Below are 45491 nucleotides of genomic sequence, written 5' to 3' on the forward strand. Positions count from 1 at the left end.
GTTAGCCCACCGCACACAGCCTCACCTCTCCCCGTCGGGGAGAGGTGAGCCAAGCCGTGATCCAACCGAATTCAGCGTCCTCGCGCCCGACGCCGCGTGGTCGATCTGCCCCACGCCGATCATGCGTGCGGCGACGCGGTCGCGCTTGATGAAATGATGGAACGCGACCGCTGCGAGATGCAGCGCGATCAGCGCCAGCAGCACATAGGCGAAGAAGATGTGGCGGTGCTCGTAGGCCCCCGCCGCCGCCTTGTCGGGCGAGGTGATCTGCGGCACGTGGAACAGGCCAAAGAAGCTCGAATAGTCAGGCGTGTGCGCGCCGGAATGCGCCCAGCCCAACATCGCCACCAGGATGGTGACGGCATAGAGCGCGACATGGCTGAGGCGGGCCGCGATCCGCTGCCAGCCGGGCGTCTCGGACGGCAGCTCGGGTGTCGGGTTGAGGCCGCGCCCCAGCAGCCTCAGCACAGTGAGGAGCAGCACCAGATAGCCGATATCGGCGTGGATCGAACGGTAGAACAGGCGGTCCGGCCGCGCCGCGAGGTGGTTCATCCACCAGCCATAGGCCAGCATGCCGATGATGGTGATGCCGAGCACCCAGTGGAACGCGCGGGCGAGAGGACCCCAGCTTGCGGTAGTATTACGGATCATGGTCGGTCTGCGCTTCCGGCCTGTGCGGATTTCGCATGTCGCAGCAATGGCTTGCCGTGACAGTGGCAGGTATCGCCCAAGGCCGTATGAAATTCCCCGACTTCACTGCCTTGTGTCAGCCCCAATGGCCGGGCAGGCAAACAACTGAATGGTAACCTTACATCGGATAGACTCGCGCCGTGCCCACTCCCCCAACGATCCTCGTCTTTGACTCCGGCCTGGGCGGCCTCACGGTGCTGCGCGAGATCGTCAAGACCCGGCCCGACGCGCACTACGTCTATGTCGCCGACGACGCCTTCTTTCCCTATGGCCACCACGGCGAGGACGAGATCGTCGCCCGCGTGGTGCCGCTGATCGGCGAGCTGATCGAGAGCCACGCGCCCGACCTCGTCGTGATCGCCTGCAACACGGCGTCCACGATCGTGATGTCGCATCTGCGCGACGCCTATCAGGTGCCCTTCGTCGGCACCGTACCAGCGATCAAGCCGGCCTGCGCCTCGTCGAAGACCCGGCGGGTCTCGGTGCTCGGCACCAGGGGCACCGTGAAGCGGGAATATACCCGCAAGCTGATCTCGGATTTTGCGCAGGGCTGCGAGGTGACGCTGGTCGGCTCCGGCGAGCTCGCCTCGCTCGCGGAAGAAGCGCTGAGCGGGCAGAGCGTGCGCGATGAGGACATTGCCACCGAACTCGCCCCCTGCTTCGTCGGCTACGGCGCCGACGACCCCGCCCGCACCGACACCGTCGTGCTTGCCTGCACGCATTATCCGCTACTGCTGGAGCGGCTGACCAAGCTCGCACCGTGGCCGGTCGACTGGATCGATCCGGCGCCCGCGATCGCCCGCCGCGTGTCCGACCTGCTCGGCCCCGCCAACGGCAACGGCGATACCGCCGGCGCCGAGATGATCTTCACCTCGAAACGCCCGCACAGGCTGAGCGCGGCGCTGACGCCATTCTTCGGTGGCCGCGTCCCGGCCTGATCCTTTCCGCCGTCGCGTTGGGCTGGTAACTTTCCCAGATCGCACCGAGGGAGGATCGCCTTTGACCTCAGCACCGCTGACGCCGCTCAACCGCCTGCGCAAGCAGTGGCGCGAGAAGCGTCCGACCTTCGGCGCGATCGCGACCATTCCGAGCATCCAGACCGTGCAGATCATGGCGCAGTCGTTGGACTGGATCATCGTCGATCTCGAGCACGGCCCGATCGACCTCGGCTCCGCGCATGCAATGATCGTGGCCACCTCGGGAACGCCTTGCGTGCCGATGGTGCGGATCGCTGCCAACGAGCCGCACCTTGCCAAGGCGCCGATGGACCTCGGCGCGCTCGGCATCAATTTTCCGATGATCTGTAACGCCGACGACGTAGCCACGGCGGTGCGCAGCGTGCGCTACCCGCCGAACGGCGACCGTCTCTGGGGACCATTCCACGCGCCGTTCCGCTGGGGCGTCTCGATGAACGACTATATGGAGACTGCCGACGACGACATGATCTGCATGATCACGATCGAGCATGTCGAAGCGGTGAACCGCATCGACGAGATCATGGCGACACCCGGGATCGACCTCGCGGTGATCGGCCCCGGCGATCTCGCCACCTCGATCAACAAGCGCGGCCTGCCTGACGACCCCGAAGTGGTCGCACTGATACAGCGTGCCGAAGAAGGCATCATGAAGAGCGGCGTGCCGATCGGCGGCGTCGCGCGCACCGCCGACCAAGCCAATGCGATGATTGACCGCGGCTACCTCGCACTCGCGCTCGGCTTCGACTGGTCGCTGTTCCAGCGCGGCATCACGGCGGCGTTCGCGGGGATCAAGCGCTGAACCGCCAACGTGAACCACTGTTGTATACGCGACATCTCCTCCGATCGTTCAGAACCGCCCGCTCTGATCTTCTGAGTGGCGCCCTTTGCCCTATCGGGGCGGCTTCAACTCGTCGGCGGCGCACCAGGCCAACGCTACTGGATTGATCGGATCTGCCGCGGCCTGTGCTTGATGAACAAGCCCGCATTTCTTGCATCTTAAGGTCCAATGCTCGAAGCCGGGCCGTCCTGACACAACATGCAGAGCTGCCATAGGGCCTTGGCACAACGGACACTGCGAAGGCACGGCTTCGCGAGCCGAGAGTCTGTTGGTGAATTGAATGTCAGGCATGAGACACTCCCTGTCTGGGGCGGGAGCACAACACTCTCAGTCACCGGCGGATACCCGTGGCTGAGCGGTGATGCCGGGCAGCGTATACCCAAAACGCGTTGACGCACGTAAAAAAGCGCATTCGGAGCCGCGCTATCTCGCCCGGAAGCGAGCATGCGCCCATTCAGTCACAATAGCTGTCGCTATCGTATCGAACGGCAAACCAACGCGGTTCCCCTTCTCGCCCGCGACCTGCTTCCGCAGCGCCCTGCGCCGGTCGCATCAGTGTTTGAAGCGCGTAATTTCAAAGACAAAAGCGGCCTTGAAGAGCGCTCCAGTTCCTGTGCGAACCTCGATCGCGACATCCTCGCGCTCTTGGAGGGGTGGAAGGTCCTTCGCCAGGCCGATCAGAGATCGTGCCGCTTCGATCTCGGCCGCTCTCTGATCGGAAAGCTCAAGCCCCTGCTCATCGGGATACAGATCTTGTCCGCTTCTGATGTCGAAGTAGTAGCGCGTCATGACGGCCTCGCGATCGCAGGTGGGAATGCATCGTCTGTCAGCCACCGAGGCCTGTGGAACCGCGGTCGATGATGCCTGTCAACTCGCGGACCCTGGCTTGGTTCAAGCGGAACGACGTGCGCCCGAACCGGGTCGGACCGCAGATAGATCGTCCGGTCACCGAAATGCACCTTGCATCTGCGAAATATGTGTTTAGCTTGACAGTGTTCGATTGGCCTTGAGCCTTGTAGATCGGTCGTAACGACGACCCTTTTCCAAAGACATCGTCGGATTGAAAAAGAACCGAATCGTGCTTTCGCACGAAGCAGGCGCTCGAGCTTTGGACCTAAGTGCTCAGTCAGTTTTGCCGTTTCTCTGATGCTGGAACGGTGGTGCAGCCCGCCCTGTCCTTCGATCGAACTCGCTCTTGCGTGCCGGTCGTAAATGAACGTCGCGTCGAGTTAGGCACCGAATGGTTTCGGGGTGCCCAGCATCTGCGCCGAACCCATGGAGCAAACGACGTTGCAAGTAATCGTCCGTGACAACAACATCGACCAGGCCCTGCGCGTTCTAAAGAAGAGAATGCAGCGCGAGGGCATCTTCAGAGAGATGAAGCGGCGGCGCTCCTATGAAAAGCCGTCGGAAAAAAAGACCCGTGAAAAGTCTGAAGCCGTGCGTCGAGCCCGCAAGCTGGCTCGGAAGCAGGCCATAAGAGAAGGGCTGATCCCGGCACCGCCGAAAAGGGAGCCACCGCCGCGCAAACAAGCCTTGCCCTCGACCACCAGCGGCGCACGACCGGTTTCGACGTAGTTCGCGAGAGCCCGCAACTTCGGCGGCTCGGCATCACTTCCCGATCATCTGCAACGCGGACGACGCGACTAAGGCGGGGCGCAGCGTGCGGTGAAGTGGTCGCGCTGATGCAGCGCGCCGAAGACGGCATCATGAAAAGCGGCGTGCCGATCGGCGGCGGCGCGCGCACCGCAGACCAAGCCAATGCGATGATCGACCGACGACCTCGCGCTCGGACTCGGCTTCGACTGGCCGCTGTTCCAGCGCGGCATCGCATCGACGTTGGCGGGGATCAAGCGCTGATCGGAAGCAGGCTCAATCCTGACGCGCAAGCGAGGCGCGCGACATGACATGACAGCTGTATGAATGCCGTGCCGTACGAAACCTCGACGCCGCGCATTCCTCTTTCTCCGTGCGGCTCATCGGCGATTAGAAAATACCTGCCGTTCGGTCGTTTCGCAGAATATTTTGCCGCAGTCGGCGCCGAGGCGCACGATCTCGTCAGCACGTATCACAATCCAAACACCTGAACTTGAAGGAATATCGGGGCATCGCTGCGATGCAAAATGCCCCGATTACCCGAACGGGCCCAGCGCATAGAAGCGCCCGCGTGACACCCGGCGCGATCATGCGTCGGGCATTTCATATGGGCTAACAACATGACCAAGATGAAACTGACTTCGAAAAACTTCGCCATCCCCGCTGCGGCATTGTTCGCATGCGGGCTGTTTGTGATGGCCGCGCCCGCCGCTCGGGCAGACGATTACTGCATCACGAACGGAGCTCAAGCCGCTCATGGTTGCGGCTATCCGACCATGGAAGCATGCCAGGCCGCATCCTCCGGCATCGGCGGCTCGTGCTCGCACAACGGCTCGGCGAAGAGCGCCAGCGATTCCCTCGCCTTCCAACCCAAGCAAAAGCATTCGCGCAAACGCCCCGTCGCGCATTGAGCTGCCGGGATCAGGTTCAAACGTTGCGGCCCCCGAGTAGATCTCGGAGGCCGCAAGAACAGCCAAATCCGGATGATCGTCGCGACATCCGGATTCAGCGCTGGATAGGGAAAACGAATCCAGAAACCGTCACGCCTCAGGCGGGAAATCCGAACAGCTTCGCCGGGTTGTGGACCAGGATCTTCTCCAGCGTCGCGTCGTCGGTGACGTAGCGGTACATCAGCTCGATCAGATCGGCATCATTGGGCGGTTGCTTGACGGACACCGGATGCGGCCAATCGCTCGCCCACACACAGCGATCCGGCGCCGCCTCGATATAGGCGCGCGCAATCGGGATCACGTCATCATAGGGCGGCCCTGCCTTCGAGGTCTTTTCGCCGAGCGACAGCATCACCCAGAAATTGCCCCGGGACAGCAGCTCCAGCATCGTGCGCAGATTGGGATCATCCTTGCCGCCGACAGGGTCCGGACGCGCCATGTGGTCGATGAGGACGGGCACGTCGAGCGACCAGTACTTCTCGACGCTCGACACGATGCCGTCCTTCTCCGGCTGGATCTTCGCATACCAGCCCAGCTCGCGGATGCGCGCGATCGCCCGCGCGAAATCCTTGTCCGACAGCACAGCCCCGAGCTCCTGGCGGAAACTGAAACGCGCGCCGCGCACGCCCGCGTCATGCAGCTTCACAAGATAGGCATCGTCGGCCTCGGCAAACACCAGCGCGTTGGCGCAGCCGCGATAGTTCGGCCCCATCGCCGCGAGCGCGTCGAGCACCACCGCATGGTCGGCGCCATAGGTCGTGGTCTGCACGATGACGCCGCGTTCGATGCCGAGGGCCTTGTGCATGCGCAGCGCGGCTTCCCAGGTCGCGGTCGGCATCTGATAGGCGGCACCGGGCCGGATCGGATATTTGTCCAGCGGGCCCAGCACGTGAAACTGGCTGTCCACTGTCTTCGGCGGCGGCGTCTTGGCGGGACGGCGCGGATTGGGGTCGAACGGAAGATAGGTCGGCATCGTCAAAGCTCCTTCAGTCGATCACGGCGGTGAAGTCGCACTGCACGAGCGCGCCACCGTCCATGTTGTCCATCGGTAGCGCGTGACGCGCCGGGCGTGAGTGCTCGTCGGGAAACATCTTCAGCCACTCGGTATTCACCGGGCCGCGCTGCGAACGGTCCTTCAGCCACACCGTCATCTTGATGATGTCGTCGGTCGAGCCGCCGGCAGCCTCCACCGTCGCCTTCATGTGCGCGAACATGTTGGCGCATTGCGCGTCCAGGCTCTCCGGCATGACGCCGGTCGCGGGATCGCGGCCGAGGATGACACCGGACATCACGAGATTGCCGATACGGGAGGCGTTCGGAATCGGGTTGGCGTGCTTGAGGCCACCGATATGGATGCTCTTGCGCCTGTTATGACCTGTCATGAACTGGCCTCTTCTGGTTTGCTGATCAGACGAACTGGCACGAGACCGAGCCGAAGGCGCCGTAATCTGCGTGAAACGTATCGCCGCGGCGGATATCGACCGGGCGAGTGAACGAGCCGGCCAGCACGACTTCACCGGCGGCAAGATGCTCGTCATGCGGCGCCAGCCGATTGGCGAGCCAGGCGATGCCGTTCGCGGGATGATTGAGCACGCCGGCGGCAAGCCCGGTCTCCTCGATCTCGCCGTTGCGGAACAGCAATGCACCGATCCAGCGCAGGTCCGCATCCAGCGGACGGAACGGCCGGCCACCCACCACCAGCGCCGCATTCGCCGCATTGTCCGAGATCGTGTCCATGACCTTGCGCCCTTTCCCGGTTTCGGGATCGACGCGATGCATGCGGGTCTCCAGGATCTCGAGCGCCGGCGTCACATAGTCGGTCGCGTCCAGCACGTCGAAGATCGTGCAGTGCGGCCCGCGCAACGGCGCCTTCAGCACGAAGGCGAGCTCGACCTCGATCCGCGGCGCATGGAAGCGATCGAACGGGATCGGACCGGCGTCGGGATAGAACATGTCGGCGAACAGCACGCCGTAATCCGGCGCGGCAATGCCGACCGCATTCTGCATCGCTTTCGAGGTCAGGCCGATCTTGTGCCCCTTGATGACGCGGCAACGATCGAGCTGCAGCCGCGTCCAGGCACGCTGGATCGCATAGGCATCCTCAATGGTGATATCGGGATGCTCGCGCGAGAACATCGGGATCAGCGACTTGGTTCGCTCGGCCTCGTCAAGCCTGGCGGCGAGCCGTTCGATGGTGGAGGCATCGAGCATGACCTATTGCTCCGCGACCACGGTGTTGCGCAGCACGCCGATGCCGGCGGACTCGACCTCGACCACATCGCCGGGCTTGAGCCAGCGCGGCGGATCGAACCGGGCCCCCGCTCCGGTCGGCGTGCCTGTCACGATCATGTCGCCGGGCTTCAAGGTCGCAAAAGTGGAGAGATAGGCGATCAGCATATCGAACGGAAACATCAGCCGTTCCGTCGTATCCTGCTGCCGCACCTCGCCGTTGACCTGCGTGACGATGTCGTGCGGACCGCGCGGGTCGAGCTCGTCGGCGGTGACGATCCATGGGCCGATGCTGCCGGAGCGATCGAAGTTCTTGCCCTGCGTGACGTTGAATTTGCCGTGGCGCAGCCAATCGCGGATCGTGCCCTCGTTGCACAGCGTCATTCCGAAGATATGCGACCAGGCCTGGTCGCGCGGAATGTGCCGGCCGGCCTTGCCGATCACGATGACGAGCTCGCCTTCATAGTCGAGCTGCTCGGATACTTTCGGCTTCTCGATCGATTGTCCGGAGCCGACCATCGACGAGGGGCTGCGCACGAACAGGCTCGGATATTTGGGCAGGTCCGAATTGTCCTTGTATTCGGCGTTGCGCTCGGCGTAGTTCACGCCGATGCACCACAGCTTCTCCGGCGCGAGGACCGGTGGCAGCAGGGTCAGGCTATCGAGCGCGTGATCGGGCTTTTGTCCTGCGACCGCGGTTCGCGCCGCCGCCAGCGCATCAGCCGCGATCAGCGCCTTCAGATCGGCAAACTCGCGGCCGATCCGTTGGGTCAGGTCGACCACTCCGCCTGCGATGGCCGCGCCGTAGCGCGCCTCGCCGTTTACGAGATAGCTCAACAGTCGCATTGTCGTCCTTTCCGGGAATAGTTCAGGCCGCCCGACGCGACGTCGCGACAGCCGCAAGGTCGCGGCCGCGGGTCTCGGGCAGCAGCAGGGTCATCGCGAGGAACAGGACGATCGCCGGCACCACGATCAGCATGCCCGTCGCAAGCTCACCGCCGAAGCCGGCGGCCGCCAGCGGCACGACCACCGGCGCGAGGCTGCCGACGCCGCGGCCGGCCATGTAGATCAGCGAGACTGCGGTCGATCGCACCTCGATCGGATAGATTTCGGACAACCATGTTCCGACCACGCCGAGCGCGGAATTGCCGATCACGAAGGCGATGTAGGTCCAGAACATCGGGAAGCCGAACAGGCTGTCGGCGAATTTCTCATGCCCGAACGCGTAGAGCGCGCAGGCCATCACAGCCCAGGCAAGCCCCGGCACCAACGCGCCGAACCGGCGGCCAAATGCGTCGTTGAGCAGGCCCATGCAGATATAGGAGCAGCCACCCACGATGGATGCGATGACCGAGATGTTGCGCACCACTTCCGGCGGCGTGCCGAGCGATCTCTGCATCAGCGTGGGCGTGAAGACGACGATGCCGTAGTAACAGAACATGTAGGCCATCATCCACGCGAGGCACATGATCGAGATCGGCAGCAGCCGGCCCTGGAACATCAGGAGCAACGTGTTGGTGGTCTTGACGCGCGCTTCGACCAAGCCGCTGTTGCGGGCGCGATCGAATTGCAGCCATGCCTTCGACTCCGGCATGAAGAAGCGGATGAAGATCATCAACAGGATCGGCGAGCCACCGGTGAGCAGCGCGATGCGCCAGCCCCATTCGGGGCTGAACGAGGTGGTCGCCCAAACACCGACGATGGATGCGCCTGCGCTCGCCATGACCGCGCTGCCCTGGATGAAGGCACTGCCGAGGCCGCGGCGATCCTTGTTCCAGGCCTCATTGAACAGCACCATGCCGGCGCCCCATTCACCGCCGAGGCCGACGCCGGTGATGAAACGCAGGACGGCGAGGCTGGCATAGTCCCACGCAAAGGCCGACACGATCGATCCGGCGGCAAAGACGCCGAGCGTGAACTGCAGCGCCTGCTTGCGGCCGATGCGATCGCCGAGCCAGCCGAACAACGCGCCGCCGATCACCGAGCCGATCAGCGTGAGGCTGGTGACGCTCGCGACCTGGGTGAGCGAGATCTTGAGCGAGGCCTGAATCGAGCTCATCAGGAACGGCATGATCAGCACGTCGTAAAGATCGAGCGCAAAGCCGAGCATGCATGAAAAGATGATCGCGGCGCGTTCGCCGGTCGAATATCTGCTGGTTTCAGTGGTCGGGGAATGATCGGTCATCAATCTGCTGTTTGCTGTCACCGCCATGGGATTCAATCCGGCGATTTCGGAGTCTGAAAAACCGTCCGCAACGTCACGATCTCGCCGAGACGCGCATAGCGCGGACCGCCGATACGGGCGATCGGATCGAGCGCTTCAGTCTCGACCTTGCCGTTGGCGACGAGGCCGTCGCGGATGTGGAACATCACGACTTCGCCGACGATGAGGCGGCTGCGCGCATCGCCGAATTCGAGGCATTGCCGGAAACGGCATTCCATGGCGACAGGCGCCGCGACCAGCCGCGACACCTTGACGTGTTCGCATAGTGCGGTCTCCAGTCCGAGTTGCTCGACCTCGCTGACCTCAGGCGGATGCTCGACGGAGCTCTCATGCACGGCGTTCATCAGCGGCGCATCCGCGATGTGGATCACGTATTCCTCGGTATCGAGGATGTTGCGTGCCGTATCCTTGTAGTCGGCACCCTTGCGACCGACGCTGATGGCGAGCATCGGCGGCTTCTGCGAAACGAAGGTGAAGGCGCTGAACGGCGCGAGGTTGAGCACGCCGTCGCGCGACAGGCTCGTCACCCAGGCAATCGGGCGCGGCACCACGATGCCGGTCATCAGCCGGTAGATCCGCTCGGCGCCGAGATCGGATGGATCGATCCGCATCGATGGGTCAGCCCTGGTGTTGCGGCAGTTTGACGCTGAGCGCCGGACGCTGCGAGCCCGCTACACCAGTGGTTTTGGCGATCCAAAGCGATGTCATCCATCCTCCCGTTGATTGCCGCGGACCGCGTCCGAGCTGTTGTTTTTGAGTGCCCGTCGAAGCCGCGCCGGGCACCGCGATCAAACCGCAATCTGTCGATTCCGGGCTTTACCTGTCGACCGATTCATGCAGTTCTCGTCCACATTATGGACAATGCATCCCCCTCGAGGCCGGCGCGAGGCCGCTCGGAACCACGGCCGGGCGCGCAGGCGATCCGGCGCGCGCTGTCCGTGCTGCGCATTCTGGCCGCGGGCCGCAGCAACGGCGTGCCGCTCGCCGAGGTCGTGCAGGTCACCGGATTGACGCGGCCCACCGTGCATCGGATCGTCCACGTGCTGATCGAGGAAGGCATCGTCGAACAGCATCCGAAGACCGGCCGCTATGCGATCGGTGGGCAGGTCGGCGAGCTCGCGCTCGCGCGTCAATCACGCTCGCCGCTGCTGGCCGCCGCAGACGATGTTCTCGAGCAAACCCTGCAACAGGTCGGCGACACGTTGTTCCTGACGGTGCGGACCGGCAACGACACGCTTTGCGTCGATCGCAGGATCGGCTCCTACCCGATCCAGGTGCTTTCGATCGAAGTCGGCGCGCGGCGTCCGCTGGGCGTCAGCAGCGCCGGTGTCGCGATCCTCGCCGCGATGCCGACGGCGGAAGCGAAGAAGATCGTTGCCGCCAATGAGGTGCGGTTCAGGGCCTATCGCACCAGCGCATCCACCGTGCTGGAGCAGATCTCCGCTGCAAGGCGGCGGGGTTACAATCTGCGCGAGGTCGGACTGGTGCAGGGCACGAAATCGATCTCGACCTGGATCAAGACGCCCGACGGGCGCCCGGCAGCGGCGATCACCGTGTCGGCAGTGCGGGTGCGGCTCGGCCCCCGCCGCGAGCAGGAGGTCGCCGAGATCCTGTTGCAGGCAGCCCGCACCATCGAGCAGGTGATCCGCGTATCCTCGCCATGAGGGCTCCTGGACAAACGGAGGTCGGGATCCCCCCGGGTTCCAGTTGACGTCCGGCCGGTCCGGGTGACCGGGAACGGTCGTAACAGGCCCAAAAGGCCCGATTTTCCGCCGATCGGCCCGAAAAAATGGGCCGATTTGTTTGACATGGCGGCGCTTTCTCCTTAAGACCACCCCTGCTCGCGGGCCGGTTTCGGCCCGCGAAGCGTTTCGCGACCCGTGGTTCGTCCCCGAGCTTTCGAGGCGGATCTGTCGGTACGGGCCTTTGTGGCCTGTACACAGGAGGGCGCGTTTCCTCAAACCTGACTCTAACAAAACGCCGGCGCCCTGTGCGGCGGCTATGCAAAGAGGACCGCGATGACAAAGCGCAGTGAGGCGAAGTACAAGATCGATCGCCGCATGGGCCAGAATATCTGGGGCCGCCCGAAGAGCCCCGTGAACCGCCGCGAATACGGCCCCGGCCAGCACGGCCAGCGCCGCAAGGGCAAGCTCTCCGACTTCGGCGTCCAGCTCCGCGCCAAGCAGAAGCTCAAGGGCTATTACGCCAACATTTCCGAGCGCCAGTTCCACGGCATCTATGTCGAGGCCAGCCGCCTGAAGGGCGACACCGGCGAGAACCTGATCGGCCTGCTCGAACGCCGTCTCGACACCGTGGTCTATCGTTCCAAGTTCGTCTCCACGATGTTCGCCGCGCGCCAGTTCATCAATCACGGCCACGTCAAGGTGAACGGCCGCCGCGTCAACATCGGCAGCTACAAGCTGAAGGTCGGCGACACCATCGAGGTCAAGGAATCCTCCAAGCAGCTCACGCCGGTGCTGGAAGCGAGCCAGCTTCCCGAGCGCGACGTGCCTGACTTCATCGAAGTCGATCACTCCAAGATGACCGCGAAGTTCGCGCGCATCCCCGGCCTCTCCGACGTGCCGTTCCCGGTGCAGATGGAGCCGCATCTGATCGTCGAATTCTATTCGCGCTGATCGCAGCACGCATGCGAGATACGAAAGGCCCCGGTTTTGCCGGGGTCTTTTTGTTTGGCTAAAGTCCTGCTCGGCTGAAGTCCGCGCCTACCGACCGAGAGACCCATCATGCATTACACCCCTGCCCCGCCCGATCCCAAGGCTCCGCCCGTCCGCATCAACCTGTTGTCGGACACGCAGACGAAGCCGACACCAGCGATGCGCGAGGCGATGGCGAAAGCCGACGTCGGCGACGAGCAGGTCGGCGACGATCCGACCACCAACCTGCTCAACGCCCGCGTCGCCGACCTGCTCGGCAAGGAAGCCGCGGTGTTCATGCCGTCGGGCACGATGTGCAACGTCGCGGCGACGCTGGCCTATTGCCGTCCGGGCGACGAGATCCTGGCGCATGCCACCGCGCACATCATCGCGCGCGAGGGCGGCGCGCATGCAGCCCTCGGCGGCTTCCAGATCACGCCGCTGCCGGGCGACGACGGCCAGTTCACGCCTGACACCTTCCGCGCCGCGCTTCATCCGCGCACCCGCTACCAGCCGCCGCAGGTGCTCGTCAGCGTCGAGCAGACCGCCAATATCGGCGGCGGCACGGTCTGGAAGAAGGCTGCGCTCGACGAGATCGCCGGCATCGCCAAGGCCCATGGCCTCGCCACCCATATGGACGGCGCGCGACTCCTGAACGCCACCGTCGCGTCCGGCATCTCGCCACGCGACATGACGGCGGGCTGGGATTCCGCCTGGATCGACTTCTCGAAGGGGCTGGGCGCACCGATCGGCGGCGTAATCGCCGGCACCCGCGCCTTCATCGACGAGGTCTGGCGCTGGAAGCAGCGGCTCGGCGGCTCGATGCGCCAATCCGGCGTCGTCGCCGCCGCCTGCATCCATGCGCTCGACCATCACGTCGACCGCCTCGCCGATGATCACGCCAACGCTCGCGCGCTGGCGCGCGGGCTTTCGCAGATCAACGGCATCCAGGTGCAGGCGCCGGAGACCAACCTCGTCTTCTTCAAGCCCGACGGCGCCGGCGTACCCGGCGACAAGATGGTCGCCGAGCTGGGCAAGCGCGGCGTGATGCTGGCGATGATGGACGGCCGGATCAGGGCCTGCACGCATCTCGACGTGACGGCTAGCCAGATCGAGGAGATGATCGGCCACGTCCGCGAGATCGTGCGCGCGGCGTAGCCGCCGTAGCCCGGATTGCGCTTCGTTCAGTCCGGGCTACGAATTTCAAGCAGTGGGGGGCCTACCGTCCCATCGCCTGATAGATCAGCGTCTTGAGGTCCTGCTGGATCCGGCCGCGCTGCGTTGGTGTCTGCATCATCAGGATCCCGAACAGGTCATCCTCGGGGTCGATGAAGAAGAACGTGCCCGCCACGCCGTCCCAGCGATATTCGCCCAACGGCCACGACGTGTTCTCCGGCACCGAGGTGCGGACAGCAAAGCCGAGGCCAAATCCTGAATTCGGGCCCGGGTAATAGTTTTTGTCGCGGACGACGCCAGTCTCGGGACCGATATGGTCCGACGTCATCAGCGCGATGGTTTCCGGCTTCAGGTAGCGTCGGCCCTCATATTTTCCGCCGTTCAGCAGCATCTGCGAGAAGCGCGCATAGTCGCCGATGGTGCCTACCATCCCGCCACCACCCGATTGCCATCTGAGCGGCTGCCGTGGATCACGGACGTCGGCGACGGGGCTGATCGTGCGGTCGTTCGGCATCGGCTCGGCAATCAGCGGCCATTTGGTGCGGTCGGTGACGTCAAATGCGGTCTCGTGCATCCCGAGCGGATCGAGCAATCGCTCTTTCTCGAACTGAAACAGCGATTTTCCCGAGATCACCTCGATGATCCGGCCGAGCACGTCGGTGGAGTGGCCGTAGTCCCACAGCGTGCCGGGCTGCTCGGCGAGCGGCAACGCCGCGAGCCGCGCGACGAATTCGGCATTGTCGGGATCGTTGTTGAACAAGCCGGCGTCGGCGTAGATCTTGTTCACGACACCGCCGCCAAAATAGCCGTAAGGCAATCCGGCGGTGTGGCGCATCAGGTCTTCGATCGTGACAGGACGCTTGAGCGGCTCCAGCGCCATGGTCGGCTTGCCGTCCTCGCCGCGCTTCTCCACGCAGACCTTCATATCGGCAAACGCCGGGATGTATTTCGAGACCGGGTCGTCCAGTCCGAGCTTGCCCTCCTCGACCAGCATCATCGCCGCGACCGTTGTGATCGGCTTCGACATCGAATACAGGCGGAAGATCGTGTCGGCGCTCATCGAGAGCTCGGTTGCGATATCGCGGACACCGAAATTCTCATAGTAGACGGGCTTGCCGTGCTGCTGCAGCAGGAGGATCGCGCCGGGAATCTTGCCGGTCGCGATCTCGTTCCTGATGTAGTCGGAGACCTTGGCGAGGCCCGCCGGTGAGAAGCTGTGCGCAGCGTGCCCCACGGAGCCCGCTTTCGCACCGGTTGCGCCAAGTATGAGAACGAGCGCCGCGACGATCGCGCGGCGCCCGGGCAGATCAGTTCTCCATCGCTTCATAGATCAACTGCTTCAAGGTCCGCTGGATGCGCTGACGCTCCGTCGGCGTCTGCTCCAGCAGGATGAAGAACATGTCCTGCTTGCGGTCAATCACGAAATAGCAGCCGCTGGCACCGTCCCATTTCAGCTCGCCGAGGTCACCGGGCGGCGGCGGCTTGGCATTGCCGGGATCGGTACGCACCGCGAGCCCGAGTCCGAAGCCGAAGCCATCGCCGGGGAAATAGAAATAGTCGCGATCGACGCCGGAGCCGGGGCCGACATGGTCCGTCGTCAACTCCTTGAACGTTTCCGGCTTCAGGATGGTCTTGCCTTCGAAGGTGCCGCCATTGAGCAGCATCTGCGCGAAGCGCGAATAATCAGCCATGGTCGAGACCATGCCGCCGCTGGCGGATTCCCATTTCTTGACCTTGGTCGGATCGTTGATGTGGCCAACCCGGAAATCGCTGTCGTTCGGCATCGGCTCGGCCATCAGCTTCTGCTTCGCGGGATCGGTGACGAAGAATCCGGTGTCCTTCATGCCGAGCGGATCGAGCAGTTTTTCGCGCTCGATCGTCGAGAGTTTTTCGCCGGTCGCCACCTCCATCACACGCGCGAGGATGTCGGTGGAATGGCCGTACTGCCAGAGCGCGCCGGGCTGGTTGTGCAGCGGCAGCTTGGCGATCCGCTCGGCAAACTCGGCGAGGTCGAAATCGCCGGCATAGATGTTGGCGTCGCGATAGGCCTTGCGCACCAGGCTGTCGCCGTAGAAGCCGTAGGTCACGCCCGACGTATGCGTCATCAGATCGACGATCTTCATCGGCCGGTTCGGCGGCACCAGCTCGAGCGTCTTGGTGCCATCCTCGGCCTTCTTCTCGACGCCGACTTTCACATTGGCGAAGGAGGGAATGTATTTCGAGACGGGGTCGTCGAGCTTGTACTTGCCCTCCTGAAGAAGCTCCATCGCGACCACCGAGGTGATCGCCTTGGTCATCGAGAACAGGCGGAAGATCGTCTTGTCTGATATCGGCACCTTGCTGACCACGTCCTGCACGCCGAAGGCCTCGTGATAGACCGGCTTGCCGTGCTGCCGGATCAGAACGATCGCACCGGGAATCTTGCCGGTCGCCACCTCGTTCTTGAAGAAATCACTGATCTTGGCGAGCTTCTCCTGACTGAAATGCGCGCCAGCCGGGATTTCGTAGGTGCCTTCGGCATGCGCCAGGGGCGCCGCCAGCAGCACCGCGCCCGCTGCCGCCGTACGCAACAATGCTGATAAACTCATCCAATCTCCCTCCCCGGAAATCACGGGGAAGTGTAGCGGCGGTATCATCAGGCACAAGGGCTGCCAAAGGCGGACAATGCGGCCTCATGCAGCTTGCCGCCCTGAGCCGAGAAGCAGCAGAAGATCACATGTGTGACGTCGGGCGCCGCGATCAGGCTGTCGACAACTGCCTTAACAGCGATGCTCGCCGCGCGATCGGGCGGGAAATGATAGACGCCGGTCGAAATGGCCGGAAATGCGACTGAAGCGAGGCGGTCAGCCTGGCACAGCTCGATGCCGCGGCGATAGCAGGACGCGAGCAGCGCGTCCTCATTCTGGTTGCCGCCGTGCCAGATCGGGCCGACGGCATGGATCACGTGCTTTGCGGGGAGCCGATATCCCTTGGTGATCTTGGCGTCGCCGGTCTTGCAGCCGTTGAGCGTGCGACACTCGGCCAGCAGCTGCGGTCCGGCTGCGCGATGGATCGCGCCGTCGACGCCACCGCCGCCGAGCAGCGACGAATTGGCCGCGTTGACGATGGCGTCAACGCGCAGGGTCGTGATGTCTGCAACGATGACTTCGAGCCGCGCCTTGCCGATCTGGCGCGCGGTCAAGGTCAGACCGCAGCGTCGACCGGGATGCCCTTGTCGGAGAACAGCTGCTGCAGTTCACCGGCCTGGAACATCTCGCGGATGATGTCGCAACCGCCGACGAATTCGCCCTTCACATAGAGCTGCGGAATGGTCGGCCAGTTCGAATAGACCTTGATGCCGTTGCGCAGCTCGGCCGATTCGAGAACGTTGAGGCCTTTGTAGCCGACACCGATGTGGTCGAGGATCTGGACGACCTGTCCGGAAAAACCGCACTGCGGGAATTGCGGCGTGCCCTTCATGAACAGCACGACGTCGTTCGACTTCACTTCGTTGTCGATGAATTGCTCGATGCTCATTTTCGCTTCCTTTTGGGGCGGCGCTCTAAGCCTTACGGGCCGGTCCACCCTGTCTAACCCGTGACCTGCCATATATGTAGCCCAAACCATTGTGCATCCAAAGCAAAATGGCGGGAATCTGGCATGCGGCGGGGGCCGGACGGCGCCCCCGGGACCGGCCATAGTCTGACGGGACTCATATAATCGCCGCGGGAGGCTTTTTTCCTGAACGGTAGCCCCTATCTAGGACGAACTGTCCGTCAGGAACCAGTTCGCCGAAGCAACGTTCTCCTCAAGAACCGGAGACCATCGTGACGAAACCAGCCTCTGCTGCGGCCGCCAAAGCCACCGCTACCCCGTCGCTGATTTCCGAGTCCGGGTCCCCGTCTGGGCCCTTGGCCCAGCGACTGGTGGATGCCTACCTTGCGGTCCGTGACGAGACCGAGCGCCGGGCCGCGCCGCTGTCCCCCGAAGACCAGCTGATCCAGTCGATGCCGGATGCGAGCCCCGCCAAATGGCACCGCGCCCATACGACCTGGTTCTTCGAGCAGTTTCTGCTCGGAGAGCATGTCGGCGGCTACACGCCGTTCCATCCGGACTACGCGTATCTCTTCAATTCCTATTACGTCAGCGCCGGTCCGCGGCACGCCCGCCATCAGCGCGGCCATCTGACCCGGCCGAGCGCCGATGAAGTCACCGCCTACCGTCGCCATGTCGATGCCGAGGTGGTCAAGTTCTTCCAAACCGCAGGCGAAGAAAAGCTGCGGGCGCTGGTGCCGCTGGTCGAGGTCGGGCTCAATCACGAGCAGCAGCATCAGGAATTGATGTTCACCGACATCCTGCATGCGTTTGCGCAGAACCCGATCCCGCCGGCCTACGATCCGGCTTGGCGTTTCCCGGCATCCAATCGCGGAGCCGAGCAATGGGTCTCGCTCAACGAAGGCATCCACACCGTGGGGCATGGCGACGACAGCTTCCATTTCGACAATGAGAAGCCTGCGCATCGTGCGCTCGTCGGTCCGGTCAAGCTCGCCAAAAATCTCGTCACCAATGCCGAATGGCTCGCCTTCATGAAGGACGGCGGCTATGCGACGGCGACGCTGTGGCTGATGGACGGCTTTGCCGTCGTCAACAACGAGTGCTGGTGCGCGCCCGGACATTGGCGCGAGATCGACGGCGAATGGAAGATCATGACGCTCGGCGGCCTGCAGCCGATCGACCTCGAGGCTCCGGTGTGCCATGTGAGCTACTACGAGGCCGACGCCTTCGCGCGCTGGGCCGGCAAGCATCTGCCGACCGAGATGGAGTGGGAGGTCGCCGCCCGCACCGGCCAGCTCAATGATGCCTACGGCATCGTCTGGCAGTGGACCCGCAGCTCCTATTCGCCCTATCCGGGCTATCGCGCAATCGAGGGCGCGCTCGGCGAATACAACGGCAAGTTCATGGTCAACCAGCTCGTGCTGCGCGGCTCGTCGCTGGCGACGCCGGCCGGACACAGCCGCGTCACCTATCGCAATTTCTTCTATCCCTTCCATCGCTGGCAATTCACGGGGTTACGCCTCGCAGACTACGCCTGATTGGGTCCTGTCGACATCAATAGCGCGCCGGTAAGCGCGTTCGGGAGAGTACTATGAATGTGCATGCCGCCGCTTTGGCCAAAGTGTATCCGTTCAACGAAGCGACCGCTGCGTTTGCCGGCGACGTAATCGGCGATCTCGCGCGTCAGCCGAAACGGCTGTCACCGAAATATTTCTACGACGCCACGGGCTCGGAGCTGTTCGAGCAGATCACGGTGCTGCCGGAATATTATCCGACCCGCACCGAGCTCGGCATACTGCGCAATCGCGGCGACGAGATCGCCGCGATCATCCCGCAAGGTGCGGCGCTGGTCGAGTTCGGCGCCGGTTCGACCACCAAGGTGCGGCTGCTGCTCGAACATTGCGAGTTCGGCGCCTATGTGCCGGTCGACATCTCCGGCGATTTCCTCAATGCGCAGGCCGACGGGCTGCGCAAGGATTTCCCCGATCTCGGCATCTATCCGGTCGCAGCCGATTTCACCACGCCGTTCGCCCTGCCTGACGCCGTCGCCGGCATGCCGAAGGTCGGCTTCTTCCCCGGCTCGACGCTCGGCAATTTCGAGCCGAGTGAGGCCGCCGCCTTCCTGCGCAGCGCACGCCAGATTCTCGGCCGTGGCGCGCAGATGATCATCGGTGTCGACCTCGAGAAGGACGAGCGCGTGCTGTATGACGCCTATAATGATGCAGCCGGCGTCACCGCGCGCTTCAACATGAATGTGCTGGCGCGGATCAACCGCGAGCTCGGCGGCAATTTCGACCTGTCGGGGTTCACGCACCGCTCGATCTACAACCGCGATCGTCATCGCATCGAGATGCACCTGATCAGCCGCAAGGCGCAGACCGTGCGTATCCTCGGCAACAACTTCGCGTTCCGTCCGGGCGAGAGCATTCACACCGAGAACAGCTACAAGTACAGCCTCGAGCGCTTCTCGGCGCTCGCCCGNCCCGCGGCTCCGGTTGGCAGGTGCGGGACAGCTGGACCGACCCCGACAGGATGTTCTCGGTGCATGCGCTAGTCGCGGACTAGACCGGGACCGGCGCGAGATCGGAAAACGGTCATGGGCAAGCGGCCGCTGCAAATCGTGACAGCCCTGCTTGCCCTGGTGCCGGTTTTGACCGGGCTCATCACCATGCTGGGCGTGCACGATCCGCTTTACGCCTCGGCTGACATCCCCGCCCTGCCGGTGCTGGACAGCAATCTGCGCTTCTTCGGCGGCACCTGGCTTGGTCTCGGTCTTGCCATGCTCTGGTTGGTTCCACGCATCGAAAGCCAGACCGTGCTGTTTCGCGTGATCTGGGGCGCCATCTTTCTCGGTGGCATCGGCCGGCTGCTCTCGATTCTGCTGGTCGGCGCGCCGCCGCTTCCGTTCATTGGCTTCACCGCGCTCGAGCTGATCGGCGCGCCGCTGTTCGTCTACTGGCAGCATCGGGTGGCGATCGCGAGCCGCCAGTGAAACGGATCGCGCTCAGCTACTCTTCCACCGCCGCGGACCCCAGCGAGATCGATTCCCATGCCGCGACCACGATCATGATCGCGGTGGTGACGATCGAGAGCACCAAAGGCGACATCTCGCTCGCAAAATAGGCGGTGACAGCGAGCGCGACGATGCCGAAGCAGTGCGAGAGCTGCAGGAAATTGCGGATCACATGCTTGAACAGGATGGTGCCGACCAGGAACAGCAAGGGACCGCCGATCGAGCTCACGATGATCTTGAGGTCGAAATGCCCGGTCGGGTGCTTCAGCACCAGTTCGTCGGCCACCGCAGTCAGGATGATGCCGCCGACGATCGGCATATGCAGATAGGTATAGGCGATCCGCGCCACGCGCCCGGACTCGGCTGATTTCGAGATCATCTCCGATCCGGCTTCTGCGCCCTTGTGGAAATAGATCCACCACATCGCGATGCTGCCGACCAAGGCGGAAACAAAGGCGGCGACATTCTCCGGCGTCCAGGTCAGATCAGCGAAGGTCGCGCCGTCGACCACGATGGCCTCACCGAGCGCGATGATGATGAACGCGGAGCAGCGCTCGGCCATATGGCCGCCCTCGACCGCCCAGGCCTCCATCGATGAGAAGCCGAGCTTCGGTGTCCAGAACCGCACCGCCGGCGCGACATATTCGATCACCAGCGCCGCGATCCACAGAAACAGCCGCGTATTGCCCTCGGACAGCCCGCCCATGATCCAGAGCACGCCCGAACAGGACAGCCAGGTCAGGATGCGGATCGCGTTGTGGCGCACCGCCGTCTGATGCCGTGGCGTCGCCAGCAGCCAGAACAGGGTCCGCCCGGTCTGCATGACCGCATAGGTGGCGGCGAACCACAGCCCGCGCCCATCGAACGCCGTCGGAATCGACGTCGACAGCACGAGCCCGCCCAGCATCAGCAGGAAGAGCAGGATGCGAACCGGCGTCAGTTCGGGATTCAGCCAGTTGGTGACCCAGGTGGTGTAGACCCACACCCACCAGACCGCGAGGAACAGCAGCGTGACCTGGACCGCGCCGAGCGGGGTGAAATGGTGCAGCAGCGTATGCGACAGCTGCGTGACGGCGAAGACGAAGACGAGGTCGAAAAACAGCTCGGCATTGGTGACGCGGCTGTGCTCGTTCGGCACGATGACGCGAAACATCGCGCCGCGCGGATTATCCACCATCGGTCAGGCCTCCGGCCGCCGGACCTAGCCTTCCGGCACGCCGGTCTGCAGCGCCAGCGCGTGCAGCACGCCGCCCATCTGCCCCTTGAGCGACTGGTAGACGATCTGGTGCTGCTGCACGCGGGATTTGCCGCGGAAAGACTCTGAAATAACAGTGGCCGCGTAGTGGTCGCCGTCGCCGGCCAGATCACGGATCGTTACTTCGGCGTCCGGGATCGCGGCCTTGATCATCTTTTCGATATCGCGGGCGTCCATCGGCATCCCAGTCCACCTCCATCAGGTCATTCGAATCATGGCCGGGTTGCCAGCCATGCAGATAAAACCTAGCGCCAGTGGTCTTCTAGGTCATCCATCGCAACACTATATTCCCATTCCCAGCGATTTAAACCTGCATCAATCGGTCACAAGCAATCACGTCGAAATGACCAGAAAGGGCGCAGAACCATGAAGCTCCCCGGCCCCGACCATCCGATCACGATCACGGCCAACCCGAAGCGCGTCCGCGTGACCGCAGACGGCGTCGTGATCGCCGAGACGACCCATGCGCTGACCTTGAAGGAAGCGAGCTATCCCGCCGTGCAATATATCCCGCGCCAGGACGCCAACATGGCGCTTTTGGCCCGCACCGAGCGGACGACGCACTGCCCGTACAAGGGCGATGCGAACTATTTCAGCATCAAGGCCAACGGCAAGACGCTCGACAACGCGATCTGGACCTATGAGACGCCGTTCCCGGCCATGACCGAGATCACTGGTCACCTGGCATTCTACCCCGACAAGGTGAAGATCGAGGAAGTCGCCTAGACGAATCTAGCCCAAAGTCATTCCGGGGCGATGCGCTAGCATCGAACCTCAGGTGCGCAATTGCGCATCTGAGGTCACGCTTCGCGTCCCCCGAATGACGGCTGAGGTTGGGACAACGACATCCGCTACACCCTGAATATTGTCAGCCCGAGTATCAGAAGCACCAGGAAGATCACGACGAAAACATAGAACAGGAAGCGCGCGATGTCGGCGGAGGCGGCTGAGATGCCGGTGAAGCCCAACAGGCCCGCGATAATCGATACGACAAGGAAGATCAGCGCCCACTTCAAAATAGTCATTACTTGCCTCTCAAAACCGCGCGCCATGCGCGCCCACCAGTCGTCGCGACAACGTCCGCGAACGACCACCGTTCCTAAAACGAAAACAGATACGCGCAGATGATGGACCTCGACGCCACGGAATCGGGACAAACGGGCCTTGCTGAATCGGGTCGCCGGTTGCAACATCCGGTCACACACCCGGCTGGGGGTCCCATGAAGTCGATTGCTCACGCCGCTCCGACCGTCGACATCCAGGCCGCACCGAAGGCTCACGCGCGCAATGTCGCGCTGGACCGCGCGCGCACGTTCCTGACGCTGGTCGTGCTGCTGCACCACTCGGTAATCCCCTACACCTATTTCGGGCACACCGATCCGACGTCGTGGATCGGCTTCGACTGCGTGGTGCTCGCCACCGACAGCTTCTTCATGGCGATGTTCTTCTTCCTGTCGGGGCTGTTCGTATGGCCCGGGCTCGGCCACAAGCCGTGGCTGATCTTCCTGCGCGACCGATTGCTGCGGCTCGGCCTGCCCTTCGTGATCTGCGCGTTCACCGTGATTCCCATCGCCTATTACGCGATCGCGCTGCGCGCGACGCCGGGGCTGACCTTCTCCGAGTTCTGGTGGAAGACCATGACGGTCGGGCCGTGGCCGAGCGGCCCGATCTGGTTCGTCTGGGTCCTGATGGTCTTCGACCTGACCGCGAGCGTGCTGTACCGGGTGTCATCGCGTCTGCTCGAGCCAATCAACCGTCTCTCGATCAAGGGATTTGAGCGTCCCTCGAAGTTCTGGCTGTTCCTCATTGTGGTCAGTGCCGCCGTGTACCTGCCGATGCTGGTGCATTATGGCCAGAACTACTGGTTCGAGCTTGGACCGTTTTCGGTGCAGGCGAGCCGCGTGCTGCTGTACGCATCCTATTTCTTCATTGGTGCGGGGATCGGGGCGGCAAACCTCGAGGGCGGCCTGCTCAGCGCGCACGGACGGCTGACCGAGAGGCGCTGGTTCTGGACCGGCATCACGCTGATCCCCTATGCGATGATGTGGGTGATGATCTACATCAAGCGCCAGGTCATCGGGAATCCCGATCCGCTGCCGGGCTGGTATCTCGCGATCTATGGCAGCTTCTATGTGCTGTTCAGCGCCTCGATCCTGTTCGCGATCCTCGCCTACTTCCTGCAATCGAAAGCCCCGGGGCCGACGCTGCTCGACCGCATGCAGGGCGATGCCTATGGCATGTTCCTGGTGCACTATCCGATCGTGCTGTGGCTGCAATACTGGCTGTTCGACATGGATCTGCCGGCGATTGCCAAGGCCGCGATCGCGTTCTTCGCCACCGTGGCGCTGAGCTGGGCGGCCACGGCCATGCTGCGCAAGATTCCCGGCTCGAAATACGTGCTCTGATCAGGCCGCGATCTCGTCTCTCACCGCCACGCGTTCCAGCCGCGGTGCGGATACGGCGCGATGGTCGCGTGCGATCAGGATGTAGAAGGTCGGCAGCACGAGCAGCGTGAACAGCGTGCCGATCAGCATCCCCATCACCACCACGATGCCGATGGCAAAGCGGCTCGCCGCACCGGCGCCATCGGCACCGCCATCCCCGAGCCCGCACGAGTGGGAGCTCGCGATGTTGGGCTGGACCAAGACGCTGCAGCAGCGGATCGACGATCTCACCGACCTGCGCGACAAGCTGTTCAACTGCATCGGCTGCGGCTTCCTGTCGGTGACGGATTGTCCGCTGCGAAAATCCCGACGACCGGCTGGGCGCCAAGGGTCCCGGCCCCCGTGTCCTGACCGCCGCCGCCGAGCGCCGGCAAAAGCGCGGGCGGCAGGACTGACGATTCTACTGCGGCGGACAACCTGCGCACAACCTGACGAATGACACATGCCGGCATGTGATTCTCGGTTATGCTGACCGCACTGCTGACCTCAAGGAGTCCCAGGGATGAACGACCCTCAAATCGGATGGATCGCGGCAATCATCGTCGGCGGATTGGCGGGCTGGCTCGCCGAGATGATCATGAAGTCGGGAACCGGCATCATCATGAACATCATCCTCGGCATCGTCGGCGCGGCGCTGGCGAACTGGCTGTTAGGTCTCGTCGGCGTGTCGCTTGGCGGGGGGTGGATCAGCTATCTCGTCGCCGGCTTCATCGGCGCCTGCATCATCATCTTTGCCTGGCGCGCGATCCGCGGCGCAACCTAGGGCCACGATCCGCGGGATCGTGCTTGAATAAAAACAATAGCGCGATGAAGGGTTCATCGCGCTATTGAGATTGTCTTTCATTGACGTGGCGTTGCCTGACCCGGCGGATCAGACGGCGGGGCCCCGCATGTAGTTCGGGAGCCAATGTTCGAACGCGTGCGCCAGAGTCTCGACCGAGACCGGCGGCTCGCCGGCGACTGCGATCGCATCGCCGCCGGTGGTGCCGATTCTGGCGCTAGGCACGCCTGCCCCCTTCATCTTCGCCAGCACGAGACCAGCGTCCGCCGCTGGCACAGTCACGATGTAGCGCGCCTGGTCCTCGCCGAACCAGTAGGCATGCGGCACGATCGAGCTCGGCGCTGCCAGCAGCTGCGCACCGATGCCGCTCGCGATCGCCATCTCGGCGAGCGCGATGAGCAGCCCGCCGTCGGAGATGTCATGCACGGCGGTCGCAGTGCCGGCGTGGATCATGCCGCGCACGACGTCGCCATTGCGCTTCTCGGTGGCGAGATCGACCGGAGGCGGAGCGCCTTCCTCGCGGCCGCAGATGTCGCGCAGGTAAACCGACTGGCCGAGCCAGCCCTTGACGTCGCCGATCAGAATGATCGCCTCGCCCGCCGCCTTGAATGCCAGCGTCGCCGACTTGGTGAAATCGTCGAGCAGGCCGACGCCGCCGATCGAGGGCGTCGGCAGGATGCCGCGGCCATTGGTCTCGTTGTAGAGCGAGACGTTGCCGGAGACGACCGGGAAGTCCAGCGTGCGGCAGGCTTCAGAGATGCCCTTCAGACAGCCGACGAACTGGCCCATGATCTCGGGCCGCTCAGGATTGCCGAAGTTGAGATTGTCGGTGATCGCAAGTGGCCGGCCGCCGACCGCGGTGATGTTGCGCCAGGCTTCCGCCACCGCCTGCTTGCCGCCCTCGAACGGATCAGCCTCGCAATAGCGCGGCGTGACGTCGACGGTGAGCGCAAGGCCCTTCGGCCCGTCCTGCACGCGCACGACGGCGGCATCGCCGCCCGGACGCTGCACGGTATTGCCGAGGATGACGTGGTCGTACTGCTCCCAGACCCAGCGCTTCGAGCACAGTTCCGGCGTGCCGATCAGCTTCTCCAGCGCCTGTGAAATGCCGAGCGGCGGCTTGACGTCCAGCGCGCGGATCACCGGCAGCGCCTTCGAGGCGACATGGGGACGGTCATAGACCGGCGCCTCGTCGCCGAGCTCCTTGATCGGCAGGTCGGCCATCACGGCGCCGCCGTGCTTGACGACGAAGCGCTTGGTCGGCGTGGTATAGCCGACGATGGCGAAATCGAGCCCCCATTTGCGGAAGATCGCTTCGGCCTCTTTTTCCTTCTCGGGCTTGAGCACCATGAGCATGCGCTCCTGGCTCTCCGAGAGCATCATCTCGTAGGCGCTCATGCCGGTCTCGCGGGTCGGCACGGCGCTGAGATCGAGGTCGACGCCGAGATCACCCTTGGCGCCCATCTCGACCGCCGAACAGGTCAGCCCGGCCGCGCCCATGTCCTGGATCGCGATCACGCAATCGGCTTCCATGATCTCGAGGCAGGCTTCGAGCAGCAGCTTCTCGGCGAAGGGATCGCCGACCTGCACGGTCGGGCGCTTCTCCTCGGAGGCATCGTCGAATTCGGCCGAGGCCATCGAGGCGCCGTGGATGCCGTCGCGGCCGGTCTTGGAGCCGAGATAGACGATCGGCATGTTCACGCCGGAGGCGGCCGCATAGAAGATCTTGTCGGCATCGGCGAGGCCCACCGCCATCGCGTTGACGAGGATGTTGCCGTCATAGCGGGTGTGGAAGCGCACCTGGCCGCCGACCGTCGGCACGCCGAACGAATTGCCATAGCCGCCGACACCGGCAACCACACCGGACACCAGATGCCGGGTCTTGGGATGCTCGGGCGCACCGAAGCTCAAAGCGTTAAGGCAGGCGATCGGCCGCGCGCCCATTGTGAAAACGTCGCGCAGAATGCCGCCGACGCCGGTGGTCGCCCCCTGATAGGGCTCGATGTAGCTCGGATGGTTGTGGCTCTCCATCTTGAAGACCACCGCCTGGCCATCGCCGATATCGATCACGCCGGCGTTCTCGCCCGGGCCCTGGATCACCCAGGGCGCCTTGGTCGGCAGGCCGCGCAAATGGATGCGCGAGGACTTGTACGAGCAGTGCTCGTTCCACATCGCCGAGAAGATCCCGAGCTCCGTGAAGGTCGGGACCCGCCCGATCAGCTTCAGGATGCGCTCATATTCGTCCGGCTTCAGCCCATGGGCGGCGACGAGTTCGGGGGTGATTTGGGGCTCGTTCATGGGTCCCTTAATAGGTAGATCGAACGGGGGCGAAAAGGCCTTTTACGGGGCATTTTCGGCCTGTCCAGAGCTTTGCGGAGACTGACGGCCCCTAGGGGATTTGCACAATGGGGATGGATCGGATTTAAGAACCGAAACCCGATAAATGAAGGCCCAGATTTCGTGAACGAGCTCGCCAAGACCGCATTCAACCGCCGCCCCGACCTGCACGTCGAAACCGAGGGCGAATTCGCCGGCTGGCGAACCTGGACACGCGACAATTTCGAGACCCATACCGGCCCTTTTTACCACCGCATGGACGAGAACGGCCGCATCACCTGCGCGTTCCGGGTCGGCAAAAAGCACCTCAACGGCTCCGGCAACGTCCACGGCGGGTGCTTCATGACCTTCGCGGACTACTGCCTGTTCGCACTCGCCGCCTCGGTGCTCCAGGGCCCGGGTGTCACGGTGTCGTTTTCCTCGGAATTCCTTGACGCGGCCCGCGAGGGAGACCTCATCGAATGCGCCGGCGAAGTCACCCGCGCCGGCGGATCGCTGATCTTCGTGCGGGGCATGCTGACGTCCGCCGAGCGGCCACTGTTCACCTTTTCCGGCACCATCAAGCGGGTGAAGCGGAAGGTGCCGGCAGAGGCCGGTGCCTGACAAGTGTCGCCTTGCAGTCCGGGCGGCTCCAGGAATCGAAATCCTTGCAGCGGCTCGCCCGGCCACGATGCGGTTACCATCCGACGTCAGGATCTCGCAATTACGACTTCGAGATATTCACCGGGGACAATGAGGCTACCGCCGCGGCCCCAATTCGACCGTTCCAGTAGGTCGAGTATATCGGCCTCAAGCCCAGCCGCCTTCTCGCCGTCAAGCGCGGCGAATGCACGGTTCGCGGGACCATAGCAGGTACGGAAGACCTCAAGCCAGTGCTCCGCAGATTCGTACCTGAAGGTGAAGATCTGCACGGAGCTACTGATGTCATGCCCTCGGAACAGCTCTTCGAGGCGGGCCGCGGTTCCCCAGAGCGTCGGCGGCTTGATGCCGGGCGGCGGCGGCACGTAGCTTCCAACGATTTTGAGAAGTCGGCCGATAAAGCCATCCGGCGTCCAATTGGCGAGCCCGATCTTGCCGCCTTTGCGAACGACGCGAACGAGCTCGGCGGCCGCCTTCTCCTGGTTTGGGGTGAACATGACGCCGAACGTGGACAGCGCCACATCGAATGCGCCGTCAGCAAACGGCAGCGCTTCGGCGTCAGCCACCTGGAAGTCGACTGCAAGACGATCGGCGGCGGCACGCTCCTTGCCTCGATCGAGATGCGCGCCGACATAGTCGGTGGAGGTGACGCGAGCAAAACGGCGTGCTGCGGCCAGGGTCGCGTTGCCGTTGCCCGCTGCAACGTCGAGCACGGAGCTGCCGGCGTTCATATCGACAGCCTCACAGAGCCGCTCGCCGACGATTTGAAGAGTCGTTCCGATAATTCCATAATCGCCCGCGGTCCAGACGGCCTGCTGGCGTTGCTTGATGGCAGTATAATCAACGGGTAGCGTCGCAACCGACATAGGCGATCTCCTTTGCCTCGATACCTCCGCCCGAAGGCGGACCCGCAGCTTGCGAGCGGGGTGGAGCATCTCATCGCGGCTGCAAAGGCGGCCAGTTCAGGATCTGAATCTGGGTGGTACAGATTTTGAACTGGCCTCGTTGGACCGATCGTAGCATTCTTGCCGTGCGGGTGATGGCCGGAGAAAGCTGCAATGTCCGACAGCGGCTACAATCAGTTCTGTCCCGTCTCGATGGCAGCAGAGATCATCTGCTCCCGTTGGACGCTTCTCGTGCTGCGCGAGCTCGTGCTGGGCTCGAACCGTTTCAATGAATTGCGACGCGGACTGCCCAGCATGTCACCTGCGCTTCTCTCCAAGAGGCTGAAGGATCTCGAAGCCGCCGGGATCGTCGTGCACGCCGCCGCTGAACGCGAGCCGGGCGTACTTGAATATCGTCTCACCGAAGCAGGAAACGAGCTGCGTCCGATCATCGAAGCGGTCGGCATGTGGGGACATCGATGGGTCACGACCGAGGCGACGCTGAAGAATCTCGATGGCAATCTGCTGATGTGGGATATCAGGCGGAACATAAACACGGATCCAATGCCGCCTCGCCGCAATACAATCCAGTTCATCTTCAATGACAGACCATCGTCCGAGCGAAATTACTGGCTCATCGTCGAGCCGGACAACAGAGTTGATCTGTGCCTCGTCGATCCCGGCTTCGATGTCGATCTTTATGTGTCAACAGATCTGCGGACGATGACCGAGATCTGGCTCGGATATGCAGCCATCGGCCTGATGTTCGAACAGGGCCGGCTCATCCTGACAGGAGACCCGAAGCTCGCCGCCGACCTGCGCAAGTGGTTGAAGCTCAGCATCTTCGCAAAAAGCGAGAAGAGGGTTGCTTGAGGCCGGGCGACATTGCGCGGCACCCATTGTCGCTCCTCGCCGGTGTGAAAGATACAGGGCTCGATTTGACATTGCCGTCGATGCGCATCGCCCGGATATGCCGCGTGACAGAATTGCGAGTGAGCCGATGCCACTCCCGATCGCCTCGCCGCACTCCACACGATCAAATTCCTCGTCACGGTAAACAGGCTTGTCGACCGTCCGCCGGACCTGCACCGCATCGAGATCATCTCACGCGGCACGGAGGATTATCCGCTGGCCTCCGCTGTAGTCCCGAAGTATCAGTTGCCCAGCGCGCCAACGCGCGGGGAGCCAATCAAGGTGCCGAAGAGCACAGCTAGAGCGGGTGGCGTGACGGCTCCCGTGCAAACGTCCACTCCATCCAGAGCCGCACCATCCGTACGCGGCTGGCGCGACTATGCGTTGCTGCTCGCACTCGCCTGCTGCTGGAGTTCGACCTATCCGCTGACCAAGATCGCGCTCGGCTCGATTCCGCCGGTTACCTTCATCTCGGCCCGCTCGCTGATCGCCGCCCTCTTCCTGCTCGTCGTGCTGCGCATCCGCGGCATCCGCGTCCCGACCGACATGAAGGCCTGGAAGCTGTTCGCGTTCCAGCAGACCATCAATTCGACGATCCCGTTCCTGGTGATCACCTGGGCGCAGCAATTCGTGCAGGCCTCTCACACCGTGGTGCTGGCCTCGACGACGCCCATCTTCGCCTTCCTCATCACCTGGGCGATCACGCGGCACGAGCCGGCTTCTCCCGTCAAGCTGCTCGGGGCGATCCTCGGCCTCGCCGGCACGGTCGCGATCATCGGCCTCGATGCGCTCAGCGGCTTCGGCAAGGAGATCGTAGCCGAGATCGCGATCCTGCTCGCCACCGTCTCGTTTGCCTGCGCCACGATCTTTGGCTTGCGCCTGTCTGACTACGATCCGATGGTGGTGGCGGCCGGCTCGCTCCTGTTCGGCGGCACGGTGCTGCTGCCGGCCGCGCTGATCCTCGAACACCCCTGGACGCTGCATCCGACGCCGCAGGCGCTGGTCGCCACCGTCACCATGGGGATATTCTCGAGCGCGCTCGGGCTGATGCTGTTCTACATGTGCCTGACGCGGCTCGGCACGCTCGCCACCAACGCGCAGGCCTACCTGCGCATTCCGATCGGCGTGGCGCTGTCGGTCGTGCTGATCGGGGAATCCGTGCCGTCGAACCTGGCGCTCGGCCTTGTGCTCGTGATGGCCGGCGTCGCCGCGATGACCGTGCCGGGCGACGTCATCAAGCGCGCACTGGGCCGGCTGCGGGGATAGGGCCGGCGGCGATTTCTGATTGCACGCCGGCAGCGCGCGGCATTTCGACGAGGCCGCGCGAGAAAGCGCGTCGGCGCCTTACGCCGCCTTTTCGTGATGCTGGACCAGCCCTGCGAACAGGCCGCGTCCGTCGGTGCAGCCCATGATCTCTTCGACGTGGTTCTCGGGGTGCGGCATCATGCCGAGCACGTTGCCGCGCTCGTTGACGATGCCGGCGATCGAATTCGCGGCGCCGTTGAAATTGGAGGCCTCGTCGACCACGCCTTCGGGCGAGCAGTAGCGATAGAGCACTCGGCCGTCGCCTTCGAGACGCTTCAGCGTCTCCTCGTCCGCCTCGTAGTTGCCCTCGCCATGCGCAACCGGCACGCGGATCACTTGGCCGGCATTGTAGCCGCGGGTGAACGGCGTGTTGGAGCGCTCGACCCGCATATGCACGTCGCGGCAGACGAATTTCAGTGCCGCGTTGCGCATCAGCACGCCCGGCAGCAGGCCGGACTCGCAGAGGATCTGGAAGCCGTTGCAGACGCCGAGCACGAGGCCGCCCTTGGCGGCGAAGTCGCGCACCGCGTCCATCACGGGCGCGCGGGCCGCGATCGCGCCGCAGCGCAGATAGTCGCCGTAGGAGAAGCCGCCGGGCACCACCACGAGATCGGTGCCCTTGGGCAGCGCGGTCTCGGCGTGCCAGACCATCGCGGTCTCGTTGCCGGAGGCGAGCTTGAGCGCGCGCGCCATGTCGCGCTCGCGGTTGATGCCGGGGAAGACGAGGACGGCTGATTTCATGAGATCACCGGGTTTTAGGCGCTAGAACATGCATAACTGCGGCCGCGAACTTTGCGTAGTTGTCGTTGCTGGCCTTCTCGTCGCGTGCCGAACTGATCAGGCTGGCCGAGGCGCGCGTGCCAAACAGCAGGCCGTTGACTTGATATTCGCTGACGCCGTCTGGCGTCACCGTCAGGCGCCGTGCCCGAAACATCCGCGGCGCGGTCGCCTTGGCGCCATCGACGCCGATCAGCGTGATCCGCTGTCCCGGCTTCCGCTGCTCCAGCGCCTTTATGATCTGGGTCTGGCTCTCACGGAACTGGTCCAGGGTCATCGGATTGTCGGCGGCATAGAGCCGATAGGTCACCTTGGAGCCCGCACCACAGCTCGGCTGCTCGCAGCGGAAGACGTGCACATCGGAGCCGCTGCGCTGATCGAGCTTGTAACTCCACCCGCTGATCGAAACCGGCGGCGCCTGCGGTGCTGTCGCGGGCGCCGGCGGTGATTGCGCCAACGCACCGCCAATCCCGGCAGTCATGAGCAACGCAAGCAACGACGATCGAACGGACGAACGATTGCTGCCGGGAACGGCGAGAGCGGCTGTTGTCATCTGGCTCGCCCGATCAGCTCAGAACCTCGACCCGGTAGTTCTCGATCACGGTATTCGCGAGCAGCCTGTCGGCGGCGGCCTTCAGCGCGGCCTCCGCCTTGGCCTGGTCGGTCGCGGCGAGCTCGATGTCGAACACCTTGCCCTGGCGGACGCTGGCAATGCCGTCGACGCCGAGCGACTTCAGTGCGCCCTCGATCGCCTTGCCCTGCGGATCGAGGATGCCCGACTTCAATGTGACAGTGACACGTGCCTTCACGATCGCCCCTTAGCTCTTCACCAGCACCGGGCCGCTGCCGGCCGGCCGCTCATTTTCGATCAGGATGCCGAGCCGCTTGGCGACTTCGGTATAGGCCTCCAGGAGACCACCGAGATCCCTGCGGAAGCGGTCCTTGTCCAGCTTCTCGTTCGACTTGATGTCCCACAGACGGCAGGAGTCTGGCGAGATCTCGTCGGCGACGATGATCCGCATCATCTCGTTCTCGAACAGCCGGCCACACTCCATCTTGAAGTCGACGAGGCGGATGCCGATGCCGAGGAAGAGACCGGTCAGGAAGTCGTTGACGCGGATGGCGAGCGCCATGATGTCGTCGATCTCCTGCGGCGTGGCCCAGCCGAAGGCGGTGATGTGCTCTTCCGACACCATGGGGTCGTTGAGCTGGTCGTTCTTGTAATAGAACTCGATGATCGAGCGCGGCAGCTGGGTGCCCTCCTCGATCCCGAGGCGCTGCGACAGCGAGCCGGCGGCGACGTTCCGCACCACCACCTCGAGCGGCACGATCTCGACCTCGCGAATCAGCTGCTCGCGCATGTTGAGACGGCGGATGAAATGGGTCGGCACCCCGATGTCGTTGAGGTGCTGAAACAGGTACTCCGAAATCCGGTTGTTGAGGACGCCCTTGCCCTCGATCACCTGGTGTTTCTTGGCGTTGAACGCGGTCGCGTCGTCCTTGAAGTGCTGGATCAGGGTTCCCGGCTCTGGGCCTTCATAGAGGACCTTGGCCTTGCCTTCATAAATACGGCGTCGACGGCTCATTGGGATGTACCGTGTTTTGTTGAAATCCATGAATTTGGGTGCTCCGGATGACTTGGGGTTACGACCCACGACGGAGCTGCCGCGGAGGCCTGGAACCTTGGTATTCCAACCGGAAACAGAACAAGAACCAAGCCTGCTGGCAACGTACCCGATTGGCCCATCCAGCACAATCGATACGACCCCTTCGGACCAACTTATACCGCCCTATCATAAGGGGCCGATTCCGCCTGTTTTGCCTGCGGCTTAACGGCTCGTTGTGTTGCCGATTCTGCCTGCATATTTAGGCATGGATCGAGGCTGCCGCAACGAGCTGCGGCCCACCATTCAGCAGGGGATTGGAACTTCGGCCATGAACGAATTCAACAAGCGCGAGGAAGGTTTCGAGAAGAAGTTCGCCCTCGACGAAGAGCAGAAGTTCAAGGCCGAAGCCCGCCGCAACAAGCTGCTCGGCCTGTGGGCCGCGGAAAAGCTCGGGATCGCGGGCGACGCCGCCAATGCCTACGCCAAGGAGGTGGTGGCCGCCGATTTCGAGGAAGCCGGCGACAACGATGTCCTGCACAAGGTTTTGAAGGACCTTAACGCCAAGGGCAACGCCGTCACCGAGGCCGATATCCGCGCCAAGATGGACGAACTGCTCGCGCAAGCCGTGGCGCAGGTGAAGGCGGGGACGTAGGCGCAATGGCCGCTCAAGGATCACTGGACGGCTCGTCGCCCTGGGCGGCGAGCCTTTTCTGTTGCCGGTGGCCACTGGAAGTCTGAAATAGAACCGCTGCGTCATCGCGCGCGCTGTTAGCCGTACTGCTGCAAGCCGTCCTCCCCGAGGCCGCGGTCGCCGCTGCGCGGATTGCCCCCGGCGCCAATCTCCATACCGAACCCGCCCCGACGCGCCCGCTGGACCGCGTCGCGCAACATCCTAACGTTTATATCGAATAAATACACAACCTCGTGAACGGATCGAAACAGTGATCCACTTCATCAGGGGGTCAGAGCGAAACCGTGAGATGCGCAACGTCGTTACGGTTCGCACCGCGGCGATGAACCTAGACAATCACACGCTGCATTGGCGCAATTCACTGGATCGCAATGACGACGCGATGAGGTCAGCTCGCTCCTCCTTAAAGTCATGTTCGAGTACAGAGCGTCCGGCGCCGCGAGCACGGCACTCGCCTCGCTTCGAAACATTCAAGCCAAGCCGATAGGCGGCAATGTTTCGCAATACACCTTCCTTCGCAACACCACTTTGTGAGCAATCTTTGGTTGCATGTATAGTTTTCAAAATCTAAGATCGACCTCATTGATAACACAACCTCAGGGAGATTTCGAGATGAACGAGATGGTTTCGACGCGGCACATTACTGATCAGGCCCAGGCGGTCCAAACCCCGTCCGCTTCCTACACCTGGTACCTCAGCGCGTATCAGCTGCACGGCAACCTTTGGTTGTCTTGGCAGACGACCGCGCCGTTCAGGGCCCAGCAGGGACAGATCATGGTCTATTCGGGCCAGTTCTTCCCGGCCAACCCCCAGGATAACGTCAGAGCATGGCAGTGGGATAACGTCAGCTCGAACGGGTGGGACACCGGCCTTCCCTGGGGCAGCGGCTGGTACTGCGCGTGGAATGCGCAGCGCAGCCCGAACGGACCCTACGCCTACGCAGTGCAGGTCGTTACGGCCTAGCAGCGAAGGCGGCGGTTCGTTCGTCAACGCGCCGACGGCTTCGGACCGCCATATTCGGCACGGATATTTTTCAGCAGCAGCCGCGACGCCGCGCTCAAGAAACCGCCGCGTCGCGTCACCGTCACGATATCGTGGCTCGCCGTCAGATGCTCTTCAACCACGCGATGGGCTTTGCCGATCCGACGCTGACCGTCGAGCAGCTCTCTGCCGCCGGCGTCAAGCGCGTCGGCGGAGCGATGGAGCGGCACGCTTGCTACGCTGCCCGCGAGATGAAAGAGATGGGATCGTTCACCTACGTTCGCGACCTGACGCCGGTGAAGCATGTTCGCGCGGCTTTCGCCGCCGCGAAAGGCAAATAGGGAGTGGCGGGTAGCGAATAGAAATCCACTCGCTACTCGCTATTCACCATTCGCCCCTTACCCTTCCTTGAAGCCGTATTCCGGCACGTTGCCGCTGGCGCCGTAATATTTGTACGGCAGGAACTTGCCTGACATCGTGATCTTGACGCGATCGCCCTTCGGGTTCGGCAACCGCTCCATCACCATGTCGAAGTCGATCGCCGACATGATGCCGTCACCATACTCTTCCTCGATCAGAGCCTTCCACGCCGGCCCGTTGACCATCACGAGCTCGTAGAAGCGGTAGATCAAGGGATCGGTCGGCGGCATCGGCATGCCGCGCATCGGCGTCTCGTTCAGCATTGCGATCTCGGCTTTCGAGAGGCCGAACAGCTCGCCGGCATTGGCGGCATGCGGCTTCGTCAGTTTCATCTGGCCGAGGATCGCACCCGTTATCAGCACCTCGGAATAGCCGCCGATCTTTTCGCAGATATATTTCCAGCTCCAGCCCTTCTCGCGCTTGATGTCGAGCAGCTTCTCGGTGAGGTCTTCGCGTTTCATGGGTCGTCTCCCTGGCGTTGCACTGTCCAGCAACGAGCAAGGAGTATGCCAGCAATTCCATGGCCTCGCAGGCCCTGCCGCTCGCGCCTGCGACCAAACGCGCTGGCAGCGCCGCCGTACAGCTTGTTGCGGTCTACGCCGCCGACCGCTTCTCCACCGTCGCGATGCCGCGCAACAGGCGCCCGAGGAGGTCCGAGCCGGTGATGATGCGCTTCTGACCGCTCCAGACCAGGATCAGATCGTGCTCGATCACGTCGTCGCCGGGCGTTTCCGGCACGACCTTCATGAGCCCGATGACGTCGCCGAGCCGCGCCTTGGCGTCGCGCACGATGATCGGCCGGTGCCAATAGGCGGTCGGATCGCTCTCCAGCTGGTTGAACAGCGCATCGCGCAGGAAATGATGGGCATCGAGCACGAACACCGGCTCGCCGGCAAGATCCGTCACGACCACCCATTTCATCCCGGACGCGTCAATCCGGCGCAGGAAGGGATCATCGGGAACGCGGTCAAATTTCGGCAATACGCAGCGCTGGTTGGCCAGCGGCAGGCTCAGGATGCTGTCGGGATGGATGACCTCGCCCTCGTCGCACACGGAGATGTCGTCGAGGTCGAGAAAATTCTGCGCGCCGGTCGCCTCCACCTTGCTGATGTCGCCGCCGTCGACGACATGGCGGGCGATCATCTGCCGGATGTCCTGCTCATGCAGATAGGAGATGCCTTCCGACCCCAGCCACCAGTCGAGCACCATCGCGGTCGGCCTCGCCAGCGGAAACAGCACGATGCGATAGAAGTTCAGGAACGGCAGAAACCGCGCGGTCATCGCCAGCGCGTTGCGCGAGAAATAGGCCTGCGGGAAGATTTCGCCGAGCAAGGTGATGGCGAAGGCCGAGAACAGGAACGCACCGACGCCGGCGAGCACCGAATCCGACAGCAATGTCAGCAGCACGTTTGTCGTGACGTTGCCCCAGATGATGGTCGCCAGGATCTGGTTGGCGTTCCTGCGCAGCTCGAGCACGCGCGCGGCGCTTGCCTTGCCGCTGTCCGCTTCGATCTGAAGCCGCAACAGGCTGAGGCTGAACACCGCGAGATTCAGGCCGGCGAACAGGGCCGACTGCAGGACGCAGGCGGCGATACCGATCCAGGTCGAGATAGTGCCAAGAAAAGCCATGGACGCCCACCTCGATGTTGCGGATTCGCTGCGCGATCAAAGTCGAGCGAGGTGACAGCCGAATGACCGCGTCGTGATACGTGTGAAGCTAGAGCGGAGCCGTCCGCTCGGGTCGGCACGACGAGCCGATTGCGCCGACCGTCGATCGCAGCGCCGCCTGGCGATCGCAGCTTCGCCTTGCGCTAGAGATCGAAATTCGTCGGCAGCATGACGACGTCGCGAATGGTCACGCCGCGCGGCCGCGTCAGCATGAACATCACGACGTCGGCCACCTCGCTGGTCTCGAGCAGACTTCCCGCGTCCCTCGCCTCCTTCAGCTTCTCGGGCGGCCAGTCGGCAAGCAGCGCGCTGGCGACGGGTCCGGGCGAGATCGAGCCGACGCGAATGCCGTGCTTGAACACCTGACGCCGCACCGTCTGGACGAAGCAGTTGATCGCCCATTTCGACGACGCATAGACCGGCTCCCACGGCGTCGGAAAATGCGCGGCCAGGGAGCTCGTGACGATGATGTCGCCCGTCCCGCGTGCGATCATGTGCGGCAGCACGTCGTGCACGTTCTTCATTACGACGTTGACGTTCAGGTTCAGCATCCGGTCGATGGCCGCGGTGTCGGCATCGACCAGGTCGCCGCCGATATAGGTCCCGGCATTGGCATGCAGGATGTCGAGCTGGCCGGCCTTCTCGAGCACCGCCGGCAACAGCGTGGCGCAGCTCTTCGGGTCGAGCAGGTCGATCACCAGCAGGATCATCGCATCGCCATGCTTGTCGCGGAGCAGCTTCAGCGCCGCCTCGTCGCGGTCGACCATCACCACGCACGCACCCGCCGCCAGCATCGCCTCCGCGCTCGCCAATCCGATGCCCGATGCCGCTCCGGTCACGGCAGCGACCTTGCCCGCCAACTCTCCCGCCATCGTCTTCACCTTGCTCTGATCACCCCGCGCGGCAATATAGCAGTCCCCGGCGGTGCTGTCGTTTCCGCAACGCGCGACGCGGAGGCCGCGCAGACGTCACGCCCGGACCAATGCGGCGCCGGCAACCAGGCATGCGGCGCCGAGCAGCCGAACCAGCGTCGCCGGGTGCTGCGGCGTGCCCAGCAGGCCGAACTGGTCGAACAGCAGCGAGCTGAGCAGCTGGCCCACGACGATCAGGGTTACGACGGTCGCGACGCCGAGGCGCGGGATCATGAACACGCTGGTGGCGATGAACACCGCGCCGAAGACGCCGCCAGTCCACGCGATCAAGGGCGCGCGCGTGGCAGATGCGAAGCTGAAAAACGGTACGCGCAGGATGACGAGGAGCACCGCCAGCGCGATCGTCCCGCCAAGATAGCTGACAAAGGCCGACCACCAGGCAGACTGGAGCGTCTTTCCGAGATTCGCATTCAACAATTGCTGGAAGCCGACGCAGCAGCCCGCTGCGACGACCAGGAGAGGTGCAAAGGCGTTCATGAGCGACCGTGACGGGTTGGTTCTTGAGCGGACATCGTGATGCCACGCTACTAAGGAGGCCGTCAGTCCGTCTGGAACGAAATCGACCGTCTCACCTCGGCGCGAATGCCGATCGGTAGACCGCCGGCGTAGCGCCATAGGCCCTGCGAAAAAGCCGTCCGAAATGGCTTTGGTCCGCAAAGCATGTCGCGTAGGCAACGTCCGCGACCGCGTCGGCGTTCTTGAGCAGCGCACGCGCCTTCGCCAGCCGATCGGCAAGACGATAGGCCGCCGGCGTCATGCCGAACTGCCGCCTGAAGGCCCTGATGAATCCGTCGGTCGAATATCCGAACCGCGCGGCCATCGCGCCGACATCGAGGTCGTGGTCCAGAACCTGCTCCGGCAGTGCGGCCATCGGCGCCGACCGGCTGTCGCAGCGCGCGTCCCTGTGCACCGATCCGACGGCATCGAGAAGCTCATCCGGTGATCGCGCTCGTGTGCGGGGAATGATCTGCGGCATCACGATGCCGCGCGCGGCTGGATGATCGCCTGGCAGATAGAGGTGGGTGACGATCGACGCTGCGCTGCCATGCGATGCGTGCGGCAGGCCGGCCGGGAGTACGACGATGTCTCCCGGCGATGCGCGGAACTCGCCCAGCGGAGTCGCATAGGCATGCCATCCACAGGTCGCCGCGGCGATCTGGACGTCAGGGTGGAAATGGGCCGTCTGGGCAACCGGGTAAGCGGTCTCGAGCCGCCCCATTTCGATCGAGACGGAGCGGTGATAGGGACGATAGTTCCACGAAACGCGCATTTGCGGAAATCTTAAGCCATTCTCATGCAACGGCAATGACCGCTGCAATCCGGTTGTCATCTTCATCGCTCAACCACCAACGCCATCGGCCGCGCGATTTTGACCCCGCTCAAAGCTGCCGTCATATTTGCATTCTAACCTCGCGATCGATGGAACAGATCGGCGGGCTCGGGGGTCATTGTTCGCATCTTCTGCAAGGAGATCGGCATGCAGCTGACGACACCCCCAGGCGAGCGCCCCCGCGCCAACGATTTGGAACTGCTCGACCGCTACTGGCGCGCCGCCAACTACCTCTCGGTCGGCCAAATCTATCTGCTCGACAATCCGCTGCTGAAGGAGCCGCTCAAGCCCGAGCACATCAAGCCGCGGCTGCTCGGACATTGGGGTACCACGCCGGGTCTCAACTTCATCTATGCCCACCTCAATCGCGCGATCCGCGCGTCCGATCTCGACGTCATCTATATCTGCGGTCCCGGCCATGGCGGGCCCGGCATGGTCGCCAACACCTATCTCGAGGGCACCTACACGGAGATCTATCCGGAGGTAACGTGCGATGCGGACGGCTTGCGCAAATTGTTCCGCCAGTTCTCCTTCCCCGGCGGAATTCCGAGCCACGCCGCGCCGGAAACGCCCGGCTCGATCCATGAGGGTGGCGAGCTCGGCTACGCGCTGGTCCATGCCTACGGCGCCGCCTTCGACAATCCCGACCTGATCGTGGCCTGCGTGGTCGGCGATGGCGAGGCCGAGACCGGCCCGCTTGCAGCCTCCTGGCACTCCAACAAGTTCCTCAATCCGGTGCATGACGGCGCGGTGCTGCCGATCCTGCATCTCAACGGCTACAAGATCGCCAACCCCACCGTGCTGGGACGCATGACCGATGACGAGATTCGCAGCCTCTTCATCGGCTACGGCTACGAACCGCTATTCGTCGAGGGCGACGATCCGCCTGCGATGCACCGGCTGATGGCCGACACGCTCGATGCCGCGCTCGCCGGCATCCGCGCGATCCAGCGAAGCGCGCGCGACAAGCAAGCAGACTTGCAGCGGCCGCGATGGCCGATGATCGTGCTGCGTAGCCCGAAGGGCTGGACCGGACCGAAAGAGGTCGACGGGTTGAAGGTCGAGGGTTTCTGGCGCGCGCATCAGGTGCCGATCGCGAATGCGCGCAACAATCCCGATCATTTGAAGCAGCTCGAACGCTGGATGAAGAGCTACGAGCCGGACAGACTGTTCGACGGCAACGGCCGGTTTGTGCCGGAATTGCAGGCGCTCGCACCTGATGGCAATCGCCGGATGGGCGCCAATCCGCACGCCAATGGCGGCCTGCTCAAGCGCGAGCTCAAGTTGCCGGATTTTCGCGAGCTCGCCGTCGACGTGCCGTGCCCTGGCGGCGTGGTCGGCGAAGCGACGCGCGAGCTCGGCAAGCTGCTGCGCGAGGTCGTGACGCTGAATGCCGACGCACGCAACTTCCGCATCATGGGCCCGGACGAAACCTCATCCAACCGATTGGACGCAGTGTTCGAGGTGACCGACCGCGTCTGGATGGAAGGGATCGAGCCCTATGACGTGCATCTCGCCCATGACGGACGGGTGATGGAGGTATTGAGCGAGCATCTCTGCCAGGGCTGGCTGGAAGGCTATCTGCTCACCGGCCGGCACGGCTTCTTCTCCTGCTACGAGGCCTTCATCCACATCGTGGATTCGATGTTCAACCAGCATGCCAAATGGCTGAAGGTCTCGCGCGCGCTGTCCTGGCGGCGTCCGATCGCGTCGCTGAACTATCTGCTCACCTCGCATGTCTGGCGCCAGGACCACAACGGCTTCAGCCATCAGGATCCAGGCTTCATCGATCTCGTCACCAACAAGAAGGCCGACATCGTCCGCGTCTACCTGCCGCCGGATGCCAACACGCTGCTGTGGGTCGCCGATCACTGCCTGCGCACTTACGACCGGATCAACCTGATCGTCGCTGGCAAGCAGCCCTCGCCGCAATGGCTCTCGATGCGCGAGGCGATCCCCCATTGCGAGGCCGGCATCGGCATCTGGAATTGGGCCGGCACCGAGGCGCCTAATGCGAAGCCCGATGTGGTGATGGCCTGTGCGGGTGACGTTCCGACCCTGGAGACGCTCGCCGCGGTCGACCTCTTGCGCAAGGCGCTGCCTGACCTGAAGATCCGCGTCGTCAACGTGGTCGATCTGATGACGCTGCAGCCGAAGGAGCAGCATCCGCATGGCCTGTCCGACCGCGATTTCGACGGCCTGTTCACGCGCGACAAGCCTGTGATCTTCGCCTATCACGGCTATCCCTATCTGATCCATCGCCTGACCTACAACCGCACCAATCACGCCGGCATGCACGTGCGTGGCTTTGCCGAGGAAGGCACCACCACGACGCCGTTCGACATGGTGGTGCTGAACCAGCTCGATCGTTTCCATCTCGCCATCGAGGCGATCGAGCGCGTACCGGGGCTCGACATCGCGGCGGCGCATATCAAGCAGCAGTTCCGCGATACGTTGATCGAGCACTCCCGCTACGTGCGCGAACACGGCGAAGACATGCCGCAGATCCGCGACTGGGTCTGGCCCTACGGCGCAGCCGGCACAACCGCACACACATCCGGGAGCTGAAGCGCAGCGAAAGAGACCGCCGATGTCCGATAGCGTTCTGGTGCTCAACGCCGGCTCCTCCAGCGTCAAGTTCGGCCTGTTCGATATCGGCTCGGCAGAGCCGCAGCTCCAATGCAAGGGCCTGCTCGACGAGCAGGAGAAGGTGCCGCGCATCGTGGTCAGCGATGCGTCGGGCAAGCAGCTGTTCGAGAAGCGCCGCCCTGCCGGCGAGGCCAACGACGACGGCCTGTTCGCCGATATCTTCGCCTGGATCGAGGACCATCTCGTGGGCGGCAAGCTCGCCGCCGTCGGCCATCGCATCGTCCACGGCGGTCGCGAGTTCTCTCGCCCAGTCGCGATCACGGAGCGCACCCTTGCGGCGCTGGACGCATTGACGCCGCTCGCACCGCTGCACCAGCCGCGCTGCTTGGCACCGGTCCGGACAGTGCAATCGCTGCAGCCGGAGCTGACGCAGATCGCCTGCTTCGATACGTCCTTCCATCACGGTCTGACGCCGCCGGCGAGCCGCTTTGCGATCCCGCGGCAGTTCGAGGAACGGGGCATCCGCCGCTACGGCTTCCACGGCCTCTCCTTCGAATATGTCGCAGGCCGCCTCGCTACGATCGCGCCACAATCGGCCGGGAAGCGTGTCGTGGTGGCGCATCTCGGCAATGGTGCGAGCCTGTGCGCCCTGCACGGGGGCAAGAGCGTCGACACCACGATGGGCCTGACTCCGCTCGACGGTCTCGTGATGGGGACGCGCTGCGGCACGATCGATCCCGGCGTGCTGCTCTACCTGCTGCAGGAAGAGAAGATGTCGGCCGAGAAGGTGCAGCATCTGCTGTACGAGAAGTCCGGCCTGCTCGGCGTCTCCGGCGTCTCGGCCGACATGCGCGCGCTGCTGGCAAGCCGGGAAGCTGCGGCACGAGACGCCGTCGAGCTCTTCACCTTCCGCGTTGCCGCCGGGGTTGCCGTGATGGCGAACTCGCTCGCAGGATTGGACGCCCTGGTGTTCACCGGCGGTATCGGCGAGCACGCCGCCGAGATCAGACAGCAGATCTGCGATCGCCTCGCCTGGCTCGGCGTCCGCCTCGATGCGACAGCCAACGCAAAGGCGCAGCAGCACATCGCCGCGGCGGACAGCCAGGTTGACGTGCTGGTCATCCCGACCAGCGAAGAGACCAGCATCGCGCGGCACTGCGCAGCGCTGCTCCGTTCGCAAGCAAAGGCATAAAGTCGGGCGCTGCTGCAGCCGAGCACCTCTTCACATCCGGAGCATGGCCGGTCGCGCGGCGAAGCGGCGACGCAGCCATTTTGCCGCTGGCCCCGCCGGCCGCTGCTTGTGCCAGACCACTTCGAGCGCGACGGGATGCGCGCCCTCGTCGAATTCCAGCTCGGGAATGGCCAGCTCTTCGGCAACCGGCGAGCTCGCCATGATGTGCGCCGGGATCAGCGCCCAGCCGACGCCCTGGGCTGCGCTGATGATGGATCTCTCCATCGTCGCGTTTTATTTGGTCTACGCGTTCGCGTTTAACATCGCCTATGATCGCGTCTTTCTGGTGCCTCAGCATAGCACGCACGGTCGCACCTCCGGCCTGGCACTGCCGGCCTGAGCAATCGCGCTTGACACAATCATCTGATACGCTTGATCAGTCGCAACAGGTGTGAACACGAGCATCGCATGAGACGGCGCCAGTTTGTGTCACTTCTCGGTGGAGCTGCGCTGGCGCCGTTCGCCGCGTTGCCGGTGTACGCCGAGACGTCCGGCGGTTGCGGTTTTCCTGCTGCGCGAGATGACGGCTGGCCCGTCGCCGCGGGCAATGCGGACAAGCTCGTCGACCATGATGCGCTCTGCAAGACGGCTGATCAGCTCGCCGCGAGCGATGCCAGTATCCACGCCGTGCTGGTCGCCCATGGCGGCAAGCTGGTGTTCGAGCGCTACTTCAGGGGTGACGACGAGGTCCCGGGCCGCTTTTACGGCCGCCGGGTGGAGAACGTTACCTTCGATGCCGATACGCTGCACGACATGAAGTCGGTTTCAAAGAGCGTCGCATCGCTCGCAGTCGGCATCGCGATCGATCGCGGGCTGATCCGCAGCGTCGACGAACCGATCTTCAACTTCTTCCCTGAGCTGTCGGACATGCGTTCCCCGGAAAGGGACCGCATCCAGCTGGTGCATGCGCTCACCATGTCGATGGGCCTGAAGTGGATCGAGGCGACCCCGGCGACCGGAGATTACGACAATGACGAAGCGCGCATGCACATGGCGCAGGACCCATGTCACTACGTACTCGGTCTTCCGGTGACTACCCCGGCCGGACAGGAGTTCTTCTACAACACCGGCGCGCTGACGCTCGTGTCGGCCATCATGCGCAAGGCAACCGGTCGCCCGCTCGACGAATTCGCCCGCGAGACTCTGTTCGAGCCTCTCGGCATCACCGGCGTGGAGTGGAGCCGGGTCAAGGGCGACACCGATGCCGGCGGCGGATTGCGCCTGCGGCCGCGCGACATGGCGAAGATCGGCCGCCTCGTCCTCGCGGGCGGCCGCTGGAAGGACCGCCAGATCGTGTCGAAGGCATGGATCGAGACCTCGACGGCACCGAAGCTCAAGGCCACGGACAATCAATCGTATGGCTACCTGTGGTGGCTCGGTCGCGCCCGGCTCAATGGCCGTGAGATCCACTGGATCGGCGCGCTCGGCCGCGGCGGGCAGTCGATCCGCATCGTCCCGGAGCTCGATCTCGTCGTCGCGGTGACCGCGGGATACTACCAGGACTACAGCCCGCAAGCGTTCAAGGTGCAGTACGGCGTGTTCAGGGACGTCCTGCGGACGATCTCGCCTCCGGCCTGACCCGATGCGTCAGCTCGATGAACGTTCGCGCGACGCCAGGCGAATGGCACGGCCCTTCGCCGGCTTGGCCTTGCTCTGTGCGACGATGATGTGGCGCCCCTTGCCGAGCCGGGCAGCACCCGGCGCAGCCTTCTTGAGCAGGATCGCGAGCCGCTTGCGCACGCGGCTGGCTGCAACCCTTGCCGCCAGCTCTGCGGCCTCGGCCTTGCGGATGATCATGGTCACGCCGGGCGCGGCCAGTGCGGAGACGAACGTCACCTCCTTCGACTTGGACAAGCCACCGATCCCTTCGCAGGGCGCTTCGCGCGGCAGATCGATCCGGATCGCCAGCCTGTCAGCGTCCTCGATCCAATCCTCCGCCCTGGTTCCGGTGACGATCCGGACATAGTCGCGGGTCTCGCGTGGCAGTTCGCCCTCCCTGGCGAGCCACTTCTGGATACGACCACTGCCGGCATTGTAGGCCGCAGCGGCAAGACCGAGATTGCCGAAATCGTCGCGCAGCTTGCGCAACAGCCTCGCGGAGGCAGGCAGCGCCTTGAGCGGATCGAAGGGATCGTCGAGGCCGACTTCGGCGGCTGTCTCCGGCATGAATTGCGCAACGCCCTGCGCGCCGGCGTGGCTGATCTCGTCCGCGCGGAAGCGGCTCTCCTGCCAGATCAGGCGCGCAAAAAACGCGACAGGGATCTCGCTCGCTTCGGCGGCATCCTTCAGGGTACGGCAGAACACATCGATCGAGGATGCCTGCGGCCCGGCTATGGTCTGCTCCGGCTGGCCTGCAGATGCAGCCGCTGCATCATCGATCAGCCAACTCGGTTTCTCGCTGGCAACAGCGCTTTCAATGAAGCGAGCGGCGAAGGGGACATCGTCGGACACCGGGTCCTTTGAGACAGGCGACGCGTGCCTTGTTGGGGTATCGCCTGAGACCTGGCTTGGCGAACGATCGAAATCGATCATCAAGGCGAGAAACGCGGCGAGCACCGCGATAACGAATCGCATTTGCTGGGAAGGACCTAGATTGTGCTGTGAGTTGCGCGCAAATGCGCTTCCGATAACGACTTTTTAACGAGTCGATTGCGGCGAAGCTGCGATCTTCCCTGTTCCATCGCGAAGCGATGCGAATGTTCGCGTTGGAACTTTGGAGCTTCCCGTAACTTTACGGAATGATCCACGCTGGGGATGCACAATGCTCCGATCCCTTGTCGTCGTTCTTCTGCTTGCGTCGGCCGCGCCGGCGGTCGCGGCACGGCTC

The 45491-nt window shown here is 63.6% G+C and carries 51 protein-coding genes and 3 pseudogenes; 25 read left to right on the forward strand and 29 right to left on the reverse strand.

From position 1 onward, the window contains the following. Window positions 1-21 precede the first annotated feature (21 nt). Window positions 22-651, reverse strand: a complete 630-nt coding sequence (locus tag AS156_RS40210; RefSeq protein ID WP_082747295.1) for a cytochrome b — start codon at window positions 649-651, stop codon at window positions 22-24. A gap of 179 nt (window positions 652-830) precedes the next feature. On the opposite strand from AS156_RS40210, the gene murI reads away from it, so the two are divergent. Continuing rightward, a complete protein-coding gene (gene murI / locus AS156_RS03345; RefSeq protein ID WP_066499952.1) occupies window positions 831-1628 on the forward strand; it encodes a glutamate racemase in 798 nt (265 codons plus the stop codon). A gap of 61 nt (window positions 1629-1689) precedes the next feature. Further along, window positions 1690-2466, forward strand: a complete 777-nt coding sequence (locus AS156_RS03350) for an HpcH/HpaI aldolase family protein (protein WP_066499954.1) — start codon at window positions 1690-1692, stop codon at window positions 2464-2466. 591 nt (window positions 2467-3057) lie between these two features. Here AS156_RS03350 and AS156_RS03355 read toward each other — a convergent pair. Then, window positions 3058-3294, reverse strand: a complete 237-nt coding sequence (locus AS156_RS03355; protein ID WP_066499957.1) for a DUF6894 family protein — start codon at window positions 3292-3294, stop codon at window positions 3058-3060. 501 nt (window positions 3295-3795) lie between these two features. Between AS156_RS03355 and rpsU the strand changes: the two genes are divergently transcribed. From rpsU to AS156_RS03370, 4 genes and pseudogenes are all read left to right on the forward strand, one after another. Beyond that, entirely contained in the window at window positions 3796-4083 is a 288-nt protein-coding gene (gene rpsU / locus AS156_RS03360) for a 30S ribosomal protein S21 (protein ID WP_066500159.1), read from the forward strand. 92 nt (window positions 4084-4175) lie between these two features. Next, window positions 4176-4365, forward strand: a pseudogene (locus AS156_RS41710) (HpcH/HpaI aldolase family protein); the annotation flags it as partial. A 59-nt stretch (window positions 4366-4424) separates the two neighbouring features. Further along, complete coding sequence (locus AS156_RS42685; RefSeq protein WP_160331045.1) at window positions 4425-4592, forward strand: hypothetical protein; 168 nt, start codon at window positions 4425-4427, stop codon at window positions 4590-4592. A 129-nt stretch (window positions 4593-4721) separates the two neighbouring features. After that, window positions 4722-5012, forward strand: coding sequence for a DUF3551 domain-containing protein (locus tag AS156_RS03370; protein ID WP_245312529.1), 291 nt, complete (start codon window positions 4722-4724; stop codon window positions 5010-5012). A gap of 136 nt (window positions 5013-5148) precedes the next feature. Here AS156_RS03370 and AS156_RS03375 read toward each other — a convergent pair whose 3' ends face one another. From AS156_RS03375 to AS156_RS03400, 6 genes are read right to left on the reverse strand one after another with little or no spacing between them, the layout of a single operon-like run. Beyond that, on the reverse strand, window positions 5149-6024 hold the full coding sequence (locus AS156_RS03375) for an amidohydrolase family protein (RefSeq protein WP_066499964.1): 876 nt from the start codon (window positions 6022-6024) through the stop codon (window positions 5149-5151). Window positions 6025-6037: 13 nt separating this feature from the next. Next, window positions 6038-6433 (reverse strand): RidA family protein, encoded by a 396-nt coding sequence (locus AS156_RS03380; protein WP_066499967.1) that lies wholly within the window; start codon window positions 6431-6433, stop codon window positions 6038-6040. Between the two features lie 25 nt (window positions 6434-6458). Further along, window positions 6459-7262, reverse strand: coding sequence for a 2-oxo-hept-4-ene-1,7-dioate hydratase (gene hpaH, locus AS156_RS03385; protein ID WP_066499975.1), 804 nt, complete (start codon window positions 7260-7262; stop codon window positions 6459-6461). Window positions 7263-7265: 3 nt separating this feature from the next. After that, complete coding sequence (locus tag AS156_RS03390) at window positions 7266-8126, reverse strand: fumarylacetoacetate hydrolase family protein (protein ID WP_066499978.1); 861 nt, start codon at window positions 8124-8126, stop codon at window positions 7266-7268. A 22-nt stretch (window positions 8127-8148) separates the two neighbouring features. Further along, on the reverse strand, window positions 8149-9492 hold the full coding sequence (locus tag AS156_RS03395) for an MFS transporter (protein ID WP_082747296.1): 1344 nt from the start codon (window positions 9490-9492) through the stop codon (window positions 8149-8151). A 5-nt stretch (window positions 9493-9497) separates the two neighbouring features. Then, on the reverse strand, window positions 9498-10115 hold the full coding sequence (locus AS156_RS03400) for a flavin reductase family protein (protein ID WP_066499983.1): 618 nt from the start codon (window positions 10113-10115) through the stop codon (window positions 9498-9500). Window positions 10116-10358: 243 nt separating this feature from the next. On the opposite strand from AS156_RS03400, the gene AS156_RS03405 reads away from it, so the two are divergent. The 3 genes from AS156_RS03405 to AS156_RS03415 all read left to right on the forward strand — a co-directional run bounded on the left by AS156_RS03405 (window position 10359) and on the right by AS156_RS03415 (window position 13316). Next, entirely contained in the window at window positions 10359-11168 is an 810-nt protein-coding gene (locus AS156_RS03405) for an IclR family transcriptional regulator (RefSeq protein WP_066499985.1), read from the forward strand. A 354-nt stretch (window positions 11169-11522) separates the two neighbouring features. Further along, a complete protein-coding gene (rpsD, locus tag AS156_RS03410; RefSeq protein ID WP_066499991.1) occupies window positions 11523-12140 on the forward strand; it encodes a 30S ribosomal protein S4 in 618 nt (205 codons plus the stop codon). A 108-nt stretch (window positions 12141-12248) separates the two neighbouring features. Then, the gene (locus AS156_RS03415) at window positions 12249-13316 is read left to right on the forward strand and encodes a threonine aldolase family protein (RefSeq protein WP_066499993.1); all 1068 of its coding nucleotides are present in this window, start codon (window positions 12249-12251) and stop codon (window positions 13314-13316) included. Between the two features lie 61 nt (window positions 13317-13377). Here the strand turns inward: AS156_RS03415 and AS156_RS03420 are convergent, their stop codons facing one another. From AS156_RS03420 to grxD, 4 genes are read right to left on the reverse strand one after another with little or no spacing between them, the layout of a single operon-like run. Next, window positions 13378-14661, reverse strand: coding sequence for a serine hydrolase domain-containing protein (locus AS156_RS03420; RefSeq protein WP_066499995.1), 1284 nt, complete (start codon window positions 14659-14661; stop codon window positions 13378-13380). After that, the gene (locus AS156_RS03425; protein WP_136625980.1) at window positions 14642-15922 is read right to left on the reverse strand and encodes a serine hydrolase domain-containing protein; all 1281 of its coding nucleotides are present in this window, start codon (window positions 15920-15922) and stop codon (window positions 14642-14644) included. Before AS156_RS03425 ends, AS156_RS03420 begins: the two co-directional genes overlap by 20 nt. Before the next feature lie 47 nt (window positions 15923-15969). Continuing rightward, window positions 15970-16521: an O-acetyl-ADP-ribose deacetylase gene (locus AS156_RS03430; protein ID WP_066499999.1), complete on the reverse strand. Its 552-nt coding sequence runs from the start codon at window positions 16519-16521 to the stop codon at window positions 15970-15972. Then, a complete protein-coding gene (grxD, locus tag AS156_RS03435; RefSeq protein WP_066500002.1) occupies window positions 16518-16850 on the reverse strand; it encodes a Grx4 family monothiol glutaredoxin in 333 nt (110 codons plus the stop codon). Before grxD ends, AS156_RS03430 begins: the two co-directional genes overlap by 4 nt. 290 nt (window positions 16851-17140) lie before the next feature. Between grxD and egtB the strand changes: the two genes are divergently transcribed. From egtB to AS156_RS03450, 3 genes are all read left to right on the forward strand, one after another. Next, window positions 17141-18406, forward strand: a complete 1266-nt coding sequence (gene egtB / locus AS156_RS03440; RefSeq protein ID WP_066500005.1) for an ergothioneine biosynthesis protein EgtB — start codon at window positions 17141-17143, stop codon at window positions 18404-18406. A gap of 53 nt (window positions 18407-18459) precedes the next feature. Next, window positions 18460-19349: L-histidine N(alpha)-methyltransferase (gene egtD / locus AS156_RS03445; protein WP_245312530.1), on the forward strand; the 890-nt coding region annotated here is incomplete at its 3' end. Window positions 19350-19464: 115 nt separating this feature from the next. Beyond that, window positions 19465-19860: a DUF4345 domain-containing protein gene (locus AS156_RS03450; RefSeq protein WP_066500009.1), complete on the forward strand. Its 396-nt coding sequence runs from the start codon at window positions 19465-19467 to the stop codon at window positions 19858-19860. A gap of 16 nt (window positions 19861-19876) precedes the next feature. On the opposite strand, the gene AS156_RS03455 is transcribed toward AS156_RS03450, so the two are convergent. Both AS156_RS03455 and AS156_RS03460 read right to left on the reverse strand, forming a co-directional pair. After that, window positions 19877-21058, reverse strand: coding sequence for a low temperature requirement protein A (locus AS156_RS03455; protein WP_066500012.1), 1182 nt, complete (start codon window positions 21056-21058; stop codon window positions 19877-19879). 24 nt (window positions 21059-21082) lie between these two features. Further along, the gene (locus AS156_RS03460) at window positions 21083-21319 is read right to left on the reverse strand and encodes a BolA family protein (protein WP_066500021.1); all 237 of its coding nucleotides are present in this window, start codon (window positions 21317-21319) and stop codon (window positions 21083-21085) included. A gap of 183 nt (window positions 21320-21502) precedes the next feature. Between AS156_RS03460 and AS156_RS03465 the strand changes: the two genes are divergently transcribed. Next, window positions 21503-21862: a DUF427 domain-containing protein gene (locus tag AS156_RS03465; RefSeq protein WP_066500022.1), complete on the forward strand. Its 360-nt coding sequence runs from the start codon at window positions 21503-21505 to the stop codon at window positions 21860-21862. Window positions 21863-21987: 125 nt separating this feature from the next. Here the strand turns inward: AS156_RS03465 and AS156_RS03470 are convergent, their stop codons facing one another. Beyond that, window positions 21988-22161 (reverse strand): DUF1328 domain-containing protein, encoded by a 174-nt coding sequence (locus AS156_RS03470; protein ID WP_024582607.1) that lies wholly within the window; start codon window positions 22159-22161, stop codon window positions 21988-21990. A 195-nt stretch (window positions 22162-22356) separates the two neighbouring features. Between AS156_RS03470 and AS156_RS03475 the strand changes: the two genes are divergently transcribed. Then, the gene (locus tag AS156_RS03475; protein WP_066500026.1) at window positions 22357-23541 is read left to right on the forward strand and encodes an acyltransferase family protein; all 1185 of its coding nucleotides are present in this window, start codon (window positions 22357-22359) and stop codon (window positions 23539-23541) included. On the opposite strand, the pseudogene AS156_RS45895 reads toward AS156_RS03475, so the two are convergent. Further along, a pseudogene (locus tag AS156_RS45895) lies at window positions 23542-23727 on the reverse strand (efflux RND transporter permease subunit); the annotation flags it as partial. Window positions 23728-24082: 355 nt separating this feature from the next. On the opposite strand from AS156_RS45895, the gene AS156_RS03485 reads away from it, so the two are divergent. Continuing rightward, a complete protein-coding gene (locus tag AS156_RS03485) occupies window positions 24083-24343 on the forward strand; it encodes a GlsB/YeaQ/YmgE family stress response membrane protein (protein ID WP_066500030.1) in 261 nt (86 codons plus the stop codon). A 108-nt stretch (window positions 24344-24451) separates the two neighbouring features. On the opposite strand, the gene purL is transcribed toward AS156_RS03485, so the two are convergent. Then, window positions 24452-26659, reverse strand: coding sequence for a phosphoribosylformylglycinamidine synthase subunit PurL (gene purL / locus AS156_RS03490; RefSeq protein ID WP_066500032.1), 2208 nt, complete (start codon window positions 26657-26659; stop codon window positions 24452-24454). A gap of 162 nt (window positions 26660-26821) precedes the next feature. Here purL and AS156_RS03495 point away from each other — a divergent pair, with 162 nt between their 5' ends. Then, window positions 26822-27301, forward strand: a complete 480-nt coding sequence (locus AS156_RS03495; RefSeq protein ID WP_066500035.1) for a PaaI family thioesterase — start codon at window positions 26822-26824, stop codon at window positions 27299-27301. Window positions 27302-27387: 86 nt separating this feature from the next. On the opposite strand, the gene AS156_RS03500 is transcribed toward AS156_RS03495, so the two are convergent. After that, entirely contained in the window at window positions 27388-28203 is an 816-nt protein-coding gene (locus AS156_RS03500; RefSeq protein WP_066500039.1) for a class I SAM-dependent methyltransferase, read from the reverse strand. A 192-nt stretch (window positions 28204-28395) separates the two neighbouring features. On the opposite strand from AS156_RS03500, the gene AS156_RS03505 reads away from it, so the two are divergent. Beyond that, on the forward strand, window positions 28396-29094 hold the full coding sequence (locus AS156_RS03505; protein WP_066500041.1) for a winged helix-turn-helix transcriptional regulator: 699 nt from the start codon (window positions 28396-28398) through the stop codon (window positions 29092-29094). Window positions 29095-29415: 321 nt separating this feature from the next. Next, entirely contained in the window at window positions 29416-30399 is a 984-nt protein-coding gene (locus tag AS156_RS03510) for a DMT family transporter (protein ID WP_066500163.1), read from the forward strand. 78 nt (window positions 30400-30477) lie between these two features. Here AS156_RS03510 and purQ read toward each other — a convergent pair whose 3' ends face one another. The 4 genes from purQ to purC form a co-directional block, all read right to left on the reverse strand. Further along, window positions 30478-31179 (reverse strand): phosphoribosylformylglycinamidine synthase subunit PurQ, encoded by a 702-nt coding sequence (gene purQ / locus AS156_RS03515; RefSeq protein WP_066500043.1) that lies wholly within the window; start codon window positions 31177-31179, stop codon window positions 30478-30480. Between the two features lie 4 nt (window positions 31180-31183). After that, entirely contained in the window at window positions 31184-31696 is a 513-nt protein-coding gene (locus tag AS156_RS03520) for a hypothetical protein (protein ID WP_245312532.1), read from the reverse strand. Window positions 31697-31781: 85 nt separating this feature from the next. Then, window positions 31782-32024 (reverse strand): phosphoribosylformylglycinamidine synthase subunit PurS, encoded by a 243-nt coding sequence (gene purS / locus AS156_RS03525; protein ID WP_066500044.1) that lies wholly within the window; start codon window positions 32022-32024, stop codon window positions 31782-31784. A 9-nt stretch (window positions 32025-32033) separates the two neighbouring features. Further along, a complete protein-coding gene (gene purC, locus AS156_RS03530; RefSeq protein ID WP_016843454.1) occupies window positions 32034-32801 on the reverse strand; it encodes a phosphoribosylaminoimidazolesuccinocarboxamide synthase in 768 nt (255 codons plus the stop codon). 349 nt (window positions 32802-33150) lie between these two features. Here purC and AS156_RS03535 point away from each other — a divergent pair, with 349 nt between their 5' ends. From AS156_RS03535 to AS156_RS03545, 3 genes are all read left to right on the forward strand, one after another. Then, window positions 33151-33474: a DUF1476 domain-containing protein gene (locus AS156_RS03535; protein WP_066500046.1), complete on the forward strand. Its 324-nt coding sequence runs from the start codon at window positions 33151-33153 to the stop codon at window positions 33472-33474. A 651-nt stretch (window positions 33475-34125) separates the two neighbouring features. Then, window positions 34126-34476 carry a hypothetical protein gene (locus AS156_RS03540; protein ID WP_082747297.1) on the forward strand — a complete coding sequence of 117 codons (351 nt, stop codon included), beginning with the start codon at window positions 34126-34128 and terminating at the stop codon, window positions 34474-34476. 146 nt (window positions 34477-34622) lie between these two features. Continuing rightward, window positions 34623-34835, forward strand: coding sequence for a hypothetical protein (locus AS156_RS03545; RefSeq protein ID WP_066500048.1), 213 nt, complete (start codon window positions 34623-34625; stop codon window positions 34833-34835). A 57-nt stretch (window positions 34836-34892) separates the two neighbouring features. Here the strand turns inward: AS156_RS03545 and cynS are convergent, their stop codons facing one another. The 5 genes from cynS to AS156_RS41715 all read right to left on the reverse strand — a co-directional run bounded on the left by cynS (window position 34893) and on the right by AS156_RS41715 (window position 38784). Next, window positions 34893-35375, reverse strand: a complete 483-nt coding sequence (gene cynS / locus AS156_RS03550; protein ID WP_066500057.1) for a cyanase — start codon at window positions 35373-35375, stop codon at window positions 34893-34895. A gap of 133 nt (window positions 35376-35508) precedes the next feature. Next, complete coding sequence (locus tag AS156_RS03555) at window positions 35509-36543, reverse strand: DUF21 domain-containing protein (protein WP_066500058.1); 1035 nt, start codon at window positions 36541-36543, stop codon at window positions 35509-35511. A gap of 182 nt (window positions 36544-36725) precedes the next feature. After that, window positions 36726-37454: an SDR family oxidoreductase gene (locus AS156_RS03560; RefSeq protein WP_066500060.1), complete on the reverse strand. Its 729-nt coding sequence runs from the start codon at window positions 37452-37454 to the stop codon at window positions 36726-36728. 96 nt (window positions 37455-37550) lie between these two features. Next, window positions 37551-38129 carry a DMT family transporter gene (locus AS156_RS03565; RefSeq protein ID WP_430641773.1) on the reverse strand — a complete coding sequence of 193 codons (579 nt, stop codon included), beginning with the start codon at window positions 38127-38129 and terminating at the stop codon, window positions 37551-37553. Continuing rightward, window positions 38083-38784 carry a helix-turn-helix transcriptional regulator gene (locus AS156_RS41715; protein ID WP_066500064.1) on the reverse strand — a complete coding sequence of 234 codons (702 nt, stop codon included), beginning with the start codon at window positions 38782-38784 and terminating at the stop codon, window positions 38083-38085. Before AS156_RS41715 ends, AS156_RS03565 begins: the two co-directional genes overlap by 47 nt. A 207-nt stretch (window positions 38785-38991) precedes the next feature. On the opposite strand from AS156_RS41715, the gene AS156_RS03575 reads away from it, so the two are divergent. Together AS156_RS03575 and AS156_RS03580 are read left to right on the forward strand one after the other, a co-directional pair. Then, window positions 38992-41412, forward strand: a complete 2421-nt coding sequence (locus AS156_RS03575) for a phosphoketolase family protein (protein WP_066500066.1) — start codon at window positions 38992-38994, stop codon at window positions 41410-41412. 22 nt (window positions 41413-41434) lie between these two features. Next, window positions 41435-42625, forward strand: a complete 1191-nt coding sequence (locus AS156_RS03580; RefSeq protein ID WP_066500067.1) for an acetate/propionate family kinase — start codon at window positions 41435-41437, stop codon at window positions 42623-42625. A gap of 30 nt (window positions 42626-42655) precedes the next feature. Here AS156_RS03580 and AS156_RS43880 read toward each other — a convergent pair. Further along, a pseudogene (locus AS156_RS43880) lies at window positions 42656-42862 on the reverse strand (hypothetical protein); the annotation flags it as partial. A 13-nt stretch (window positions 42863-42875) separates the two neighbouring features. On the opposite strand from AS156_RS43880, the gene AS156_RS43885 reads away from it, so the two are divergent. Further along, complete coding sequence (locus tag AS156_RS43885; RefSeq protein ID WP_430641775.1) at window positions 42876-43004, forward strand: PACE efflux transporter; 129 nt, start codon at window positions 42876-42878, stop codon at window positions 43002-43004. Window positions 43005-43072: 68 nt separating this feature from the next. Next, window positions 43073-44242 carry a serine hydrolase domain-containing protein gene (locus tag AS156_RS03585; protein ID WP_066500071.1) on the forward strand — a complete coding sequence of 390 codons (1170 nt, stop codon included), beginning with the start codon at window positions 43073-43075 and terminating at the stop codon, window positions 44240-44242. Window positions 44243-44251: 9 nt separating this feature from the next. On the opposite strand, the gene AS156_RS03590 is transcribed toward AS156_RS03585, so the two are convergent. Then, a complete protein-coding gene (locus AS156_RS03590) occupies window positions 44252-45115 on the reverse strand; it encodes a lytic transglycosylase domain-containing protein (protein ID WP_430641774.1) in 864 nt (287 codons plus the stop codon). Window positions 45116-45491 lie beyond the last annotated feature (376 nt).

This window comes from Bradyrhizobium macuxiense, from assembly GCF_001542415.1.
GTDB lineage: Bacteria > Pseudomonadota > Alphaproteobacteria > Rhizobiales > Xanthobacteraceae > Bradyrhizobium > Bradyrhizobium macuxiense.

Excerpts from the sequence above, each read along its gene's own strand:
- AS156_RS03535 (WP_066500046.1), top strand. The coding sequence starts at position 33,151 with ATGAACGAATTCAACAAGCGCGAGGAAGGTTTCGAGAAGAAGTTCGCC.
- AS156_RS03395 (WP_082747296.1), bottom strand. The coding sequence starts at position 9,492 with ATGGCGGTGACAGCAAACAGCAGATTGATGACCGATCATTCCCCGACC.
- rpsD (WP_066499991.1), top strand. The coding sequence starts at position 11,523 with ATGACAAAGCGCAGTGAGGCGAAGTACAAGATCGATCGCCGCATGGGC.
- AS156_RS03405 (WP_066499985.1), top strand. The coding sequence starts at position 10,359 with ATGGACAATGCATCCCCCTCGAGGCCGGCGCGAGGCCGCTCGGAACCA.
- AS156_RS03560 (WP_066500060.1), bottom strand. The coding sequence starts at position 37,454 with ATGGCGGGAGAGTTGGCGGGCAAGGTCGCTGCCGTGACCGGAGCGGCA.
- AS156_RS03475 (WP_066500026.1), top strand. The coding sequence starts at position 22,357 with ATGAAGTCGATTGCTCACGCCGCTCCGACCGTCGACATCCAGGCCGCA.
- AS156_RS03415 (WP_066499993.1), top strand. The coding sequence starts at position 12,249 with ATGCATTACACCCCTGCCCCGCCCGATCCCAAGGCTCCGCCCGTCCGC.
- AS156_RS03545 (WP_066500048.1), top strand. The coding sequence starts at position 34,623 with ATGCTCTTCAACCACGCGATGGGCTTTGCCGATCCGACGCTGACCGTC.
- AS156_RS03355 (WP_066499957.1), bottom strand. The coding sequence starts at position 3,294 with ATGACGCGCTACTACTTCGACATCAGAAGCGGACAAGATCTGTATCCC.
- AS156_RS03555 (WP_066500058.1), bottom strand. The coding sequence starts at position 36,543 with ATGGCTTTTCTTGGCACTATCTCGACCTGGATCGGTATCGCCGCCTGC.
- AS156_RS03470 (WP_024582607.1), bottom strand. The coding sequence starts at position 22,161 with ATGACTATTTTGAAGTGGGCGCTGATCTTCCTTGTCGTATCGATTATC.
- cynS (WP_066500057.1), bottom strand. The coding sequence starts at position 35,375 with ATGAAACGCGAAGACCTCACCGAGAAGCTGCTCGACATCAAGCGCGAG.
- purQ (WP_066500043.1), bottom strand. The coding sequence starts at position 31,179 with ATGAAATCAGCCGTCCTCGTCTTCCCCGGCATCAACCGCGAGCGCGAC.
- AS156_RS03565 (WP_430641773.1), bottom strand. The coding sequence starts at position 38,129 with ATGGCGCTACGCCGGCGGTCTACCGATCGGCATTCGCGCCGAGGTGAG.
- AS156_RS03575 (WP_066500066.1), top strand. The coding sequence starts at position 38,992 with ATGCAGCTGACGACACCCCCAGGCGAGCGCCCCCGCGCCAACGATTTG.
- AS156_RS03455 (WP_066500012.1), bottom strand. The coding sequence starts at position 21,058 with ATGGTGGATAATCCGCGCGGCGCGATGTTTCGCGTCATCGTGCCGAAC.
- AS156_RS40210 (WP_082747295.1), bottom strand. The coding sequence starts at position 651 with ATGATCCGTAATACTACCGCAAGCTGGGGTCCTCTCGCCCGCGCGTTC.
- AS156_RS03460 (WP_066500021.1), bottom strand. The coding sequence starts at position 21,319 with ATGCCGATGGACGCCCGCGATATCGAAAAGATGATCAAGGCCGCGATC.
- AS156_RS03520 (WP_245312532.1), bottom strand. The coding sequence starts at position 31,696 with ATGACTGCCGGGATTGGCGGTGCGTTGGCGCAATCACCGCCGGCGCCC.
- AS156_RS03585 (WP_066500071.1), top strand. The coding sequence starts at position 43,073 with ATGAGACGGCGCCAGTTTGTGTCACTTCTCGGTGGAGCTGCGCTGGCG.
- AS156_RS03400 (WP_066499983.1), bottom strand. The coding sequence starts at position 10,115 with ATGCGGATCGATCCATCCGATCTCGGCGCCGAGCGGATCTACCGGCTG.
- AS156_RS03425 (WP_136625980.1), bottom strand. The coding sequence starts at position 15,922 with ATGAGTTTATCAGCATTGTTGCGTACGGCGGCAGCGGGCGCGGTGCTG.
- AS156_RS03485 (WP_066500030.1), top strand. The coding sequence starts at position 24,083 with ATGAACGACCCTCAAATCGGATGGATCGCGGCAATCATCGTCGGCGGA.
- AS156_RS03370 (WP_245312529.1), top strand. The coding sequence starts at position 4,722 with ATGACCAAGATGAAACTGACTTCGAAAAACTTCGCCATCCCCGCTGCG.
- AS156_RS03390 (WP_066499978.1), bottom strand. The coding sequence starts at position 8,126 with ATGCGACTGTTGAGCTATCTCGTAAACGGCGAGGCGCGCTACGGCGCG.
- AS156_RS03420 (WP_066499995.1), bottom strand. The coding sequence starts at position 14,661 with ATGAAGCGATGGAGAACTGATCTGCCCGGGCGCCGCGCGATCGTCGCG.
- AS156_RS03540 (WP_082747297.1), top strand. The coding sequence starts at position 34,126 with ATGAACGAGATGGTTTCGACGCGGCACATTACTGATCAGGCCCAGGCG.
- purC (WP_016843454.1), bottom strand. The coding sequence starts at position 32,801 with ATGAGCCGTCGACGCCGTATTTATGAAGGCAAGGCCAAGGTCCTCTAT.
- AS156_RS42685 (WP_160331045.1), top strand. The coding sequence starts at position 4,425 with ATGAATGCCGTGCCGTACGAAACCTCGACGCCGCGCATTCCTCTTTCT.
- AS156_RS03465 (WP_066500022.1), top strand. The coding sequence starts at position 21,503 with ATGAAGCTCCCCGGCCCCGACCATCCGATCACGATCACGGCCAACCCG.
- AS156_RS43885 (WP_430641775.1), top strand. The coding sequence starts at position 42,876 with ATGGATCTCTCCATCGTCGCGTTTTATTTGGTCTACGCGTTCGCGTTT.
- AS156_RS41715 (WP_066500064.1), bottom strand. The coding sequence starts at position 38,784 with ATGCGCGTTTCGTGGAACTATCGTCCCTATCACCGCTCCGTCTCGATC.
- purL (WP_066500032.1), bottom strand. The coding sequence starts at position 26,659 with ATGAACGAGCCCCAAATCACCCCCGAACTCGTCGCCGCCCATGGGCTG.
- hpaH (WP_066499975.1), bottom strand. The coding sequence starts at position 7,262 with ATGCTCGATGCCTCCACCATCGAACGGCTCGCCGCCAGGCTTGACGAG.
- grxD (WP_066500002.1), bottom strand. The coding sequence starts at position 16,850 with ATGAGCATCGAGCAATTCATCGACAACGAAGTGAAGTCGAACGACGTC.
- AS156_RS03505 (WP_066500041.1), top strand. The coding sequence starts at position 28,396 with ATGTCCGACAGCGGCTACAATCAGTTCTGTCCCGTCTCGATGGCAGCA.
- AS156_RS03380 (WP_066499967.1), bottom strand. The coding sequence starts at position 6,433 with ATGACAGGTCATAACAGGCGCAAGAGCATCCATATCGGTGGCCTCAAG.
- AS156_RS03580 (WP_066500067.1), top strand. The coding sequence starts at position 41,435 with ATGTCCGATAGCGTTCTGGTGCTCAACGCCGGCTCCTCCAGCGTCAAG.
- AS156_RS03450 (WP_066500009.1), top strand. The coding sequence starts at position 19,465 with ATGGGCAAGCGGCCGCTGCAAATCGTGACAGCCCTGCTTGCCCTGGTG.
- AS156_RS03500 (WP_066500039.1), bottom strand. The coding sequence starts at position 28,203 with ATGTCGGTTGCGACGCTACCCGTTGATTATACTGCCATCAAGCAACGC.
- AS156_RS03375 (WP_066499964.1), bottom strand. The coding sequence starts at position 6,024 with ATGCCGACCTATCTTCCGTTCGACCCCAATCCGCGCCGTCCCGCCAAG.